This window comes from Paracoccus sp. TRP, assembly GCF_000185925.1.
GTDB lineage: Bacteria > Pseudomonadota > Alphaproteobacteria > Rhodobacterales > Rhodobacteraceae > Paracoccus > Paracoccus kondratievae.
Genome location: NZ_AEPN01000002.1, coordinates 1 through 55,996 on the forward strand (window position 1 = coordinate 1; position 55,996 = coordinate 55,996).

The following is a 55,996-nucleotide window of genomic DNA, read 5'->3' on the forward strand; positions in this document are numbered from 1 at the left end:
ACACAAAAAATTACTCGAACGCTAAAGAAAAAGCGGTATATCCGCTCCAGACCGGCGGAATGCCGCAAGGGCTGTGGATTGACCCTAGACCTTCGCTCATCTTGCTGACATGAGCCATGGCGCACAGCAGGAAATCGGGAAAAGACAATGAAGATACTCCTTGTGGGCGCAGGTCTGTCTGGCGCAGTGATCGGACGACAATTGGCCGAAGCAGGCCATGATTGCCGCATCATCGACAGCCGTTCGCATATCGGCGGCAACTGCCATACCGAACGGGACAGCGAAACCGGCGTCATGCTGCACGTCTATGGGCCGCATATCTTCCATACCGACGACGAAGGCGTCTGGAACTATGTCAACCGCTTTGCCGAGTTCATGCCGTTCCAGAACCGGGTCAAGACCACCTCACAGGATGCGGTCTATTCCCTGCCGGTGAACCTGCACACCATCAACCAGTTCTTCGGCAAGACCCTGCGCCCGGACGAGGCGCGCGCCTTTATCGAAAGCAAGGCCGACAGCTCGATCACCGATCCGCAGACATTCGAGGAACAGGCGCTGCGCTTTGTCGGTCGCGAACTCTATGAGGCGTTTTTCAAGGGCTATACCGAAAAACAATGGGGCTGCTCGCCTCAGGATCTGCCTGCGAGCATCCTCAAGCGCTTGCCGGTTCGCTTTAACTATGACGACAACTATTTCTTCCATCGTTTCCAGGGCATGCCGCGCGAAGGCTATACGGCGCTGATCGCCGGGATTCTTGACCATCCGCGCATCACAGTCGAGCTTGAGACCACCTTTACGCCTGCCATGGCCGAAGAGGCCGACCACGTCTTCTGGTCGGGGCCGCTTGACGGTTATTTCGACTATAGCCTTGGCCGGCTGGGCTATCGCACGCTGGACTTTGAGCGTTTCACCTATCAGGGCGACTATCAGGGCTGCGCAGTGATGAACTATGGCGACCGAGAGGTGCCATGGACCCGTATCACCGAACACAAGCACTTCTCGCCTTGGGAAAGCCACGAGGGCAGCACCTGCTACCGCGAATATTCGCGTGCAGCTGAGCCAGAAGACATCCCCTATTACCCGATCCGGCTGGTCGAAGAGAAATCGCTGCTGGAAGAGTATGTAAGGCTGGCCGAGGCCCAGAAGAGCGTAACCTTTGTGGGCCGACTTGGCACCTATCGCTATCTCGATATGGATGTGACCATCCGCGAGGCGCTGGACACGGCCGAGACATTCCTTACCTCAGCGCAGACGGGGCAGCAGATGCCGACCTTTGCTAAGTCTCCGCTGTAAATCGCTGCAAATCATAGGGTGCGGCTGAAAAGCCGCGCCCTTTTCAAGCTGAGCCGCCCCTCATTGCGCGCAATCCTGCCCAGGCATCCAGCCAGATTGTGCCTTGCTGAACCTCGCGCCCCAGTTCAGCGGCCCCCTATTGTACTTGGCTTGGTGGGGTACTCCTACCTCGGGTGATGCGGCTACCCGCATTGCGTAAGCTGACGAATATCGCTCTGGAGTTCAGATCCCGGAATCACGGCGCCGGGCACGGAGATGGTGGGACACGATCGCCTACGGGCGAGCAGGAAGTCTCTGTCTTGGGCCGCCCACGCCATGTCGGAACGAACAGGGAGCAAAGAATGAAGGTGGGACGCCGATTCTACCGGGGGGATCAGAGACCGCGACCAGCCGCAGAAAATCAAGCGATCTCAATTGGTACCCGAGGTCGGACTCGAACCGACATGCCTTGCGGCGGCGGATTTTGAATCCGCTGCGTCTACCATTCCGCCACTCGGGCAAACCATTGCCTGTCGGGGATTTAGAACAGAACCCGTATCCGGCGCAAGGGGCGCTCTCAATATGTCTCTCAACATTCTTGCTCTGTGCGTGTTCCGTTCCACGCCCCACCGCCAAAGATCATGGCCTGCGTGATCAGGTTCTCGCAGAGCGGTTATAAATGATCCAACCCGATGTCGGTCATTTAACGCAAATAAGCCACCAACCACGGGATGCCATCGTGCCAGTTTACGGCGCACACATCAGGCACCTGAAACCGGCCTTATAATAGCGTCGGGAAACCGTCCTCGCCGCCGCAGCCCAAGAAAAACCACCATAGCAATCCGTCACCGGAAAGGCTCAGAAAGACGTCGCCCGGACGCGCAGCAGCGAGACCGGGGCGACGCGTCATTCACAGATTCGCGCTTAGGCGTTGCTGAATTTGGCCAGCCGCGCATCGCGCAGCTGCGCGAAATCGTCACCGGCATGATAGGACGAACGGGTCAGCGGCGTGGCCGAAACCATCAGGAAACCTTTGCCGTAAGCCGCCTTTTCATAGCTCTTGAACTCGTCGGGCGTAACGAACCGGTCCACCCGATGGTGCTTGGAGGTCGGCTGCAGATACTGGCCGATGGTAATGAAATCGACATCGGCAGCGCGCATATCATCCATAACCTGCAGCACAGCCTGGCGATCCTCACCCAGCCCCACCATGATCCCCGATTTGGTGAACATGGTCGGATCAAGCTCTTTCACCCGCTGCAACAGGCGCAGACTGTGGAAATAGCGTGCGCCGGGCCGGACCGAGGGGTAAAGCCCCGGCACAGTCTCAAGATTGTGGTTAAAGACGTCGGGCCGTGCTGCGACCACGGTCTCAAGCGCACCCGGTTTCGACTTCAGAAAGTCAGGCGTCAGTACCTCGATCGTCGAATTGGGCGAGCGATGACGGATGGCCCGGATGGTCTGGGCGAAATGCTCGGCCCCGCCATCATCCAGATCGTCACGGTCGACCGAGGTGATGACGACGTGCTTCAGCCCCAGCTTCTGCACGGCATGGGCAACGCGGCCAGGCTCAAACGCGTCCAGCGCATTCGGCTTGCCGGTCATCACGTTGCAGAAGGAACAGCCACGGGTGCAGATCTCGCCCATGATCATCATGGTGGCGTGACCCTGGCTCCAACATTCGCCGACGTTCGGACAGCCGGCCTCTTCGCAGACGGTCGAAAGGCGGTTGTTGCGCAGGATGTCACGGGTATCCTTGTAACCCTGACTGGTCGGTGCCTTGACCCGGATCCAGTCCGGTTTCTTCGGCTGGGGCTGGTCGGGACGGTGGGCCTTTTCGGGGTGGCGCAGAACCGGGGGCATATCCGCCATGTCGGCATCCTTTGCTGTAGGTCAGCCAAACTTACGGTTTTTTCAGCCCTTGATCAACGCCAATACAGGGTGCATCTATACGCCCCGATGCCGCATCGCAGCATCACAGAATAAGAGGGAGGAGCCGATGACGAAAGGACGAAAGGACAAAAGATGAAACCAGGCGATCAGCTTCCCCAAGTGACCTTCAGGACCCGGGTACGCGACGAATCCGTCGGCGGGCCGAACCCCTATCGCTGGCAGGACATGACCACCGACGATTACTTCAAGGGTAAGCGCGTGGTGCTGTTCTCGTTGCCCGGGGCCTTTACGCCCACCTGCTCGACCTACCAGCTGCCGGGCTTTGAGAAAGCCGCTGCCGAGATGGCCGAACTGGGGATCGAGGCGATCTATTGCCTGTCGGTCAATGACAGCTTTGTCATGAACCAATGGGCCAAGGCGCAGGACCTGAAAAACGTCAAGGTCATCCCCGATGGCTCGGGCGAGTTCACCGAAAAAGTCGGCATGCTGGTGCGCAAGGATAACCTTGGCTTCGGCGCCCGTAGCTGGCGCTATGCCGCAGTCGTCAACAACGGCCAGATCGAAGCCTGGTTCGAAGAGCCCGGCCGCATGGACGATTGCCCCGAGGATCCCTATGGCGTCAGCTCGCCGGAAACGGTTCTCGACTGGCTGCGCGCCAATCCGGCCAAAGTTGCCGCCTGAACGCACCACCTCATTTCAGCACGTGAAAAGGGCGCCATTACGGCGCCCTTTTTCCCCCTGCGGTCCATACCTGCCATCCCCGGCCCAATGATCAGCCGATCAGCGGTGCTCCGGGACCGTATGTTTCGCGGTAGTGACGTTCGAGCCGCATCAGGGCAAGCCGCAGCACGATCTTGCCTGACCGGGCCGACCAGCCAAGCCGCCGCTCGGTCATCTCGATCCCTTCGAGAAAGCAGCAGACACGCAGGCACATATCGCCCAGCCCCGGCCCAAGTTCACGCAAGGCTGCCGCAACGCGGTTGCGCGCGCCCTCCGATCCGCCGCTATACCCCACGGACTGGCGCGAGACATCAGCCCCGGCAGTCAGAAAGCGATCCCAGTTCTGGGTAACTCGCGGCCCCATCTGCGCAAGCTCAAAGTCCTCACGCAGACGCTCGCCCGCTGCGACCTGTTCAGAGGACAGAAAGGGTAGCCCATCAGAACCGCGCCGGCGTGCCAGCACTAACAGCGGGCTGTCGGCGATATTGATCCGGGTCCGGCGACGGCGGCCATCCTCGGGATCGGTGATCTCTCGTTCTTCCCACTGCCGATGTTGATCGGCATGGCTGGAATCGGCCTCTGTCGCAGGACGAACCGGGGTCGCCAGCACGAAATCCTCACCCGTCGGCAAAGCGGTGCCGCGCCGTGCCGAGACGATGGCCCGCAGAACCTCGCGCCCCTCGGCAGAGAGGACATAACGGTTGACCCTGCCCTGCCCCTGCAACTGGACCCATGCGCGGATCGCCATATGCTCGGCCAGTTCGCGGTCAAGGATCGCTGTGCGGATATCGTCACGAATAACAATGGCCTTGTCCATGCCCTCGGCCACCACCAGTTGCGCACCCGGCTCGGCAAGCCGGCGCAGAATGCGCGCGATCTGCCGCATGCCTGTCCTGCCCGGCGCAACCATAGGCCTGCCCTCAGGGCCCGCCGCCACCCGCTCGACCGCACGATCAACCAAGGGATCATCCCTTCGCGCCTCGAAACGACGGATGCGGCGCAGGATGGTCGAGGCATGGCAGCCTGCCTCGCGCGCCAGTGATCGGATCGTCTCCCCCCCTTCGACATGGCGCAGATATAGCTGCAGATCAGCGTCTTTGGCCGGTTGGCCATGTTGGGGTTCGGACGGATTTCGAGCCGTGGCGTCGACGCCGGCGGGTATGGCGGCAACCAAGGCGTCCGGGGCGAAATCTCCCGTCACAATCGTCATGGTCATTCCTTCGCTTCCTGCAGACAAGCGGGCATCTGCTCATCCATGGGTTGTTTTCTCATCCCTGTCCCTTGGAACCGGGTCAGGCGGAGATGCGGCAATATTTGCTAATAATTCCTAAAGAATTCTTGCCGCTGCGTGCGCACGACAGCACCCAACCGCAACACGCGTCAAAATTGCAGATGATCACGGCGAGTTTGACGGGCCGAGGGAAACCCCATGACAATGATGAGCAATGTGATCGCTTTTGTGCCGCGCCGCGAGACGCCGACCTTGCGTCGGCCACGCCCCCTCGTGCGGGCAGCGCAAGCCGGGCTTAAGAGCTGGAACCGAAGACGCGATCTGCGGCGCCCTCTGAAATGCGACAACCTGCCGTCGCCGGGCACCGCCATGACCCGTTTACTGGCCGAAGAGAACCGGATCGACCAGTTTCGCCGCACAGGTCAGGCAGGATATGACCCTCATCGCCATATCCTGCTGCTGATTGCCATTCTGGCTGAATGCGCTGAGGCCGCACCGCGTCCCCTGGCGCAAGCACTCATTTGCCCCTGAAAAGGCTCCCCAGAACCCCGCGCACCAATGCCTGGCCGGTCTTGGTGCCCAATTGCCGCGCAAGGCTTTTGCCAAAGGTCACGGCAATCGAGTCGCTGTTCGATCTGGAACCAGAGCTTGCGCGGGGCCGGGGTTTGTCGGGGATCTGAAGGCCGGGGTTATAGCGACGCCCGCGATTATGTTCGCGGCCCATCTGCCACAGATCATCATCGTCGCTGCGGCCCGCACCAGCGGTAGCCCCTGCCCCTGCGCTATCCACAGCCGCAGCCTCGGCGCGTTTAGCCAGCAGTTCGGCCGCTGATTCCCGGTCAAGCGATTTACCGTATTTCAGCGCCATTGGCGATTGAGTGTTGATCGCAGCGCGCTCGGCATCTTCGATCGGGCCAAGCTGCGACAGAGGCGGGCGGATCAGGGTGCGCTGGACAATGCCGGGCACGCCCTTGGCCTCAAGAAACGAGGTCACGGCCTCGCCCGTCCCGACAGATTGGATCGCCTCGGCAGTATCGAATTCAGGGTTTGGGCGATAGTTCTGGGCAGCCAGCCGCAAAGCCTTCTGATCCTTTGCGGTAAAGGCACGCAAGGCGTGCTGCACCCGGTTGCCCAGTTGGCCCAGCACCGATTCGGGCAGGTCAGCGGGATTCTGACTGATGAACCACAGGCTGACCCCCTTGGAGCGGATCAGCCGCGCCACCTGCTCGATCTTGTCGATCAGCGCGGGCGGGGCATCGTCAAACAGCAGATGCGCCTCATCAAAGAAAAAGGCAATGCGCGGTTTGTCGGGGTCGCCCACTTCCGGCAACTGCTCAAACAGTTCGGACATCAGCCACAAAAGGAACGTCGCATACAGACGCGGCGCATTCATCAGCCTTTCAGCCGAAAGAATATTGATCATCCCCTTGCCCGAGGCATCGGGCCGCATCAGATCGGCCAGTTCAAGCGCCGGCTCTCCGAACAGCAGATCGCCGCCTTCGTTCTGCAAAACCATCAGAGCGCGTTGAATCGCCCCAACCGAGGCGGTCGAGACATTGCCGTATTTCAGGCTCAGCTCTTTGGCGTTCTGGCCTACCCAGACCAGCATCGCCTGCAGGTCCTTCATGTCGAGAAGCGCCAGCCCCTCTTCATCGGCGACACGAAAGGCGATGTTCATCACCCCCTCTTGCGCGTCGGTCAGCCCCATCAGCCGCGACAAAAGCAGGGGGCCCATCTCGGCCGGAGTGGTGCGGACCGGGTGACCGCGTTTGCCCCAGATATCCCAGAATGTGACCGGGAATTCCTGATAATCCAGCTCGACCCCGATCTGTTCGGCACGTTTCTGGAAACTTTCGTGCAGCTTGCCTTCCGCCCGGCCAGGTTTGGCAATACCGGCAAGGTCGCCTTTTACGTCCGCAAGAAACACAGGTACCCCGGCACGGGAAAAGGATTCGGCCAGGGTTTGCAGCGTCACCGTCTTTCCGGTCCCGGTCGCCCCCGCAATCAGCCCGTGGCGATTGGCGTATTTCAACAGCAGCTGTTGCGGCTCGGCATGATTCGCGCCACCACCGCCCACGAATACCGTTCCGGCCTCCAGATCGACGATTTCGGTCATTCTTCCTCCATGTGGATCGGCAGAAAAGTGCAACACACGACGAAAGGACAATACCTTGCCGACGATTTTGTGCCAGTCTGTTCCTTGCCGGACCATGCAAATGCGTATGATCCGGCTTCCTCCCTGTTGGACTGCCGCGCCTTAGGGCGCGGCTTTTTTCATCGCCGTTGCCTGCGATTTTGCCAGATAATGCCCCCGTCATAACTCTGTCACAGCTTGTCTATTAGGATAGTTGACGCCATTGCGCGCGCCCTCTAGCTTTCCGCACAATGATGACCGGCCAGTCCGGCAGGGAAGGTAAGTATCGGGACCCCGGAATGCAGGGACGACCTGCGTTCCGGGGTCCTTGCCTTCCCGGGTCTGTCTGCGAAATTCCCTGAAAATCCAGCATTTCTGGCATTGCCAACGCAAAGGTGACGTGACGGGATGCGATGTGCCCTGACAATCCCGGACACAAATGCTAGGAGCAAGTCCGATGCATGGACCAAAGGAAGAGAACATGGTCAACAGGACATCCGCGACCCTGACCGCCGCCCTTCTTGCCATGGCGGTTTCCGCCTCTGGCGTGATGGCGCAAGACGCGAGCACCGAGACCCCGGCCCAGCCCGCTGCCGAAGCCCCCGCGGCCGAAGCACCCGCCCCTGCCGCCTCTGGCTCGGAAACGCCTGCCGCTGAGGCCCCTGCCGCAGCTCCGGCTGCTGAGGCTCCTGCCGCGCAGGCGCCCACACTGGCCGAACCGCCGACCGAAGAGAATGCTCAGGTCGGCCAGCCCTATGCCAAATCGACCCATGGCGACTGGACGCTGCGCTGCATGAAGACGCAAGAGGGCAAGGATCCCTGCGAGCTTTACCAACTGCTCAAGGATCAGGAAGGCGCCCCGGTGGCCGAGGCGTCGATCATTCCGATGACCGGCAATGTCCAGGCCGTGATCACCTTTATCGCGCCGCTGGAGACCGACCTGCAGGCGGGTCTGGGAATGCAGATCGATGCCGGCAAAGAGGCGCGCTATCCCTTCATGCTGTGCGCCCGCGTCGGCTGCATCTCGCGTATCGGTCTGGCCGATGGCGAGCTTGCTCCGATGAAACGCGGCAAGGCGGCGACCATCAGCGTCCTGCCCTTTGGCGCCCCGAAAGAACAGCTGGTCAAGCTGCCCATGTCGCTTTCGGGCTTTACCGCTGGCATGACCGCTCTGGCCGAAGCGAACAAGGATATCGCCGCGCCGGCCGCCGCGCCTCAGCAGTAATCCGAATAAGGAAAGGGGCGCCAGAACGGCGCCCCTTTTTGCAATGGGCCGGGGATTTCCCGGCCCTTTTTCATATGCTTATTCCACCGGCAGGGCGACAAAGCGCGGCTCACCCGCACGACGCACCATGACGAGGATCGACTTGCGACCGGCCTCGCGCGCCTCTTTGATGCGCGCCTCAAGATCAGCAAGCGCAGCGACAGGCTGCTGACCGGCCTCGGTGATCACATCGCCCGCGACCAGCCCCTTGTCGGCGGCTGCGCCCGAAGGATCGACCGATTGCACAACCAGCCCTTTCATGTCACGCGACATGCCAAGCTCGGCGGCGATCTCCGGCGTCAGCGGTGCCAGCGTCATGCCCATCACATCGCTGGTCGCCTCGGCCGCACTGTCCACCTTGCCGCTGCCTGTGCCTTCGGCCAGCTCACGACGGCCAAGGGTCACCTTCAGATCAACGGGTTCGCCACCACGCTGAACGACGACATCAACCGCTTCTCCGACCGGGGCGTCGGCAACGCGGCGCACCAGATCACGCGGATCCTTGACCTCGCCACCGTCAAAGCTGGTGATCACATCGCCCGCCTTCATGCCCGCATCTGCTGCCGGGCCGGGCGGCACATCGGTCACCATCGCGCCCTTGGCCTCGGACAGACCCAGCGATTCGGCGATATCATCGGTCACCGGCTGAATCTTGACGCCCAGCCAGCCGCGGCGGGTCTCGCCGAACTCTTCAAGCTGCTCCACGACCTTGCTGACCACATTCGACGCCATCGAGAAGCCGATCCCGATCGAGCCCCCGTTCGGAGACAGGATCGCGGTGTTCACCCCGATCACCTCGCCAGCCATATTGAACAGCGGCCCACCCGAGTTGCCGCGGTTGATAGCGGCGTCGGTCTGGATAAAGTCGTCATAGGTGCCCGACAGCGCGCGATTGCGGGCCGAGACGATCCCGGTCGAGGCCGAGAACCCCTGCCCCAGCGGGTTGCCAAGCGCCAGCACCCAGTCACCGACCCGCATCTTGTCGCTATCGCCGAACTTGACGAAGGGCAGCGGCTCCGGGCTTTCAACCTTGAGGACGGCGATATCGGTCTTGTCGTCCTTGCCGATCACCTTGGCCGGCAGGGTCTTGCCCGAGAAGAATTCGACTTCGATCTCATCCGCGCCGTCGATGACGTGGTTGTTGGTAACGATCAGCCCCTCGGACGAGACGACAAAACCCGAACCAAGCGCGTTCGAGCGCTGCTCGGTCTGCGGGCCGCCGTCAAAGGGGCTTTCACCCTGCGGGAAACCGGGAAAGCCGAATTCGCGGAACAGGTCGCGGAAGGGGCTGCCTTCGGGCAGTTGCAGCCCGCGGCCAAGCGGCGCCGAAACTGTTGCGGTCGTGGTGATATTCACCACCGCAGGGCTGACCTGTTCGACCAGATCGGCAAAGCTTTCCGGCATGACCCGGTCCTTGCGGGCCTGGCTGTCGGGCGCGGTCAGCGGCTGGTTTTCATTGGCGGCCTGCTGCGCAGCCTCTGCCCCGGGGGTCGCGGCCTCCTGCGCGAATGCCGGCGACAATGCCATGATCAGCGCAAGGCCGGATGCAGTCAGGAAATGGCGGGAAAAGGGTCTGTTCATCTGGATCATCTCCATTCCGTGCCGGGACGGCACATCAGGCGCCCTGGCAATATGTTCATGTTCAAGGGGATTTTCGCTCCCGGTGCAAATGAACCACGCTCGCAAAGAATGAACTGATCGTGACTTGCCCGCAATGGCAGGCGCAGACACCCGAATAAAAAAGGTTCCGCGCCCAAAAGACGCGGAACAGGTGCCATCGCAGCGATGATTCCTAGTTCAGCAGCGGCGCTTCGCCCGCGCAAAGCAGGGTTACGGTCGTCGAATTGCCGTGCATTTCAATTTCCGTCACCTCTAACGGGCGCAGGTCCATTCCGCAGCCCAGCATCTCGACCTGGGCCGGACCCTGAAAGGTCAGGTCCAGGAGCGCGAGCAGCGCATCGCCCCGCAGATCGGCCTGAAACCCGCCCGCGATGCGCCGCACGGCGGTCGGTGCGACGCGGCGGGTACCGAAGATCAGCTCAATCCCGGAAGCCGCGCCCGGTGACAGCGGACCTTTGCGGACAGGCCCGGCAGCGGATGACAGGGATACGATACGCGCCATCAGCTGCACCCGCTTGTCGCGCCGCAGGTGTTGCACTTCATGCAGGTCCCGTTGCGGACCAGCGTATAATTGCCACACTCGCCGCAGGGATCGCCCTCATAGCCCTGCATCCGCGCCTTGGTCCGCGCATCCATCGTGGCGACCCCGGCCGAGGCAATCGCCACGCCCTCGGCCGCCGTCACCGCCGTGACCGAAACACCGCTTTGCAGCATCATCAGATCCTGCGGCAGGCGCTTGCGCAGATAACCAGTCGAGCTGATCTGCTTGAGCATCTCAAGCGAGCGCGAAGCGCCTTCGCTGACCGGGGTGACGTTCGGCTGGCTTTCCGCCTCACCGCCGCCCAGATCATCAAAGCGCGCGCCCTGCGGCTTTACATGCGCCAGATCGGTACGGTCGAGATAGCTGATCGCCAGTTCGCGGAACACATAGTCAAGGATCGAGGTCGCGTTCTTGATGCTGTCATTGCCCTGTACCATCCCTGCCGGCTCGAACCGGGTAAAGGTAAAGGCGTCGACAAACTCTTCCAGCGGCACGCCATATTGCAGGCCGACCGACACGGCGATGGCGAAATTGTTCATCATCGCCCGGAAGCCCGCACCTTCCTTGTGCATGTCGATGAAGATCTCGCCCAGCTTGCCGTCGTCATATTCGCCGGTGCGCAGATAGACCTTATGCCCGCCGACAGTCGCCTTCTGGGTATAGCCCTTGCGGCGATGGGGCAGCTTTTCACGATGGCTTCGCACGGCCTCTTTGACGATGATCTTTTCGACCACCTTTTCAGCCAGAACGGTGGCCTTTTCCTGCGGATTGCCCGAGGCCAGGACCTCTTCAGCCTCCTCATCATCCTCGACCAGCGCCGAGGCCAGCGGCTGCGACAGTTTCGAACCGTCACGGTAAAGCGCATTGGCCTTGATGCCCAGGGACCAGCTCAGCTCATAGGCGGCCAGCGCATCGGCAATCGTAGCGTTGTTCGGCATGTTGATGGTCTTGGAGATCGCGCCCGAGATAAAGCTCTGCGCCGCCGCCATCATGCGGATATGGCTTTCCACCGAAAGATAACGCTGCCCCTTCTTGCCGCAGGGGTTGGCGCAGTCGAAGACCGGGTAATGTTCGGGCTTCAGATGCGGCGCACCTTCCAGCGTCATGGTGCCGCAGACATGGTCATTGGCGGCCTCGATCTGCGCACGGGTAAAGCCAAGGTGGCGCAGCAGATCAAATGTCGGATCGTTCAGCTTTTCGGCCGGAATACCCAGCGTCTCGCGGCAGAAATCCTCGCCCAGTGTCCATTGGTTAAAGACAAAGCGGATATCAAAGGCCGAGGCCAGCGCCGCGTCGATCTTTTCCAGTTCGCGCGGGCCAAAACCATGGCCGACAAGGCTGGCATGATTGATGCCGGGGCAATTGCCAAGGCTGGCATGGCCGACGGCATAGGCGATGATCTCTTCGATCTGGGCCGAGCTGTAGCCAAGCCCGTCAAGCGCCGCAGGGACCGAGCGGTTGATGATCTTGAAGTAACCGCCGCCGGCCAGCTTCTTGAACTTTACCAGCGCGAAATCGGGCTCGATGCCGGTGGTGTCGCAATCCATCACCAGACCGATGGTTCCTGTCGGGGCGATAACGGTGGCCTGCGCGTTGCGATAGCCATGGGCCTCGCCCAGGGTCAGCGCCTCATCCCAGGCACCCTGCGCCAGCGCGACCAGGCGCTGATCAGGGCAGTTCGCGGCGTCAAGTTCGACCGGGCGAACATTCACGCCGTCATAGCTGCCGGTGCCATAGGCCGCAGCGCGGTGGTTGCGGATCACCCGCAGCATGGCCGCCGAGTTCTTCTTATAGCGCGGGAACGGGCCCAGCTCTGCCGCCATCTCGGCCGAGGTGGCATAGGCTACACCGGTCATGATCGCACTCAGCGCCCCGCACAGCGCGCGGCCCTGATCGCTGTCATAGCCAAGGCCCATGTTCATCAGCAGCCCGCCGATATTGGCATAGCCAAGCCCAAGGGTGCGATAGTCATAGCTGCGCTGCGCAATCTCCTTGCTGGGGAACTGCGCCATCAGGACCGAAATTTCCAGCGTGACGGTCCACAGCCGGCTGGCATGAACATAGCCATCTGCGTCGAACTCTTTGCCGGTCCAGAAGCTCAGCAGGTTCATCGACGCCAGGTTGCAGGCCGTGTCATCCAGGAACATGTATTCGCTGCACGGGTTCGAGGCGCGAATCTGACCATCCTCGGGGCAGGTGTGCCAGGCGTTGATCGTGTCATGAAACTGCACGCCCGGATCGGCGCAGGCCCAGGCAGCATGGCCGATCTGGTCCCACAGCTCGCGCGCCGAGACGGTCTTGGCCACCTTGCCGTCGGTCCTGCGGACCAGCTCCCACGGCAGATCCTCCCGGACCGCGCGCAGGAACGCGTCAGTCACGCGCACCGAGTTGTTCGAGTTCTGGCCCGAGACGCTGATATAAGCCTCAGAGTCCCAGTCGGTGTCGTAGGTCGGAAACTCGATCGAATCAAAGCCTTGGCGGGCATATTGAAGAACCCGGTTGATATAGGTCTCCGGGATCATCACGCGCTTGGCTGAACGGATCGCCGTCTTCAGCGCGGCGTTGCGGACCGGGTCGGTCGCGTCCTCGACGCTGCCGTCCCATTCCCGGATCGCGGCAAAGATGGCGTTCAGCTTTTGCTCATGCATCTTGGAGCCAGCCACCAGAGAGGCGACCTTCTGCTCTTCGATAACCTTCCAGTTGATGAACTGCTCGATGTCGGGGTGATCCATGTCGCAGATCACCATCTTTGCCGCGCGCCGGGTCGTCCCGCCCGATTTGATTGCGCCGGCTGCGCGGTCCCCGATCTTCAGAAAGCCCATAAGCCCCGAAGATTTCCCGCCGCCCGACAGTTTCTCGCCCTCCCCTCGCAGGGACGAAAAATTGGTGCCCGTACCCGAGCCGTATTTGAACAGCCGCGCCTCGCGGACCCACAGGTCCATGATGCCGCCCTCATTCACCAGATCGTCGGCGACGGACTGGATAAAGCAGGCATGGGGCTGAGGATGTTCATAGGCGCTGTCCGACCGGACCAGCTTACCCGTCTTGTAATCAACATAGAAATGGCCCTGACCGGGACCGTCGATCCCATATGCCCAATGCAGCCCGGTGTTGAACCACTGCGGGCTGTTCGGCGCGCCCATCTGGGTCGCCAGCATATAGCGCATCTCGTCGTAATAGGCGCGTGCGTCTTCCTCGGTCGAGAAATAGCCGCCCTTCCAGCCCCAATAAGCCCAGGCACCTGCCAGACGGTCAAAGACCTGACGGGCGCTCGTCTCACCGCCAAAGCGTTCCTCGGCAGGCAGTTTCGCCAGCGCCTCTTCGTCAGGGACCGAGCGCCAAAGGAATTCCGGTACGCCCTTTTCCTTGACGCGCTTAAGCCGCGCCGGCACCCCGGCCTTGCGGAAGTATTTCTGGGCGATGACGTCCGAGGCGACCTGGCTCCAGCCCTGAGGCACCTCGACCGACTCATTGCGGAAGACGACCTTGCCGTCGGGGTTGCGGATTTCGCTGGTGGTGGTGGTAAACGAAAGCGCGCCGTAAGCTCCGCTCTCGGCCGTGGTAAAGCGCCGTTCGATCCGCATGCCCTGACTGTCCCCTCGTTTCTTCGGGGATGCACGCGCGACCCTCCCATCCGGCGCGACAGCGCACCGGTCAGGCGGCCGGATCGTCCGACACCCCGAAAGTTTTGTTTCTGATCACTGTCGCTTGCGCCGAAACCCCGATTACAGGCCACAAAAGGACACTAGATCTGGTGGCGCGACCAGCTTCGAACACAAGATGACCCGAGATGCGACTCAATTCAATCAATTTTTTCTGTGGACACCGGGCCGTTTTTAGGCCTGCCCCAACGAGTCGAATCCTGCTGCGATTGCAATGTTAACAAAGGGTGGAAAACCCGTGTGACCGGTAAATTCCGAAGGAAGCTAGAGGCTTCCCGCAATCGGTTCACCTGTTTTCCACAGGGTTTTCCCCAGCAGTGCCGCCTCAGGATTACGATTTTGTTCCGTCAGGATTGACCTGTGAATTTTGCGGCTGCGGCAGAATGACACCCTGATCCGTGACGATCATATCCAGCGACTGATCGGTAGGCTCGACTGGGATCGAGCGAATCTCCTGCACCGCATAGGCCAGACCGATGGCGACCACCGGGCCGGAAGTCCGCAGAATCTCCAGCGTCCGATCATAAAATCCGCCGCCATATCCCAGCCGATGACCTTCGCGGTCAAATCCTGCCAGAGGGACGATCAGCACCTGGGGCTGCATAACAGGCGAATCAGCTGGCGGATGGCTGGTGCCAAAGGATCCGGCCTCTAACCGGCCGTCGAACGCGCGAAACTCCAATGGACGCGCCGGGCCGGTGACCACAGGCAGACAGACAGGACCGTCATGAGCCGAGATCGCAGGGCGCGGATCGGCCTCGTCCCGCATCGGCCAATAGCCAGCCAGCACTTTCCCACGGTGGGGGACCAGTACCTCTAGCAGATGACGCGTCACCGCCTCATCATCGCCACCCTGCCCGCGCGCGGCCAGCGCCTGCTGGCGCAACTGCTTTTTCAAACCAGAAACCATGAGGCCAGCCCCAGAAATGCAAAGAAACCCATCATATCGGTCATGGTGGTGACGAAAGTCCCCGAGGCCAGTGCCGGGTCAAGCCCCAGCCTGCTAAGCCCCAATGGCACCAGCACACCGCCCATGGCCGCCACGATCTGGTTGGCGATCATCGCCGCACCCAGTACCAGTCCGATCTCCAGACTGCCCAGAAAGAACACACCGGCCATGATCAGGATCACCGCAAGGCCGACACCGTTAAGCAGCCCCGCCCCCAATTCGCGGAGGATGACGCGCCGCGCATTTGCGCTGGTCAGTTCGCGCGTGGCAAGCGCCCGCACCGCCACGGCCAGGGACTGCGTTCCCGCAATCCCTCCGGTCGAGGCGACGATCGGCATCAGCGCCGCCAGAATGACCAGCTGGGCCAGCGTCGATTCAAAGCGCGAGATGACCAGCGCCGAAAGCGATGCGGTACAGAGGTTGATCACCAGCCACGGCAGGCGCTGACGCACGGTCTGGAAAGGCCCGTCTGAAACGTGGCTCTCGTCCGAGACGCGGGCCATGCGCAGAAAGTCCTCTTCATGCTCTTCGTCCAGCACCGACATGGCGTCGTCGATGGTGATGACACCAACCAGACGATCATCGTCATCGACCACCGGTGCCGAGATCAGGTGATATTTGTTGAAAGCATAGGCGACATCACCTTCGTCCTGACGGGCCGAGATGGTGCGGAAACTATCCTCGATAATGTCGCGCAAGGGCGTGGCCCGGCGAGAGGCCAACAGCTTACCCAGCGTGACATAACCCGTCGGATGACGGCGTGGATCGACCAGCACGACATGATAGAACTGGTCGGGCAGCCATTCTTCGGCGCGCAGAAAGTCGATGGCCTCGCCCACGGTCCAATGTTCGGGCGCAGTCACGACCTCGGATTGCATCAGACGACCGGCCGAATATTCGGGCCAGGTCAGCGAACGCTCGACTGCGGCACGGTCGGAATCGTCCAGCGCAGCAAGGATGGCCTGCTGTTCGGGCGCCTCCATGTCCTCGATCAGGTCAACGACGTCGTCGCTGTCCATTTCGCGCACGGCTTCGGTCAGTACCTCATGGGGCAGCTGCTCGATCACCTCTTCGCGGATCGATTCATCGATCTCGGACAGGATCTCGCCGTCAATCTCGCCTGAATAGAGCTGCAGGAACGCGCGCCGGCGCGCCGGCGTCAGTTGCTCAATCAGGTCGGCAACGTCGGCGGCGTGCATCGACTCAAGCAACTCGTCCAGCGCCTGCCCGTCCTGCTCATCTATCGCCCGGTTGATCGGGTCGAGATTCTGCCGGCTCAGCTGGAATTCGGCTTCCGAGGTATCGGTCTCGGTCTCGCGCGGCTCGGTCATCGGCAGACGGCCTCCTTGCTGGACTTTCGTGTGGTGACGAGGATTGGGGTCTGGTGCTGTCGGACAGCGCTATCAGTCGGCGGCACCATAGGGGCCTTGCCGCGGGGGCTCAATCACCCTTTAGAAGGGCCAGCGCCTCGGCGTGCAATTCTGCCGATCCGGCGGCAAGGATCGTGCCGCCGCTATGGGCAGGCCCACCCTGCCAATCGGTCACCACACCCCCTGCGGCCCGTATCACGGCAATCGGCGCAACAACGTCATATGGCTGAAGCCCGGCCTCGATCACCAGATCGACGTGACCGGCGGCAAGCAGCGCATAGGCGTAGCAATCAAGTCCATAGCGAACCAGACGCGCCCGCGAGGCAACGCGGGAAAATGCAGCATGTTCGGCGGGACTTCCGACCTCGGGATAGGTGCTCATCAGCGTTGCCTGCGCCAGGGCGACCCCCCGGCGCGCGCCAAGCGGGACCGAACCCGCGCGCGATATCAGTTGGGCGCGGCCAAAACCGCCCTCGAAACGCTCATCAAGATGGGGCTGATCAACAATGCCATAAATCGGCCCCTGCGCATCGCTGACGCCGATCAGGACGCCCCAGCTAGGCGCCCCGGCCATAAAGGCGCGGGTGCCATCTATGGGGTCCAGCACCCAGGTCAGACCGCTTTGCCCGCTTTGCCCGCCATATTCTTCGCCCAAAATGCCATCTTCTGGACACTCGGCGGCCAGAATGGCACGCATGGCACGCTCGCTTGCGCGGTCAGCCTGGGTCACCGGATCAAAGCCGGTGGCGGATTTATTGTCAGGTCGCAGCAACGGGCTGCGAAACAGGCTCAGCGTCTCGGTCCGGGCAGCATCGGCAAGACGATGCGCCACGGCCATGATCCGTTCAGCCCGCTCAGGAGTGATCTCGTTCGCACTCGTCATGGCCTGCCCCCGTGGTAATGCCTTGGGCGCAGGTTTAGCCGCAGAGTTCTTTGAACGAAAGCCTTGGAGCTACGACCTGCCGTTGTCAGGCTGCGTCCGACAGGACACGGGCGAGTTCAAAGATCTGGCGACGCTGCGCTTCGGGCATGGCGTAATATGCACGCACCAGTTGCAGCGCCTCTTTATCGGCCAGAATATCCCCCTCGATCGTGCTGTGGGTGTGGCCATCTTCGAGACCCTCGAAGAAAAAGCTGACCGGCACCTCTACCGCCTGCGCGATATCCCAAAGCCGGGACGCCGAAACACGGTTCATCCCGGTTTCATATTTTTGAATTTGTTGAAACTTGATACCAACTTTTTCAGCAAGCTGTTGCTGCGTCATACCGATCATCCAACGGCGATGGCGGATGCGCTTACCAACGTGAACGTCTACATTATGCTTCATAGTAACAACCTCACTCAATCTGAACGGGCGCTACAACAGATTGTCGTATTTTTCGAGTTCCATGTTATCCACTTGTCCAAAAAGACAATCGTTTGCAGTGGGCAATAATCACTCGAAGACAGCCCTCATGATCAACAGAAAAAACGCGCGCAATGACATGATGCAATTGGGAGGAAATGTGCAAAAACGCTGGAAAACAATGCAAATCAAGAAAATACCCGGCGCCCCCGTTCCTGCCGATGTGACACTTGCGCCACCAGGTCCGGGTGATGTGCTGGTAAGGCTGCGGGCCGCAGCGCTGAATTTCGCCGATTTGCTTATGACGCAAGGTCACTATCAGGAAACGCCCTCTCCGCCCTTCATTCCGGGCCTCGAAGGCGCCGGAGAGGTGATTGCGACCGGCCCGGATGTATTGATTCCCCCCGGTACCCGCGTTGCGGTATTGAGCCAGGGCACTGTGGCGCAGGCGAACCTGTTTCCCGCCGCAAGCTGCCACCCGATCCCCAATGGGATGAGCTTTGAAGAGGCCGCCGGTTTTCTGATCGCCTATGGCACCAGCCATTTTGCCCTGACCCGGCGTGCCGGGTTGCGGCAGGGCGAAACGCTGGCGGTTCTGGGCGCGGCAGGCGGTGTCGGACTAACTGCTGTCGAAATCGGCGCGGCCCTTGGGGCGCGAGTGATTGCCGTGGCGCGGGGCGAGGACAAACTTACTGTCGCCCGGGCGGCCGGGGCCACCGATTGCATCGACAGTGCCGCCTGCCCTGATCTCAGGGCCGCACTGCGTGAGCTGGGCGGTGCCGATATCGTCTATGACCCGGTCGGCGACAAACCGGGCGAGGCTGCCTTTGGCGCGCTGAGACCGGGCGGACGCTTTCTCATCATCGGCTTTGCGGGGGGCCGGCCTCCGGCGTTGCCGCTGAACCACGCGCTGGTCAAGAACATCGCAATCCACGGGTTCTACTGGGGGGGTTATCAGAAGCTCGACCCCGCGCTTTTGCGCCAGGATATCGCCGCCCTTTTTGCACTATATGACCAAGGCAGGCTGCGCCCACATGTCGGCGCCACCCTTCCGCTGGAGCGGCTGGACGAAGGATATGAGCTGTTGCGCAGCCGTCGCTCGACCGGGAAAGTCATCATCAGTTTATGAAATTTATGTCAGATTGGCGAGAAACCGTTCGCTTTGCATTGAAAAAACCTCAGTTATCGCCAATATCTTCCCCGATGGTGGGCCGTCCGGGCCGCACCGCGATTTCTGACCGGGGAGAACTTATGGCAGATCACTATTCTATCCGCACGGCCGGGACCGCGACGCGCTCGGCTGCCGTGGATGAGGGCCTGCGCGCCTATATGAACAAGGTCTATGGCCTTATGGCCGTGGGCATGCTGGTGACCGCTGGCGCTGCCTGGGGTATGGCCGGGCTGACCCTGTCCGACACCCCCACGCAATGGATGCTGGGCAACGGCAAATACCTGACCGATCTTGGCAAGACCCTGTATCTGTCGCCGGTGAAATGGGCAGTAACCTTTGCGCCGCTGCTGATGGTGTTTGCCTTTGGCGCCGCGCTGAATCGCCTGTCGGTGCAGGGTGCGACGACGCTGTTCTACGCCTTCGCCGCGGTGATGGGCGTATCGATCAGCTGGATTTTTGCCGCCTACACCTCTTTCTCGATCGTGCAGACCTTCCTGATCACCGCGATCGCCTTTGCCGGGCTGTCGATCTGGGGCTACACCACCAAGCGTAACCTCTCGGGGATGGGCACTTTCCTGATGATGGGCCTCATCGGCCTGATCGTCGCGTCGATCGTGAACATTTTCCTGAAATCCGGCGCCATGCAATTCGCCATCTCGGCGATCGGTGTGCTGATCTTTGCCGGGCTGACTGCCTTTGACACGCAGAACATCAAGAACACCTATCTGCAACTGGCAGAGTCGGATCAGGAATTCCTGGGCAAATCCGCGATCATGGGTGCGCTGCAGCTGTATCTGGACTTCCTGAACCTGTTCATGTTCCTGCTGCAGTTCCTTGGCAACCGCGAGTGATCGCTCAATAACCAAGGCAAACACAAAGGGCCGGGCCATTCGCCCGGCCCTTTCGTTTTTCCGATCAGTCAGACCGGCAGGATTGGCTGTCTGAGAGTTGATTATCGAATGGCTCACGGCGATTTTTCGCAGACATCACAATCGATCCGGGCATTTCGCTCTTTCATGTGATGCAATAGGCGTCTGCTTTGTTACACCCGGATATTCCGGGAATATCTGCCGCCAATTCGCCGCCGTGGCAGGCGCCACAGCAGCATCCGAATCATTTGGGTTTTTGTCGGGCTGATCCGGGCTTTACGACACAAGAAAAGCCCGGAAACACCACACAACTATTCGTCAGTACCGATCTGCACTGCGGCTTGCCATCGCAGTAACCAGGATGCCCGGGATCAGCTTAACACATTGAATTCATTGGCGGGCCCGGAAGGGCTCGAACCCTCAACCTTGGACTTAGAAGGTCCCTGCTCTATCCAGTTGAGCTACGGGCCCGCACGGCCGCAGTCATGGCGCAGGATTGCGGCTGAATCAACCGTTCAATCCCGATCTGAAAGCGCAATTGTCATGAAGACACTGTTCGGATCGGGCTGGTAGTCGCCAAAGGGCAGGCATTCGACGAAACCCGCCCGCGCATAAAGCCCGCGCGCAGCGATAAAGGTCGGCTGTACCCCGGTCTCAAGGCTGAGCCGCGCCATGCCCTCTGCCCGGGCGTAGGCAATCAGCGCCTCAAGCATGCGCCGCGAATGGCCACGGCCACGCGCCTCGGTCAGCACATGCATGGATTTGATTTCGCCATGATCTGGACCGATGCGCTTGACCGCACCCATGGCCAGCGGCACACCCCCTTCGCGCAGCACAAAAAAGGCGATCTCTGGCCGCTCAAGCTCGGCGCGGGGCAACATATGGATCGATTCCGGCGGGGTATCAGCGTGCATATCCGCGGTGTGCCGCTCAAAAAGCAGCGCCAGATCTTCGCCCAACGGGCTTTCCTGACCGATCACCGGATCGCCGACACTCATGGTTTTGCTTCCCTTTTGCACTGCGCGGCGGGCTTAGCAGCACCTGTGCAGGTTGCAAAGCGTCGGTGCAGCAGGCCGCATGAAAAATAAGGAAGAATGCGCTTGGCAGCAGGCCAGAGGCCGGATGCTTTCCGCCCGCAGGCGACAGGACGGGAACCAATGAGCTTTGGCCCCGGCAGGCGTGGGAAAACGTTCGCGACAGCCCAAGGTGTCAAGGGCTTGCGCCGCTTGTCCGGTCCCCAGCCGACCGCTACCTCTGCTTTTGAAACGGAGGCGCCCATGTCCATCGTCATCGAGCACATGACCAAAAGCTTCGACGGCACATCGGTGCTGCGGGGCATCGACCTGACCATCGAATCGGGCGAGCTGGTGGCATTGCTGGGCCCCTCGGGGTCGGGCAAGACGACGCTGCTAAAGATCATCGCCGGGCTTGACTGGCCCGATGCCGGGGGCTTGCGCGTTCATGGTGCCGACTGGCTGCATCTGGCGGCACAGGACCGCCGCATCGGCTTTGTCTTTCAGCATTATGCGCTGTTTCCGCACATGACCGTGCGCGACAACATCGCTTTTGGCCTGACCGTGCGCCCGCGGGCCGAACGACCGGGCAAGGCGGTGATTGCAGCCAAGGTGAACCAGCTGCTTGAGTTCCTGCAGATCGGCCACCTGGGCGACCGCTATCCGACACAGCTGTCGGGCGGACAGCGCCAGCGTGTCGCACTTGGCCGGGCGTTGGCCATTGAACCGACGGTGCTGCTGCTTGATGAGCCCTTTGGCGCGCTCGACGCTGCGGTGCGCCGCGACCTGCGCGCCTGGCTGCGCGAGGTGCATGACGAAACCGGCTCGACCACCATCTTTGTCACCCACGATCAGGAAGAGGCTTTCGAGCTTGCAGATCGCGTCGTGGTGATGGGCGAAGGCCGGATTGAACAGATCGGCAATGCCGACCAGATCCACGACCATCCTGCCAGTCCCTTTGTCGCCCGGTTCATGGGCGCGACGATCGAGCTGCCGGTAATGCTGAACGCCGGCCGGACCGAGGCACAGGGACTCGACGCCAGTCGTCTGCAGCGCCGCGCCCTGCCCGACGGGCCCGGAACCCTGTTTCTGCGCCCTGCCGATGTCACGCCGCTCGCCGATCCCTTGGGACGCTGGCAGATCGTACGGCGCACCAGCAATGGTGCGCTGTTGCGGCTTGAGCTGACAGATGGAGCGCAGCACTTTGGCATCGACCTGCCCCGACGTGCACCCGAGGCACAGGGGCTCTCCCCCGGTGCGCGCGTGAACCTGCGCCCCGAGGCAGGCACGATCTTTCCCGGCCCCCGCACCAGCCAGCCGCAGGCCGCCACAACCGAATTCCCCCGCAAGGAGAAAAGCATATGATTATCCGCAAGCTTCACGTCGCCGCATTGGCGCTGCTTCTGGGCGCAGGCCCGGCGCTGGCTCAGGACAAGATCCTGAACGTCAGCTATGATATCGCCCGCGAACTGTTCGAGGCGCTGAACCCCGAGTTTCAGGCCTACTGGAAGGACAAAACCGGCCGCGACGTGACTGTCGACCAAAGCCACGGCGGTTCGTCGAAACAGGCCCGCGCCATTCTTGAAGGGCTGCCGGCGGATGTGGTGACCTTCAACCAGGAAACCGATGTGGACGTGCTGGCCAAGAACGGCCTCGTGGCCGAGGACTGGCGCGAGGCGCTGCCGAACGGCGCGTCGCCCTATTACTCGCTGCCCGCCTTCCTGGTGCGCAAGGGCAACCCGAAAGGCATCAAGGACTGGTCCGATCTTGCCCGGGACGACGTGCAGGCGGTGTTCCCTAACCCCAAGACCAGCGGCAATGGCCGTTACACCTATCTGGCCGCCTATGCCTATGCGCTGACCCAAGAGGGCGGCTCGCCCGAAAAGGCGCAGGAATTCGTCGGCAAGATCTTTGCCAATGTGCCGGTCTTTGACACCGGTGGCCGCGCAGCCACCCAGACCTTTGCCGAACGCGGCATCGGCGATGTGCTGATCACCTTTGAGGCTGAAACCAAGGGTATCGCCCGCCAATATGAGGCGGAGGGTTTTGAGGCCGTGACCCCGGCAACCAGCCTGTTTGCCGCCTTCCCGGTGGCGGTGGTCACCGAGAACGCCGAAAAGAACGGCTCGACCGAGGTTTCGACCGAATACCTCAAGTGGCTTTACACGCCCGAGGCCCAGGAAACCCTGGCCGGGAACCACTATCGCGTCACCGATCAAGAGGTCGCGGCCAAACACGCCGCCGACTTCCCCGAGGTCAAGTTGCTGACCGTAGACGAAGTCTTTGGCGGCTGGGACAAGATCAATACCGAGCATCTGGCCGAGGGCGGGATTCTCGACAAGGTCTTTGTTAACCAATGACGGCGGCTGCGGCCATCAAGCCGAAACGGGTTCTGCCGGGGTTCTCTCTGAGCCTCGGCACGACCCTGCTTTATGTCGCCCTGGTGATCCTGATCCCGGTGATTGCACTGGTCCTTAAAGGGGCCGAGATCGGCCCCGCACGGTTCTGGGCCATCATCGCCGCGCCGCGTACGCTGGCGGCGCTGCGGGTGACGCTGACCGCTGCAGCACTGGCCACCGTATTCAACGCTTTCTACGGGTTGCTCATGGCATGGGTCCTGACCCGCTATGACTTTCCGGGCAAGCGCATTCTTGATGCGCTGATGGATATTCCCTTTGCGCTGCCGACGGCGGTGGCCGGTATCTCGCTGACCGCGCTTTATTCGGCGAACGGCTGGCTCGGCGCACCCCTGACCGGTGCGGGGATCAATGTCGTCTATACGCTGGGCGGCGTGATCCTTGCCATGACCTTCACCTCGATCCCTTTCGTGGTGCGCGCGATCCAGCCGGTGCTGGAGGATCTGGACCCGGCGATGGAGCAGGCCGCGATGACACTGGGGGCGCGGCCCTTTGCGATCTTCCGCCGGGTCGTCCTGCCCGCGATCCTGCCTGCATGGCTTGCCGGCTCGACGGTCGCCTTTGCCCGCTCTTTGGGTGAGTTCGGGGCAGTGGTGTTCATCGCCGGCAACCTGCCGTTCAAGACCGAAATCGCGGCGCTGCTCGCCTTTATCCGGCTTGAGGAATACGATTATCAGGGCGCAGCCGCCATTGCGCTGGTGCTGTTGCTGTTCGCGCTGATCCTGCTCATGATCTCAAACCTGATCCAGTTCCGCGCCGCCCGCCATCTGGAGGCCCGGTAATGTCCACGCTCGCGCTTTCCCATGCACCCGGCCAAAGCCGCCGCATGCCGCAGTTGTTGATCGGGCTTGCCTTTGTGCTGACGGCGATTTTTGTCGTGGCGCCGCTGGCCTTTATCTTCTGGCGCGCTTTTGCCGGGGGCTGGGCGGTTTACCTGGCCAATATCACCGACCCGCTGGTCCTGCATGCGATCTGGCTGACGACGCTGGTCGCAGTGATCGTTGTGCCGGTGAACGTCGCTTTTGGAATCGCCGCCGCCTGGGCCATTGCCCGGTTTCGCTTTCCCGGGCGCAAGCTGCTGATGGTGCTGATCGAGATTCCCTTTTCGATCTCGCCGATCATCGCGGGGATCTGCTATCTGCTGCTCTATGGTCGGCAAGGTCTGCTGGGACCGTGGCTTGCCGCGCATGATCTGAAAATCATGTTCGCCCTGCCCGGTATTCTGCTTGTCACCATGTTCGTGACCGCACCTTTCGTCGCGCGTGAGGTTCTGCCGCTGATGCAGGCGCAGGGCTCGGAACAAGAGCAGGCGGCAGTCACGCTGGGCGCGCGCGGCTGGCAGGTCTTTTCCCGCGTCACGCTGCCGAATATCCGCTGGGCGCTGCTTTACGGCGCAGTGCTGTGCACCGCACGTGCGGTCGGGGAATTCGGCGGGGTTTCGGTCGTTTCAGGTTCGATCCGGGGCCAAACGAACACCTTGCCCCTGCAAATCGAGCTGATGTTCAACGATCTTAACACCACAGGCGCATTCGCCGCAGCCTCGACCCTGACCGTTATCGCGCTGGTCGTGCTGGTCATCAAGGCCGTGTTGGAAAGCCGCAGGTAACACATTGTAACTGGCAGGAATGTCAGTGGACTTGGGCTCTCGCCCCCCATAGGCTGCAGGCCATGGAAGCCGCGATCAAAGATCAGAAACACTGCTGCCCCGAACTGCCAAAGCCGCGCAGCTTTTGGCAGCGCATCGCCGACCGGCTGGCGGCGCTGGTCGCCACACACCGACCGGCGACCCCCCCCGAGAAATCGGTTGCTTTCACCATCGCGGTGATCGCGCTGGGGGCGAAGCTTGCCAAGGCCGACGGCACGGTCGCGCGATCCGAAGTGGCGGCCTTTCGTCGCGTCTTTATCATTCCGCGATCCGAGGAAAAGAACGCCGCCCGGGTCTTTGATCTTGCGCGACAGGATGTGGCCGGGTTCGACGCCTGGGCACGGCGGATCGCCCGCATGTTCCCGCCCGGTGACCCGGTGCTGGCCGATGTGGTCGAGGGGCTGTTCATCATCGCCGTCGCCGATACCGACCTGCACGAGGCCGAAATCGTCTTTATTGACGAGGTCGCGCGTATCTTTGGCCTGCCGCCCGAACAGGTGGCGACAATCCGTGCCCGCCACGACCGCAGGCAGGGTTGCCCCTCTTGCGAAGTGCTGGGGATCACGCCCGACACGCCTTTGCCCGAGGCACGGCGGCGATGGCGCGAGCTGGTGCGCGAAAATCACCCGGATCGCGCCCTGGCCCGCGGCCTGCCGCCCGAGGCGATCCGTCTGGCCGAGGCCCGCACCCGCGCACTGAACGAGGCTTGGGATAATTTTCGCAATATGCACAAGGCGTACCCGGCCTGATGGAACCCGGGCGCCGCCCTTCCCGTTTTCTTTCAGAACAGCCAAAGGACCGGGCCATGCGCATCATTATTATTCCCTCGATCATGTGGATGCTGGCCGCACCCGTTGCCCTTGCGCAGGGTTACGAGCCCCCGCTGGCTGACAACCCAGCACCCGAGACCACGCCAGAAGAGGCCCCCCGCACGCTGGAGGAGGGGCTGGAAAACTTTATGCGCAACATGCTGAACGACGCTGAGCCGCTGCTGGATCAGCTGGGCCGGGATATGGGCGATACGTTAAGTGCGGTCACCCCGGTTCTGAAAGATATCGGCAAGCTGATGGATGACGTGCGCAACTATCAGGCCCCCGAACGGCTTGAGAATGGCGATATTCTGATCCGCCGCCGCGCTGATGCGCCGCCGCCTCCGCCAGTTGGCGACGCCCTGCGCGACATGCTGCGCCCCGCGCCCGAAAACGATCCGCGCCTGAACCCGCGCGGCGATGATCCCTTGCGCGCGCCCGAGGTTCCGCCTTTTCCCGAACTGAACCCCGACAGCGAAATCTCGCTTTAAGGCGCGAAGCTCTCGACCCAGTCGATCAGTGCCGGCAGGCTGTGGCGGTGCAGGTCGTAGCCTTGCAAGATCGTCTTGCGCGCCGCTATCTTCAGCCGTTCTGCCTCGGGGTCACCGGCAAGACCGCGGATCAGCGCCGCCTCAAGCGCGGGTTGATCAAAGAAGGGCACCAATCGGCCATTCTCGCCATCACGGATCAGTTCACGCACCGGTTCGGTATCCGAACCGACGATATAACAGCCCGCCGACATCGCTTCGGTCAACGACCAGCTAAGCACAAAGGGATAGGTCAGGTAGCAATGTACCCGGCTGACCTGCAACAGCGCCAGATATTGCAGATAGGGCACGCGGCCAAGAAAATGGATGCGGCTAAGATCAAGCTGGCCATCAAGCTCGGCCAGCAGCTTTTCCTTCCACCCGGGCGCGTCCTTGGGCAGGCCACCGTAGCTGACACCATCCCCACCGACCAGCAGCGCCTGCGCCTCGGGGCGCGCGCGCATCACCTCGGGCAGCGTCCGCATAAAGCGGTGAAAGCCACGATACGGCTCAAGCGAGCGGGACACATAGGTCAGCACCTCGTCACCCGCCCGCAGTTCGCGCCCATCAGGCAGCCGGAATTTCGCCTGCGGATCGGGGCGAACCTTCTCCGTGTTGATACCGTCGTGGATCACCTTCAATTTCTGGCGCAGCTCGGGCGGGAATGAGTTGGCCTGATATTCGGTCGGCGACAGCCCCGCATCCGCCTGCACCAACCCCTGAATCAGATGGGCAGAGCGCGCAATCGTGGTCACCCGGCCTTCATCGCTGCCTGGGCTGATTTCAGGATCAAAGCCGACATCATGGCCACGGGTGCGATACAACAGCTCGGCATAGACAAGCAGTTTGGTTTCGGGCCAGATCTCACGCAGAAACAACGTCTCACCCCAACCGCTGTGGCCGAATATCACATCGGGGGTATAGTGGTGCTGATCCCGCAGCGCCCGGCAGGCGCGCGCGGTCAGCCAGCCGCGATCGGCCATCTCACTGAAGGTCCGGCCCAGCATGGGGGGCAATTTCAAGTCGGCCGGCGCCTTGTAGCGCACAACCTTGACCGGAGAAGCTCGCTGGTTCTTTTCATCCGTCAGGGCCAGCACATGATGGCCACGCGCCGCCAGCGCCGGCGCAAGGTGCAAAAACTGGCCCGGAAAGTTCTGATGGATGAACAGGATTTTCATGCAAGCGTTCTCAGAAAGGCGGCATCAATCAGACGGCGCGTATACTCGTTATGCGGGTTATCAAACACCGCCTCGGTCGTACCCTGTTCGATCACCTCACCTGCGCGCATGACCATGATCTGATGGGACATCGCACGCACAACACGCAAATCATGACTGATAAACAGGTAAGCAAGCCCATGCTTGCGCTGAAGACGGCGCAAAAGCTCGACGATCTGCACCTGCACGGTCATGTCCAGCGCGCTGGTCGGCTCGTCCAGCACCACAAGCTTGGGATTGAGGATCATGGCACGGGCAATCGCAATCCGCTGACGCTGCCCGCCGCTGAATTCATGCGGATAGCGATGCATGGTCGCGGGGTCCAGCCCGACCTCTCGCATGATGGCGTCCACCATCTCGCGCCTGTCGCGGCCCGGCTCGATTCCGTGAACGCCCAGCCCCTCAGAGATGATCTGCTCGATCGTCATCCGGGGCGAAAGACTGCCAAAGGGATCCTGGAACACGATCTGCATGTCGCGACGCAGGCCCCGCAGCGCCCGGCCCGGTAAGGCAGAAATATCGCGCCCCATGTAAAGGATCGGCCCATCGCTTTCGATCAGCCGCATGATTGCCAGCGCAAGCGTGGTCTTGCCGCTGCCCGATTCACCGACGATCCCCAGCGTTTCGCCCGCACGAACCGACAGGGTAGCACCGTTCACCGCCTTCACGTGCCCGACGGTGCGGCGCAGGAAACCACGCTGGATCGGGAACCAGACCTTAAGATCACGGGTCGCCACCACCTCGGGCGGGTCCCCGACCAAAGGCTCGGCCCGGCCCTGAGGCTCGGCCGCAAGCAGCATGCGGGTATATTCGTGCTGGGGATTGGCAAAGATTTCCTCGACCGGCCCCTGCTCGACAATCTCGCCGCCCTTCATCACGCAAACCCGGTCAGCGATGCGGCGCACAAGGCCGAGATCATGGCTGATGAACAGCATCGACAGCCCTTCGGCCGCCTTGAGCTCGGCCAACAGCTCCATGATCTGGGCCTGGATCGTCACGTCCAGCGCCGTGGTCGGTTCATCAGCTATCAAAAGTTCGGGGCCATTCGCCAAGGCCATGGCGATCATCACCCGCTGACGTTGCCCACCTGAAAGCTGATGCGGATAATCGGCAAGCCGGGTTTCGGGGTCACGAATGCCAACCCGGGTCAAAAGCTCGATGATCCGCGCGCGCGCTTCGGCCCCTTTCAGGCTCTGGTGCAGCGCCAGACTTTCTCCAAGCTGCCACTCAAGCGTATGCAGCGGGTTCAGCGAGGTCATCGGCTCTTGGAAAACAAAGCTGATGTCATTGCCACGCACCCGGCGCAGCTCAGCCTCAGAAGCGCCCAGCAGCTCGCGTCCCTCATAACGGACCGAACCCGCGACCTCGGCCGCGTCACCAAGCAACCGCACCGTCGAAAGCGCTGTCACCGACTTACCCGAACCGGATTCGCCGACCAGCGCGACCGTCTCGCCCCGGTTGACGGTAAAGCTCACGCCCTTGACGGCGGGGGTCAGTTGCCCGTCCTGCCGGAATCCCACCCGCAGATCTGTGACTTCCAGAACCGGGGTCATCGGAAGGTCTTTCTTGGGTCAAAGGCGTCGCGCACGCCCTCAAAGATGAACACCAGCAGCGAAAGCATGATCGCAAAGCTGAAAAAGGCGGTAAAACCCAGCCACGGCGCCTGCAGGTTCTGTTTGGCCTGCAAGGCCAGTTCGCCCAGTGAGGGGGCGGAAGTCGGCAGCCCGTAGCCAAGATAGTCGAGCGCGGCCAGAGACGAGATCGTACCGGTGACGACAAAGGGCATCATCGTCAGCGTCGCCACCATGGCATTGGGCAGGATATGGCGGAACATGATCGTGCGGTCATTGACCCCCAACGCCCGCGCCGCCCGGACATATTCAAAGTTGCGCGCCCGCAGAAACTCGGCCCGGACCACGCCGACCAACGCCGGCCAGCCAAACAGGATCGAGACAAAAACCAAAAGCCAGAAGCTGCGCCCAAGGATCGCAAACAGAATAATAATCACGTAAAGCGAAGGCGTTGAACTCCATATTTCAAGTAATCTCTGAAATACGAGGTCCGTACGCCCACCAAAATATCCCTGCACCGCCCCCGCAGCGATTCCCAAAAGTGAGGCGACGACGGTCACGATCATCGTGAACAGGATCGACAGGCGGAAACCATATATGACCCGCGCCAGGACATCGCGCGAGGTGTCATCCGTACCAAGCCAATGCTCGGCATCGGGCGCGCTTGGGGCGGTGCCGACATTATTGATGGTGCGATAATGATAGGGGATCAGCGGCCACAACATCCAGCCACGTTCGATCGCCTCACCGGCAACTTGCCCGGTTTCGCGGGCCTCTTTCTCGGTCGCCTCGGGATCGGCCCAGCACTCTTGTCGCCCACCGGTCCGGATCAGGCATTGCACCCCCGGATCGGTATAGATCGCTTCGGTCCCGAAATCGCCGCCAAAAGCGGTCTCGGGGTAAAAGCGATAGACCGGGAAATACAGCCCGCCCTTGTAGCTGACGAGGATCGGCTTGTCGTTGGCGATAAGCTCAGCAAAAAGCGAGGCCACAAACAGCACTGTAAAGATGATCAGCGACCAGAAAGCGCGTGAATTGCGGCGGAAATTGCGCAGGCGGCGACGGGTCAGTTCAGTCATTGCCATCAGCCGGCCCTCCGCTCGAAGTCGATACGCGGATCAACCAGCACATACATCAGGTCCGACAGGATACCGACCAGAAGGCCCAGCATGCCAAAGACATAAAGCGTGCCAAAGATCACCGGATAATCGCGTTGCACAGCAGCCTCGAACCCCAGCCGCCCGAGCCCATCGAGCGAGAAGATCGTCTCGATCAGGATTGAAGAGCCAAAGAACACACCCAGAAACATCGCGGGAAAGCCGGCGATCACGATCAGCATGGCATTGCGAAAGACATGGCCGTAAAGAACGCGCCCCTCGGTCAGGCCCTTGGCACGGGCGGTCATCACATATTGCTTGTTGATCTCATCCAGAAAGCTGTTCTTGGTCAGCAGCGTCAGCGTGGCAAAGCTTGAGATCGTCGTTGCCGTCACCGGTAGCGCGATGTGCCACAGGTAATCCTTGACCTTGCCCCACAAGCTCAGATCCGCCCAGTTGTCCGAGGTCAGCCCGCGCAGAGGGAATATCTGCCAGTAGCTGCCGCCCGCGAACAGGACCATCAACAACACTGCGAACAAAAAGGCCGGGATGGCATAGCCGACGATGATCGCGCCCGATGTCCATGTGTCGAAAGGCGTGCCGTTGCGGACCGCCTTGCGGATACCCAGCGGGATCGAGATCAGATAGGCGATCAGCGTCGACCATAGCCCCAGCGTGATCGAGACCGGCATTTTTTCCAGCACCAGATCAATCACCGAGATTGAGCGGAAAAAACTGGTCCCGAAATCAAACCGGACATAATTGCCCATCATCACCAGAAAGCGTTCGGCCGCCCCGATCTTTTCTTTGCTGCATTCGGGGGATTTCAGATCCGGTTCGCCCTGATGGGCCGGCGAGCAGGTGATACGGGCAAAGCCCATCTGAACCTCAAGCTGGTCCAAAAGCTCGGGCGGGATACCGCGGGCACCAGCATATTCGCTGCTTTGCGCTGCCTCACCCCCGCCGCCGGTAATGTTGCGCAGCGCATCGCCCTCGCCCTGAACGCGGGCAATGATCTGTTCGATCGGGCCGCCCGGAACGAATTGCGTCAGGGTAAAGTTGACCAGCATGATGCCGATCAGCGTGGGTATGATCAGCAACAAGCGCCGCAGGATATAGGCTGCCATCCGTCCCCTTGCTCCGCCTGATCCGCGCCAGCCCTTGCGGGCCCTAGCGCAGCACGCCGGATTGTTTCAGCTTTGCTGCCTTATCCGCGTCATACCACCAGAAATCAAGCTCACCCAACGCATGGGGCGGCAGGGTGTCGGGGTGACCAAAGATATCATAATAGGCGACGGTATGGGCAGCCTTGTACCATTGCGGCACCCAAAAGCGCAACGCGCGCAGGCTGCGGTCCAGCGCATGGGCGACGGTGATCATCTCGTCCTGCGTGGTCGCCTCGATCCCTTTCTGGATCAGCGTATCTATGGCCGGGTTGGCCAGCCCCATCAGGTTGAACACATCGCCCACGTTTTCCGAACCAAAGGTCTGCTCGGTATCGCCGCTAAGAAAATAGCCCTGCGCCATATGGGTGGTCGCAAGGTCAAAGTCATGGCTGCGGGTACGCGCCGTCAGCTGGGCGTCATCAACACGCAGGTTCACCGCATCAATGCCGATGGCGCGCAGGTTCCGGACATAGGGGTTGATCACGCGGTCAAAGGTGGCGCTGTCGTTCAGGAACTCAAGCCGCAGCACCTCGCCCTTGGCATTGCGTCGCATTCCGTCGCTGCCGACCGTCCAGCCAGCCTCATCCAGCAGCTTTGCCGCCTGCCGCATGTTCCTGCGGTCAAGCTGGGTCTTACCCGAAACCGGCTGGACCACCGCATCATCGGTCAGCACGCCAGGCGGCAGGTCCTTGGCCAGTGGCTCAAGCAGCGCCAGTTCGGCAGGAGCAGGCTTGCCCTGCGCCATCAATGGGCTGTTGTCCCAAGGCGAGTTCACCCGCGTGTAAAGCCCGTAGAACAGCGTCTCATTCGACCATTCAAAATTGAACATCAGCGCGATGGCCTCACGCACGCGGATGTCCTGAAACTTGGGTCGACGCAGGTTAAAGACCCACCCCTGACCGTTGGAGATATCGCCGTTCGCCAGTTCTTCCTTTTTGACAGCCCCGGACTGAAAGTTCGGAAAATCATAGCGCGTCGCCCAGTGGATCGAGCTTGCCTCGTTGCGGAAAGTATAGACCCCGGCCTTGAATGCCTCAAAGGCGCTGTCGTAATCGCTGAAGTATTCGATGCGGATGCGGTCAAAGTTGTGCCGCCCGACATTGATCGGCAGGTCTTTGCCCCAATAGTCAGGATTGCGCCTGAAGGTGATTGAGCGCCCCATATCCGCCCGGTCGAACATATAGGGGCCCGAGCCGACAAAGGGGATGGTGCTCGACTGTTCGATGTCGCGCTTGTTCTTGCGGAAATCCTCGCGCGAAAAGACGATCTGACCGCCGACCGACTGGATCACGTCACGGCGCGGATAGCCGGGCTGAAAGATGAACTTGATCGTGTGATCGTCAATCACCTCGGCCTTGGCGACGATCTTGGCGATGACCGTGCGATAAGATGACAGGCCCTTGTCGCGCAACAGTTCGAACGAAAACAGCACGTCATGGGCGGTCAAAGGCGTACCGTCGGAAAATTTGGCCTCGGGTCGCAGATGAAAGATCACCCAGTCGCGGCTTTCGGGATATTCGATCGTCTCGCAAAGCAGGCAATAGGCGGTGCCGATCTCATCCGCCACGCCCTCCATCAACGGCTCCAGCATGGCGTTCGACAAAAGCGCCGCCCGGCCGCGATGGGTATAGGGGTTGTAACTGTCAAACCCGCCCGAGAACCATTCCGAGATCTCGCCCCCCTTGGGCGCATCCGGGTTCACATAACGCAGATGCTTGAAATCGGCAGGAAGCTCGGGCTCACCGAAAACCGAAATGCCGTGCGAAACGATGGTTCCAGAGGCCTGCGGCTCTTGGGCAAGGGACCAGCCGGGCATCAGCGCCAGGGCCAGTGCAACCATCGGGGCATGTCGCAGAATGGGCATTTTCATCGGGTCTTGGTGATCCTTGTTTTGGCTTGCTCGGGCATGTCGCCACCTTTGCACCAAGGCTAGCAGTCCGCGTGCACGGTTCAACATGCAAATGCGTGAGCGGGGGACCATATGCCGCAACAGGCAAGCAAAAAGGGCGCCCCGCGGGACGCCCTGCACTGTGATCCAGCTTGTCTGACGCTTACTGCTGGGACTGCAGATAGGCAATCAGGTTGGCGCGATCCTGAACCTTGGGCAGACCGGCGAAAGCCATCTTGGTGCCTTTGACTACCGATTTGGGGTTGGTCAGGAATTCCTGCAACGCCTCGGGGGTCCAGTCCCCGCCATGCGCCTTCATCCCGTCCGAATAGTTAAAGCCCGAGATGCTGGCCACCGCACGACCAACCACACCGTTCAGGTGCGGGCCGGTGCCATCGGTGCCGTCGAGCTTGTGGCAGGCCTTGCATTTGCCAAAGACCTTTTCACCAGCCGCAGCATCGGCCGAGGCCAGAACGGTTGCGAAATCGGGACCTTCCTCGGCTGCCGGCTCGGATTCGCCTCCGGTCTCTTCAACGGGGATAGTATAGGCCTGAGCGTGCTCCCCTTCACCACCGTGACCCGAGGACGCGATGTTATAGATGCTCGAAGCCGCCCAGTTCATCAGCAAAAGGAACAGAAGAGCGCCGATGAGCGCACCGGCGGCCTTGGTGACGGTCATGGTATCGAACATGTCTGCGGATCCCTTGGGTCTGTCCGTGGATTTGGGCGTATCTACCCGCTTTTGTTTCGCCGGTTCAAGGTATAGTTGTCGCTTGCGCAGCACAAATCAGGCGGAATGACCGCCCGGACACAGGGTCCACGCGACGGCCCTGCAAGCGAAGGTGTGACAGATGACCCAGGCAACAACCCAGAACGTAATCGCATTCCAGGGCGAGCCGGGCGCCTATAGCCATCAGGCTTGCCGCCATTATCGCCCGCAGATGGAGGCACTTCCCTGCCGCACCTTTGAGGACACGATCGAGGCGGTACGCAGCGGCCGCGCCGAACTGGCGATGCTGCCGGTCGAGAACTCGACCTATGGCCGGGTCGCAGACATCCATCACCTGCTGCCCGAAAGCGGGCTGCATATCATCGACGAAGGCTTTGTTCGGGTGCAGATCAGCCTGCTGGCGGTGCCGGGCACGAAGCTTGCCCAGGTCACCGATGCGATGAGCCATCCGGTTCTGCTGGGCCAATGCCGTGGATTTCTGCGTCGTCACAGCATCCATGGTGTGGTCGGCGCCGATACCGCAGGCTCGGCCCATGAGGTCGCGCGCCGGGGAGAGCCCTCGCTTGCCGCGCTCGCCTCGCCGCTCGCAGGCGAAATCTACGGGCTTGAAGAGCTGGCCTCGGGAATCGAAGACCGCCAGAACAACACCACCCGCTTTCTGATCATGTCGCGCTCACCCGATTTCTCCCGCCGCGCGAACAGCCAGGGCGGGACAACCATGGTCACCAGCTTTGTCTTTCGGGTGCGCAACATCCCCGCCGCGCTTTACAAAGCTCTTGGCGGCTTTGCGACCAACGGCGTCAACATGACCAAGCTGGAAAGCTATATGGTGGACGGCATTTTCACCGCCACCCAGTTCTACGCAGATATCGAAGGGCACCCCGAGGATCCGCCTGTCGCCCGCGCGCTGGAAGAGCTTGATTATTTTACCTCCAGCCTGAACATCCTTGGGGTCTATCCTGCCGATCCGTTGCGCGCGACACAGACTCAAGCGGCTGAGTGACCGCGCCTAAGCGAGCCCAAAGCAGGGCCGGCAGATTCAGCCGGCCCTAGGTATTCGCGATCAGATAGGTGACCAGATCGCCCACATGACGGGCGAATTTGCGATCCAGCTGAGACTTGCCCAGCTTGGCGGTTTGCAACAGGATGCGCGCCTTCATGCCACGCGGCTGGGCCTCGGTTTCAAACAGCAGCCGTGACTTTGTCCGGGTCAACGCCACGACTGTCATGCGGATGGACAGGTTGAACTGATCCGAGCTCCCCTCAAGTGTCAGCGCTTCAGGCGGATCAAACTGCGTCAGTTCAAGCACCATCTCGCGGTGATGGGCGCGCCAGTCGAACCCCAGTTGCCAGCGCATGCCAACAGCCGTCCCGGCAAGCCTGTCCTGCCGACGCAGATCAACGCCACGACGAACCAAAAGCCGCTCGATGGCCTTGAAGTTGCTGACGGCGCGAAACAGATCCTCCGCAGCAAGGTCCATGTCTTGTCGGGTAGAAAATTTCATTGGCGATCCGGTCAGGCAGCTGGAATGTTGCTAACAGATTCATTCCATGCTGCGCCATGGCATGCAAGACCACCCAATGGGACATCCGTTTAAATTTATTACAATCTTAGGTTGTATTAATTTGATATTGTCTACATCCATGCGGCATGACGCGCCACAGCCCCCCACCCGATCCACCGCCTGCCACCGGTACCATATCCGTGCGCGTGATGGCGACGACGGATCTGCATATGCACCTGTTCGGATACGATTATTTAGCTGATCGTCCCTCGGGCAAGATCGGGCTTTCCCGGGTTGCGGCGCTGATCTGGCAAGCTCGGCGTGAAGCGGCCAATTGTCTGCTTTTCGACAATGGCGACAGCCTGCAAGGTAACCCGCTGGGCGATTATCTGGCCGAGACCGGAACGATCAGCCCACGTCACCTTCACCCTGCTATCGAAACGCTGAATGCGCTGCAATATGACGCGGCGACACTTGGCAATCACGACTTCGCCTTTGGCACCGATTTCCTGCGCCGCGTGCTTGAGGGCGCCAGTTTCCCCTTTGTCGCCAGCAATATGCGGGCAAGGCGAGCCCTGCCGATTCTCCCCCACCTTTTGCTGAACCGCAGCTTTCGCGATGACTTGGGCAAGCTGCACCAACTGCGCATAGGGGTCCTGGGCTTTCTGCCACCGCAAACCGTCGCATGGGAACCGGCGCTGCAATCGGAAATCACTGTCGAGGATATCCTGACAGCAGCCCAATCGGGCACTGCCGTGCTGCAGCAGCAAGGCGCGGATCTGATCGTGGCGCTGGCGCACAGCGGTATCGGCGCGCTGGCACCAAATCCGATGATGGAGAATGCGGCCACCGCACTCGCTGCCATGCCAGGAATAGATGTGGTGATCGCGGGGCATACGCATCGCGTTTTTCCCTCACCCGATCATCCGCAGGGGCCGGGGATCGATAGCGTCAGGGGCACGCTTGCCGGAAAGCCTGCTGTCATGCCGGGCTTTTGGGGTTCGCATCTGGGGCTGATTGATTTGCGGCTGAAACGCTGTGATCAGGGCTGGCACATCGCCGATTTCACCTGCCACGCCCAGCCGGTCGGACCAGAGGATGATCATCACTCTGTCACTGCGCCTGCACTGTCGGCCCATCACCAGACCCTGCGCCACCTGCACCGCCGCATCGGCCGCACCAGCCAACCGCTCAGCAGCTACTTTGCCCTGATCGGAGAGGACCCCGGCCTGCGTCTTGTCACCATGGCACAGCGCTGGCATGTGCGCCGTGCGCTTGCCGGTACGCCATGGCAGGATCTGCCGATCCTGTCAGCGGCCGCACCCTTTCGCGCCGGTGGTCGGGGCGGGCCACAGCATTACACCGATGTTCCGGCAGGACAGCTGACCCTGCGCAGCATTGCTGATCTATATCTGTTTCCGAATCGGATCTGCGCGCTCAGGCTGACCGGGGCCGAACTTATCGACTGGCTGGAACGTTCGGCGAGCCTTTTCCTGCAGGTCCAGCCGGGATTGCCGGACCAGCCACTGATCGACCCTGATTTCCCTAGCTATAATTTCGATGTCGTCGACGGGCTCGACTGGCAGATCGATCTGAGCCAGCCGCCTCGCTACGCGCCGGACGGCCGGCTTGCCCATCCCGATTCGCAGCGCATCTCGGGGCTGCGTCATCGTGGCCAGCCGGTTGCGCCCGACCAGCCGTTCATTCTGGCGACGAACAGCTTTCGACTGTCGGATTGCGGGCTTTTCGCCGGGGTGGCAGCGGGACGGCCGGTGTTGCTGGACAGCGGCGCACGCACCCGCGAGGTGCTGCGCCGCTATGTCGCGCTGCAAAAGGTGCTGACGCTTGACCCGCAAAACGGGTGGAGCTTTCGCGCCCTGCCCGGCACCTCGGTCCTGTTCGAGACAGGCCCCGCTGCCGCGCAACATCTGGACGGACTGTCACGGCAGGTCGAGATTGTGGGATTGGGTCCTGATGGTTTCCTGCAGCTGCGCCTGCACCTTTGACTGGCAAGCCGCTTGCATCCCGCCGCGCCCGCGCCTATCTAGGCGGCGAGAGGTTGGCGCGGGCGAGCGCCTCGCCAACCCGGTCAGGTCCGGAAGGAAGCAGCCGTAACGAGTCCCGCTTGGGTCGCTGTCCAGCCTCTCACCCTCTTTCCCCTTCCCCCGCAAGTCGTTAGCTTCCGCCGCGCAACTGTCCGAAGGCCGGCCCATGACCATCCCTCCCCGCATTCTTTGCCTCGGCGCGATGCTGTGGGATGTGATCGGCCATAGTGCCACCAGAATTGAGCCGGGCGACGACCTGCCCGGCCGGATCACCCGACAGCCGGGCGGCGTGGCGCTGAATGTGGCGCTGGCGCTGGCGCGGCAAGGGCTAGCCCCCGCCATGCTGGCCGCCATCGGCCGGGATGCGCCCGGCGATGCACTGATCGTTGAGGCACAAGGGCGCGGTGTCGACACACGCTGGCTTTACCGCGATGATGGCTTTGAAACCGATAGCTATATCGCCATTGAAAGCCCCGACGGGCTGGTCGCGGCGATTGCCGATGCCCGCGCGCTTGAGACTGCGGGCGGTGCTATTCTTGCCCCTCTGCGCGATGGCCGGCTGGGCGATGTCGCACGGCCATGGCAGGGAACATTGGTCATTGACGGCAATCTGACTGCCGAGATTCTGGCCGGGATCGCAGATGATCGCTGCCTCGCCGGGGCCGATCTGCGCATCGTGCCAGCAAGCCCCGACAAAGCCCCAAGATTGCAACAGCTGATCACCCATCCGCGTGCCACCTTCCATCTGAACCGCGCCGAAGCCGAGATGCTGGCCGGACGTACCTTTGACCATGCACTGGATGCAGCCGAAGCCGTCGTCGCGCTGGGTGCGCGTCGCGTGCTCGTCACCGATGGCCCCCGTCCCGCCGCCGATGCCGCTCGCGGGGAACCGGGTCTTAGCAAGGCCCCGCCTCCGCTTGCCACCCGCCGCGTTACCGGCGCAGGCGACACATTTCTTGCCGCCCATCTGGCCGCTGAATTGCGCGGCGCCGACCGGGCCAAAGCCCTGGAGTGCGCGCTATCCGCCGCCTCTGCCCATGTTTCAGGAAAGGACCTGCCATGAAGTCGCTGATCGCGCTTTCTCCCGAAGTTTCGCAAGCTCTGGCCGACAACCGCCCGATCGTCGCGCTGGAATCGACCATCATCACCCATGGCATGCCCTATCCGCAAAACCTTGAGGTCGCGCAGAAGGTCGAGGCCGTGGTGCGCGAATCGGGCGCCGTACCCGCCACCATCGCAGTGATGGGCGGGCGCATCCGCATCGGACTGGATGCCGAGGCGCTGGAGGCGCTGGCCTCGACCCCGTCGGCCGATGTGATGAAACTGTCCCGCGCTGATCTGGCCGCCTGCCTTGCGCTGGGACGGACCGGTGCGACCACCGTGGCCGCGACGATGATCTGCGCCCATCTTGCAGGAATTCGCGTCTTTGCCACCGGCGGCATCGGCGGGGTCCATCGCGGTGCCGAAAGCAGCTTTGACATCTCGGCAGACCTGCAAGAACTGGCGCAAAGCCCGGTCACAGTCGTCGCCGCAGGGGCAAAGGCCATCCTTGATCTGCCCAAAACGCTGGAGGTTCTTGAAACCCTGGGCGTGCCGGTCATCGCTTATGGCCAAGATCAGCTTCCAGCGTTCTGGTCGCGCGAATCGGGACTGGCTGCACCACTGCGCATCGACGACCCCGCCCAGATCGCTGCGGCCGCCCGTCTGCGCGGTGAACTGGCCCTTGCTGGCGGTCAGCTGGTCGTGAACCCGATCCCTGCCGAAGCAGAGATCCCGCGCGCCGAAATGATTCCCGTCGTCGAACAGGCCCTTGCCGAAGCCGAGACCCAGGGCATCGCCGCCAAAGAGGTCACGCCCTTCCTGCTGCAACGCATTTTTGAGCTGACCGATGGCCGGTCGCTTGACGCAAATATTGCGCTGGTGCTGAATAACGCGCGGCTGGCCTCGCAAATCGCCGCGGCCATGGCCGGCTAACGGCGACCGAAAATCTGTGACAGATCGTAAGAGTCGCGCTCGCCAATACAGGCCGCATCGCTGGCAAGAAAGCGATCGGCCGCCTGAACCCCGGCGTCATGCAATTGCTGCAAGAGGCCGGGCTGCGGGATCAGCTTGGTACTCGCGGACAGCGAATTCATCAGCTCTTCGTCCATGATGCTATGCAACAGGACGTTCTTCATCGGGCGTCCGGTCAGCCGGTCCTCAGCGAACAGACGCTTGACGAAGTTGATCGCGCGCAGCTCGGCCAATAGCGAGGCGTTAAAGCTGATCTCGTTCACACGGTCCTGAATCTCGGCAGGTGTCTTGGGGATCGCATCACGCAGCATGGGATTGATATTAACGATGACAATGTCGCGCGGCAGGTCCGGGCGATAAAGCGGGAACAGCGCCGGATTACCCGAATAGCCGCCGTCCCAATAGGCTTCGCGCCGGCCAGTAGCGGGGTCGTCAATCTCGACCGCGCGGAACAGTTCAGGCAGACAGGCCGAGGCCAAAATCGTCTGCACCGTCACCTCGGCCCCGCCAAAGACCCGCACCAGACCCGTGCGCACATTGGTGGCGGTGACAAAGAACGCGGGGCCCTCTTCGCGTCCCAGACGGGGGTGGGGCATGCCGCACAGGATGGATTCAAGCGGGTTGGAATAGAACGGCCCGCTGTCATAGGGGCTGAATACCCGTGTCAGAGACTCAAGCCAGGCGATGGGCGAGAAAAGCTCGGTCAGCCGCTGCCATGCACGCGGGACGGGGAACATCGAATAAAGCCAGCGCACCATCGAGTTGTCGCTGACCTGCGCGACCTGCGACCAGACATAGGCAAGGTTTTGCCGCGCCGCCTCGCGTCCGCGTTTGCCCGGACCACAGGACAGCCCCGCAGCCAGCGCCGCACCGTTCAGCGCCCCGGCCGAAGTGCCGCTGATGCCACGAATCTCGATCCCCGGCTCATCCAGTAGCCGGTCGAGTACGCCCCAGGAAAAAGCACCGTGTGCGCCGCCGCCCTGTAGCGCAAGATTAATCCGCTTAACGTCCATCTTTACCCCACATTCCATGCCCGCAGCAGATCATGCCGCAGCGCGGCACCAGACTGCGGCATTTCCGGGCAGAAAGAAAGCCTGGGGCGTGGAGCGCGGGAATGCGCGGCTTGCAGGTGGTTATCGGGCCAGGCCGGGCGGGTCAGTCGTCAGCCTGAGCCTGAGCCCGCGATTTACCCGCCACATCCAGCGCCAGCGTAGCCGCCATGAAGGCGTCCAGATCACCGTCAAGCACCCCTTGCGTATCCGAGGTCTCGTAGCTGGTGCGCAGATCTTTCACCATCTGATAGGGATGCAGCACATAAGAGCGGATCTGGTTGCCCCAGCCCGCATCCCCCTTTGCCTCGTGCTGGGCGTTGATCGCGGCGTTGCGCTTATCAAGTTCAAGCTGATACAGCCGCGCCTTCAGGGCCGCCATGGCATTGGCGCGGTTCTGGTGTTGCGACTTTTCCGAGCTGGTCACAACGATGCCCGTCGGCAGGTGGGTGATACGCACCGCCGAATCGGTGGTGTTGACGTGCTGACCACCGGCCCCGGAGGACCGATAGGTGTCGATGCGGATTTCGTTATCGGGAATCACGATCTCGATATTGTCATCGACTACCGGATAAACCCAGACCGAGCTGAACGAGGTGTGCCGCCGTGCCGCCGAATCATAGGGCGAAATGCGCACAAGCCGGTGCACACCCGATTCCGACTTGAGCCAGCCATAGGCATTCGGTCCTGAGATCTTATAGGCAGCCGAACGAATGCCCGCCTCTTCGCCCGGCGTTTCGGACAAAAGCTCGACGTTATAGCCTTTCTTCTCGGCCCAGCGGACATACATCCGTGCCAGCATCGAGGCCCAGTCCGCGCTCTCGGTGCCGCCTGCCCCGGCGTTGATTTCCAGGAAGGTATCGTTGCCGTCAGCCTCACCGTTCAGCAGCGCCTCAAGTTCTTTCTGCTGGGCCAGTTCGACCAGCTCTTTCAGCGCGGTTTCGGCGTCCGTGACAACCTCGGTATCGCCCTCGGCCTCGCCAAGTTCGATCAGTTCGATGTTGTCCTTAAGCTCGGTCTCGATACGGCGATAGGTCTCGACCGCGTCAGACAGCATCTGGCGGTCACGCATGAGCTTTTGCGCTCGGGCAGGGTCGGACCAGATATCGCCCGCCTCGATCATGGCGTTCAGCTCTTCCAGCCGATGTGGCGCGGTCTCCCAGTCCATACGCTGACCTAGCAGTTTCAGCGATTTGCGGATCGCCTCGATGGTGGCTTGGGTTTCGGCGCGCATCAGCACTCTCTGGGTTCGGTTTTCAGGTCAGGGCAGGACAAATAACGCGGGCAGCGTCCGGCGGCAAGCACCGGACCTAATAGAGCCCGCCCGAGGACAGCGTGCCGAAATCGGCTTTTTTCGGGATCACCTTTTTCTTGCCGGTCGAGGTGGTCACCGCCTGCCCGCTGTCGCGGCCAGAGGTAAAGAGCGGCAGCGTGGCCGGGTCGGCGCGACCAAAGCCGCCGTCGATCATGGCGATGCCGGTCAGGTCCTGACCATCGCGGAAATATTCGGCAATCACGTTGTCGCCCTTGGCATCCGGGCCAAGGATCGCACCGGTGAAGCGATCGATGTTGACGAAGTGGCCGCCCGGAGGAACCTTGAAGGCGGTGCCGCCAAATTCCTTGACCGCCTCTTTCATGAACTCGTTGAAGACTGGCACGCAAAGCGTACCGCCATAGGCATTCGAACCCAGCGTACGCGGCTGGTCATAGCCAAGGTAGCAGCCGGCAACGATGTTCGAGGTAAAGCCAATGAACCACACATCCTTGGCGTCATTGGTGGTCCCGGTCTTGCCCGCAACCGGCACCGGCAGGCTGACGCCACGCCCCGAACCGCGCTTGACGACGCCTTCCAGCATCGAGGTCAGCTGATAGGCAGTAATCGCGTCCATCACCCGTTCGCGGTTCGACCGGATCTCGGGCGCCGCACCCGGAGGCAGGTTCGGCTGGCCACAGGTCACGCACTCGCGGTGATCATGGCGATAAATCGTGCGACCGCGACGGTCCTGCACACGGTCGACCAGCGTCGGCTCCACCCGCTCACCACCGTTAGCGAACATGGCATAGGCGGCAACCATCTTGAACAGAGTCGTTTCCTGCGCGCCAAGGCTGTTGGCAAGAAAATGACCAAGGTGGTCATAGACCCCGAATTTCTCGGCATATTTCGCCACCGTATCCATCCCGATATCCTGGGCGATACGGATGGTCATCAGGTTGCGCGACTGTTCGATCCCGGTGCGCATCGGCGTCGGGCCATAGAACCTGCCGCTGGCGTTCTTGGGCGTCCACAGACCTTGCGGCGTGTTCACGGTGATCGGCTCGTCCACGACGATGGTCGCGGGGTTGAACCCCGAATCCAGCGCCGCCGCATAGACAAAAGGCTTAAAGCTTGACCCCGGCTGGCGCAGTGCCTGCGTGGCACGGTTAAAGACCGAACTTTGATAGCTGAAGCCACCCTGCATCGCGATAACGCGGCCGGTATTGACGTCCATGGCCATGAAACCGCCCTGCACCTCGGGCACCTGCCGCAGGGTCCAGCGGATAAAGCTGCCATCGCTGTCGCTGGTCATCTGGCGGACCAGCACCACATCGCCAACCTCAAGCAGGTCCGAGGCGACCCGCGCCTTTGGCCCCAGCTTGCCGTCCGCCAGCCGCTTGCGCGCCCATTGGACGTCCTTGGCGGGAATGGTGGCCGTGCCCTCGTGATCCTCGATGCCGATCGTGGCGTCGGTATCGCCCAAAGACAGGACAACGGCGGGGAACCAGCCCTCAATATCGCGCGGCACGCGGGCATCACCCAAAGCCTCGCGCCATTGCTGTTCGCTGCCCAACTGCCCGGCCGGGATCCTGACGCGGGTGCCGCGCCAGACGCCGCGGCCACGGTCGTATTTCTCAAGCGCCTGCTGCAGCGCGCGTGCGGCGACCTTTTGCAGCCTGGGATCGACGGTTGCCCGGATGGCCAGACCGCCGCCAAAAAACTCATCCTCACCGAATTGCGCAGAAAGCTGGCGGCGAATCTCGTCGGTGAAATAATCCCGCGACGGCAATTGCTGCTGGAAGGCCGGGAAATCACCGTTCTGAACCGAGCGCAACGGCAGTTTCGATTCCGATTCGTAAGTCGCTTGATCTATATAGCCGTTCTGCCACATCTCGCGCAGGACATAGTTGCGCCGCTCGGTAAGCGCCTCTTTGGCACGGACAGGATGATAGCGTCCGGGCGCCTTGGGCATAGCAGCAAGCGTCGCCGCCTCATGCGGGGCAAGCTCGGTAAGGGGCTTGTTGAAATAGCTTTGCGCCGCCGCCGCGACACCAAAGCTGTTCTGGCCCAGAAAAATCTCGTTCAGGTAAAGCTCAAGGATCTGGTCCTTGGTCAGCGTCGATTCCAGCCGCGTGGCGAGAATCAGCTCCTTGATCTTGCGCTCGACGCTGCGGTCGCTGGAAAGCAGAAAGTTCTTCATCACCTGCTGGGTGATGGTCGAGGCGCCGCGCAGGTTGCGCCCGCCCGAGCTGATCGCATCCAGCAAAGCCTTGCCCATCCCCATCGGGTCAAAGCCGTGATGGCTATAGAAATGTTTGTCCTCGGCACTGATGAAGGCTTGCTTCACCAGCGACGGAATCTCGTCAATCGGCACAAAGATGCGGCGTTCTTCGGCGAATTCGTCGATCAGCCTGCCCTCGGCGGAATAAATCCGGCTGATGGTCTTGGGCGCATATTGCGCCAATTGCTCATGACTCGGCAGGTCGCGGGAATACATCCAGAACACCGCCCCGACAGTCAGGGCGATGAAGAAAACGGCGGTCACGAGCCAGGAAAAGATCGCACCGATAAAAGACAGCAGGAAGCGCAGCAATGGGCAAGCCTCTGGGGATAACGAGCGTCTCTATAGACAGGCGGGCCGCGCCCGTCAAAGCAACCTTGCGCTATTGACGCGACAGCGCGGCACGGGCGGCATCATCTTGCGCCCACAGCCCGACCGCGCGGGCCAAAGCCTGCGCCGTGCGCGCACGCCAGTCCGGGTCAAACAGGTTGGCACGGTCACCCGCATCGGTCAGAAACCCCAGTTCGACCAGAACCGAGGGAATATCGGGTGATTTCAGTACCGAAAATGCCGCCCCCCGCACCGGACGGCGGTGCATGGCGATGCCAGCGCGGTTCAGTTCCGAGACAGCGAATTTCGCAAAAGCTTCTGATCGCGGATGGGTTTCGGTCCGCGCCAGATCCATCAGCACAGCGGCAACCTGATCATCGGTCCCAGCCAGATCCAGCCCCGCCAGCAGATCGGTGCGGTCATGCCGCATCGCCAGTTCGCGCGATGCGCGATCATCGGCCTGCGGGTTCCAGGTATAAATCGACAGCCCCGCCGCCTCGCCCGCCGGCAGCGCATCGGCATGAAGCGAGATGAACAGATCGGCCTGTGCCGCCCGGGCCAGCGTCATGCGCCTCTCCAGCGGAATGAAACTGTCGTCCTGCCGCGTAGCGACCACCTCAAATCCGGCACGGGTCAGGATCTCGGTCAGTTCGCGCGCAAAGCTCAGCATCAGAGCCGCCTCGCTGATCGCACCGACCTGAGCGCCGGGGTCATGGCCGCCGTGGCCGGGATCAAGCGCCACCCGCAACGGCTTGTCGCCCGTCCGGCGCGGTGGCAGCGGCGTCACCGCAGCGGGGGCAGGCAAGTCCCAAAGTGCGGAAAGCGCGTTGCCACGAGTGACGAAATCCTTTTGTCCGACCGGTTCGATGCGCAATTGAACCAACGCACCCCTGGCCCCACCCTCGGCCGGGCGCTGAATGGCAGTGCGCAGCGCGTAGGGGCCGGGCAGTTCCATCACCAGCCGCGACCAGCCCGGGCGAAAACGCCCCCAGCGCAGCGCAGGCACCAGTTCACGCCCCGGCAGATCCCCGGCCCGGGTGCCGGAAAAGTCGATCTCGCGAAAATCAACTACCAGTCGCGGCGGCCCGTCGAGAAAATAGACCCGATAAGGCACCGGCTGGCTGATGGTCAGCCTCAGGTCCATGGGTCGCGGTCGCCCGCGATCCCGCCCTTCGGCCGACAGCGCGGAATGTGCCAGATCGACCGTGGCCAGCGCCGAACGCTGACCGTCTTCGGCCAGTGCCGGCAGTGCCAGCAGAAACAGCAAAAGGACCCAAAGCCGTCTCATCGTGCCGCCATAAAGGCCGCCAGCCGGTCCAGCCCCTCAGCGATCTCGGCCGTTGAGGCGGCATAGCTAAAGCGCAGGGTCTGCGCCCCGCGATGGGGGTCGAAATCAAGCCCTGGTGTCACCGCAACTCCAGCTTTTTCAAGAACTTCCGCTGCAAAATTCAGGCTGTTTCCAGTTAATTCAGAGACGTCGGCATAGATATAGAACGCCCCTTCGGGCGGTGCGATACGGTCAAACCCGATCCTGGGCAGCCGTTCAAGCATCAGCCGGCGGTTCTCGGCATAGACGGCAAGATTGGCCTCGGCCTCATCGACACAATCAAGCGCCGCCAGAGCCGCAACCTGGCTTGCGTGCGGGGGGCAGATGAACATGTTCTGCGCGATCCGCTCGACAGTGCGAATCATATCCTCGGGCACCACCATCCAGCCAACGCGCCAGCCGGTCATGCTGAAATATTTCGAGAAGCTGTTGATGACAAAGACATCATCCGTCACCTCCAGCGCCGAATGGAACCCGGCACCGTAGTCTAACCCGTGATAGATCTCGTCCGAGATGACGTTCATACCCAGTTCGGCAGCCTTTGCCGTCAACCCAGCCAGTTCCTCACGCCGCAAAACGGTACCTGACGGGTTGCCGGGCGAGGCAAGGATCAACCCCTGCGCATCGGCTGGCAGATCCTGCGGGCGGGGCTGATAGCGATCATCGACCCGGGTCTGGATGCCAACCGGCGTCAGCGACATCGCACGCAGGATCTGGCGATAGCTGGGATAGCCCGGCTCGCCCAAAGCGACGCGGTCTCCTGCGTCAAACAGAGCTGAAAAAGCCAGGATAAAGGCCCCTGACGAGCCCGGCGTCACCACCACCCGAGCAGGATCAAGGTCGATACCGTACCAGCGCTGATAAAGCCCGGCGATGCCCTGACGCAGCTCGGGCAGTCCCAGCGCCACGGTATAGCCCAGCGGCCGGTCCAGAGCGGCCGCAAGCGCCCGGCGCGCGCCCTCGGGTGCGGGGGTCGAGGGTTGACCGACCTCCATATGGATGATGTGCCGCCCCTTCGCTTCTGCCTTGCGGGCGGCCTCCATGACGTCCATCACGATGAAGGGATCGACCTGCCCACGGCGGGATTGTCTCATGTCTGCCTGCCTCATGGTTATGGCCGGGGTATCACGCCTGTGGCGGGGCCGGTCAAGCCCGCGTGAGACGGGGGCCGATAGCTTGCAACGGCTGGCGAGACGGGCCAAGCTGCCTGCAACTGGAAAGGACCCCTGTATGAAAGCCCTTCTGACCGCCGCCGTCCTGACGGCGACCGCCCTGCCCGCCGCCCCGGTCCTTGCCTTTGACCTGGCCAATATGACCGAGGACGAAAAGGCTGCCTTCGGCGAGGCTGTCCGCGAATATCTGATGGAAAATCCCGAGGTTCTGATCGAATCGATCAACGTCCTTGAGGAACGCCGCGCCGCCGATGAGGTCAAGAACGACCAGTTGCTGGTCGAGAATAACCGCGAGGCTATCTTCAACGACGGCCACAGCTGGATCGGCGGCAACCCCGAAGGCGACGTCACGCTGGTCGAATTCATCGACTATCGCTGCGGCGTCTGCAAACGCGTCAACCCGGATCTGGAAAAGCTGATCTCGGCTGACGGCAACATCCGCTGGATCCTCAAAGAATTCCCGATTCTGACGCAGGAAAGCGATATGGCCGCGCGCTTTGCCATCTCGGTCCAGCAGATCGCGGGGGCCGATGCCTATAAAAAGGCCCATGACGTGCTGATGGAATCGCGCGGCCCGGTCAATCTGGAAAGCCTGACCAAGCTTGCCGGTGATCTGGGTGTTGACAGTGAACAGGTCATCACCCGCATGAACACCGAGGAGGTGTCGTCCGTGCTGCGCAAAAACCAGCAGCTGGCCGAACAGATGCGCATCATGGGCACGCCCACCTTTATCATCAACGGCGAGATGCTGCGGGGCGTACCCGCTGATGGGCTAGAGGGTGCAGTCGCCCGCGCCCGCGCCGCCAAGGGCTAAAGCCAGCGCCCGCAACTCGGCGATGGTCGGCGTTGCGGGCTTATTCTGCGGCAGAGGGCGTAGCCTCGATCTCGGCCGCGCGCTTTTCGACCAGTTCGACGATATGGTCGATCATCTGATCATTCGACATCTTATGATTCTGCTTGCCAGCCAGATAGACCATCCCGGACCCGGCACCGCCGCCGGTAAAGCCGATATCGGTCATCAGCGCCTCACCCGGACCATTCACCACACAGCCGATGATCGACAGGCTCATCGGGGTCTTGATGTGCTCAAGCCGCTTTTCAAGGATCTCGACCGTCTTGATGACGTCAAAGCCCTGACGCGCGCAGCTGGGGCATGAGATGATCTGTACGCCACGGGTGCGCAGGCCCAGAGACTTGAGTATCTCGAATCCGACCTTCACCTCCTCGACCGGATCGGCCGAGAGGCTGACGCGGATCGTGTCGCCGATCCCCATCCATAATAGGTTGCCAAGGCCGATAGCGGATTTGACCGTGCCAGACATCAGCCCGCCGGCCTCGGTAATGCCCAGATGGATCGGCGCATCGGTCGCCTCGGCCAGTTGCTGATAGGCGGCAGCAGCCAGAAAGACGTCGCTGGCCTTTACGCTGATCTTGAATTCGTGAAAATCGTTGTCCTGAAGGATGCGGATGTGATCCAGCCCGGATTCCACCATCGCATCGGGACAAGGTTCACCATATTTCTCAAGCAAATGCTTCTCAAGGCTGCCTGCGTTCACACCGATACGGATCGAACATCCGTGATCGCGCGCAGCCTTGATAACCTCGCGCACGCGATTGGCATCACCGATGTTGCCGGGGTTGATGCGCAGGCATGCTGCCCCTGCCTCGGCCGCTTCAATGGCGCGGCGATAGTGGAAATGGATATCTGCCACGATCGGCACCGGACTTTCCCGGCAGATTTCGCGCAACGCCCGGGTCGAGGCCTCGTCCGGGGTCGAGACGCGCACGATATCAGCACCGACATCCGCCGCACGGATGATCTGGTCCAGCGTCGCGCGCACGTCCGAAGTGTCCGTATTGGTCATGGTCTGGACGCTGATCGGTGCATCACCCCCGACCGGCACATTCCCAACCATGATCCGGCGCGACTTACGCCGGTCAATATTGCGCCACGGGCGAATCGGATTATGCGACATGGCTAAAGCCTTTTCCTGCGCAGAGGGCGGATTGACCCGTCACAGATAGGCCGATGCGGCCGGACGGACAAGCCGTCCGCCCCCTGCCCGGTCCAAGATGCCGGATCCGTGACCGGCATCCTGCGTCTGGGTTACTCCTGTTCAGCGGGTTTTTCTGGCTGATCAGCCGAAGCCAAAGATACCATTTCGGCCAGCCTCGGATCCTTGGCCAGATCGGCTGCGGCGAATTTGGCTGTTACCGCCGTCGGCGACAGCTCGACATTCTTGACCACCTTGGCACCCGGCGCGGCGGGGCCATAGGTGCGGCCGTTAACTGCGAAATAGACCGCGCCAGAGTTGCCCGCGCGCAAGATCGGCGGGGCCTCAAGCTTAGGCAGCGCGAAACGTTCGCCCGCGTCCATGATCTTTTCAAGCAGCACCGTACCGTCAGCCGAGGTGACGCGCACCCAGGCCGGCTGGGTAACAAGGATCTCGACCTCGGGCGCATCGGGTGCAACGGTGCGTACCGCCGCCTGCTCTTGCGGCATGGGGGGGCCATAGACCTGCTGATCCTGAGCCGATGCGGTGCGCACAACAGCCTCGCCATCGTCGGGCTGCATCGCCGGCGCATCCAGACCCGGATCAATCGCGGCAATCGGCCCGTCACGGGCAACCAGCACCGGCACCTCCAGCGCCTGCGGGCGATAGGTACGGTCCAGCCCTTCGGGCCGCGGCAGGTTAACCTGAGCCGATTCAACCGTCTCAGGCTCGGCCGCTTCCTGCACCGGATCAAGCGCCGCGATCACGCCCGGCGCCTGATCGCCGGGCGTCAGGTTGACCTTTTGCACCTCTTGCAGCACCGCCCAGCCACCGTAGCCGAGGCCACAGGCCAGAACGATCATCACAAAGAGCGAGCCGATGGCGCGCGGCTCGAACGAGCTCCAGATGCTTTCCTGCTTGGGCAGAAAGATCGGATGCGGATTAGCCAGAGCCTCGGCCGGATCCGCAGGCCGCCGCTGAGGCTTAGGCCCCGAGGCGGCGGGTGCCATGCCATGCGGGGGCTGAAAGCCCGACTCAAGACAAAAACGGCGGAAGGTCCATTCCTGGTCCATACCCAGATAACGGGCATAAGAGCGCACATAGCCAGCGATAAAGCTGGGCGTATCAAAAGCAGAGGTATCGCAATTCTCGATTGCCGCAACGTAAGATGCGCGAATGCGCAACTCGCGCTGAACATCCAGCAGCGACTTGCCCAGCGTGGCGCGTTCGCCCCGCATCAGGTCGCCAAGACGAATGTCCGGATCGTCAAAGCCCGGCGGCAAAGCCACCGGCTCATCATGCGACGGAGGATTCCCCCTCAGCCCGATCATCGCGCCTGCCTCATTCTTGCTGCTCGCCCTCCCGAATCGGAAGAAACTACAAATTGATTAAAGCAAGGTTATCACGGGTGCGAGAGGTCTTCACCCCGAAACCGTTCAGGCAGCAGAAGTAGAACGGTTCAGTTTACATTGCGACCACAGGTTATCCATGGCGCGCACGAGGTGATCAATCTGCCGGGAATCATGCACCGGAGAAGGGGTAAAGCGCAGCCGCTCGGTCCCACGCGGAACGGTGGGGAAGTTGATCGGCTGCACATAGATGCCAAAGTCGCGCAGCAACATATCCGACAAGGCCTTGCAATGTACGGGATTTCCGACATGCACGGGCACGATATGGCTGCCGTGATCCATGATCGGCATGCCCAGGCCGCGCAGGCGCATCTTAAGGATACGGGCATTGAGCTGCTGACGGTCGCGCAGCAACTGCCCCTCGGCCGTCTTCAGGAAGGCAATCGAGGCAGCCGCCCCTGCCGCCACCGCAGGCGGCAGCGAGGTGGTGAAAATAAAGCCCGGCGCATACGAGCGAATCGCATCCACCATCTTGGCAGTCGCAGCGATATAGCCGCCAAAGACACCAAAGGCTTTGCCAAGCGTGCCGTTAAAGATGTCGATGCGATCCATCAGCCCGTCGCGCTCAGCGACACCGCCGCCGCGGGGACCGTACATGCCAACCGCATGAACCTCATCAAGGTAGGTCAGCGCATTGAATTCATCGGCCAGATCACAAATCGCGGCGATGGGGCCAAAATCGCCATCCATCGAATAAATTGATTCAAAGGCGATCAGTTTCGGGGCGGAGGGATCGTCAGCCTCAAGCAATTCGCGCAGATGCGCGACATCATTGTGGCGGAAAATGCGCTTGGCACCGTCGAAACGCTTGATCCCCTCGATCATCGAGGCGTGGTTCAGTTGGTCCGAATAGATGATCAGCCCCGGAAACAGCTTGCGCAGGGTCGAAAGCGTCGCGTCATTGGCGATATAGGCGCTGGAAAAAACCAGTGCCGCCTCTTTGCCGTGCAGATCGGCCAGCTCGACCTCAAGCTGTTTGTGATAGATCGTGGTGCCCGAGATATTGCGCGTGCCGCCTGAACCGGCACCAGTCGCATCCAGCGCCTCATGCATCGCGGCCAGGACGACGGGATGCTGCCCCATGCCAAGATAGTCGTTGCCGCACCAGACGGTGATCTCGGTCTCGCTGCCATCGGGACGGGTCCAGACCGCCTGCGGATAGGCCCCCTTGCGGCGTTCGATGTCGATGAAGGTCCGATAACGGCCTTCCTCGTGCAGCTTGCCGATGGCCTGATCGAGGGCGGCTGAATAGTCCATTACAGATCCCTTGCCTTGCTTGAACTTGCTCGCTTGGGGGATCATGTTGCGATCCCGCGGGTGACCCTTTGATAAGTGCCGGAACCGGGAAAATACAGCGTAAAAATGTCGCACCACTACTAAGATAGCAGGGATTTTCTCTGAGGAAATCAATCAGGAAAGGCGAAAAATGGCGGACAATTCCAAAATCGACGAAGTACTTTCAACCCTTGATGAAAATCTGCCGCAATCGCTGGACCGGCTGATGGAATTCCTGCGCATTCCGTCGATTTCGACCGACCCGGCCTATAAAGACCGCGTCCGGCAGGCGGCGGACTGGCTGTGCGCGGAACTGGCATCTTTGGGCTTCGAAGCCTCGGTGCGCGACACGCCCGGCCATCCTATGGTTGTGGCTCATTCGCAAAAAGGCGACCGCCGACCGGCGCTGTTTTACGGACATTACGACGTTCAACCCATCGATCCGCTGGAGCTGTGGGATCGCCCGCCCTTTGAACCCGAAATTCAGGACACGCCTAATGGCAAGGTGATCCGCGGTCGCGGTTCGTCCGACGACAAGGGCCAGCTTATGACCTTTGTCGAGGCAGCACGCGCCTGGAAAGAGATCCATGGCAGCCTGCCCTCGGATCTGGTGCTGCTGTTTGAGGGTGAAGAGGAATCCGGTTCTCCGAGCCTGCGTCCCTTTCTGCGTGAAAATGCCGCAGAGCTGCGCGCCGGGATCGCGATGATCTGCGACACCAGCCTGTATGCCGATGGCCGCCCGGCCATCACCACCCAGCTGCGCGGCCTGTACGGGGATGAGATCATCCTGCGCGGCGCGGACCGCGACCTGCATTCGGGCGGCTTTGGCGGGCTTGCGGCCAACCCGCTGCAAGTGCTGGTCGATATCCTGTCGGGCATCAAGGACGCTGATGGGCGTATCACCCTGCCCGGCTTTTACGACGGGGTCGAGGAACTGACCGAAGAGCTGCGCGCCGATTGGGAGGCGCTTGGCTTCGACGCCGGCGAATTCCTCTCGCGCGTTGGGCTGAAACATCCGATCGGAGAGCGTGGACGTACCGGGCTTGAGATGGTCTGGAACCGCCCCACCTTCGAGATCAATGGCATCACCGGCGGCTATACCGGCGAAGGCTTCAAAACAGTTCTGCCGGCCGAGGCCCGCGCCAAAGTCAGCTTTCGCCTGACCGGCGCCCAGAACCCCGGAAAAATCCGCGACAGCTTCCGCGCCTATGTGCGCGCCCGTGTGCCTGCCGACTGCGCGGTCGAGTTCCAGGATCACGGCGCAAGTCCCGCAAGCCGCATGGATATCTCGGACCCGGCTTTTGCAGCAGCCAAGGCGGCCCTGACAGAGGAATGGGGTCGCGAGGCGGCCTATATCGGTGCCGGAGGCTCGATTCCGATCGCCGGGGATTTCAAAGAAATCCTGGGCATGGATACCATGCTGATCGGCTTTGCCCGCGATGACGACCGCATCCACTCCCCGAACGAGAAATATGACCTGGAAAGCTTTGCCAAAGGGGCGCGCAGCTGGGTGCGCATCCTTGCCGCACTGTCATAAGGCCAGCGCCGGGCGGCAGTGCTGCCCGGCACGCTTTGGCGGAAATGAAAAAGGGCGCCCGGTCGGGCGCCCTTTTATCATGACATATGCTTGCGCTTAGGCTGCGCGGGCAGTCAGGACCGCATCGACCTTTTTCTGCGCGCCTGCTTCGTCCATGCCGCTGACGGCGGCGACTTCGCGGGTCAGACGGTCCAGAGCGGCTTCGTAAAGCTGACGCTCGGAATAGGATTGCTCGCGCTGATCGTCGTTGCGATGCAGGTCGCGAACCACTTCGGCAATCGACATCAGATCGCCCGAGTTGATCTTTTGCTCATATTCCTGCGCACGGCGCGACCACATCGCGCGCTTGACGCGGGCCTTGCCCTTAAGAGTGTCCAAAGCACGCTCGACCAGGTCGGGGGTCGAAAGGCCCCTCATGCCGATCTCGGTCGCACGGGCGGTCGGCACACGCAGGGTCATCTTGTCCTTTTCAAAGGAGATGACGAACATTTCGAGTCGCAGCCCTGCGACTTCCTGCTCTTCAATTGATACGATCCGACCCACGCCGTGAGTCGGATACACCACAAAATCATCGGGGCGGAATTCGGTCTTCTTGGCTTTCGACATTGGGCTTCCTTCGCAGTTGCGCCACGGCGCGGCACAAAAGGCCCAAAAGGAGGGAGAGTCCCTCCTTACAGGCCGGGATTATTATTCTTGCGCTTCCGATCGGGCAGACGATCAGGACAGGCAGCGGCGCCGGACGGGCTACGAAAAGCAACCCATCCGGCGCGGGATGGCCGCACCATAACACATAATTCGCCTTGTTTCAAAGGCTCGCTGCAAAGCAGCGTCCGACCTGTTCGATGCGAAAAAACCTTGGAAACTCAGATACTCGCAACCCAACACACCAAAAGGGCCGGGACATGATCCAAGACGAATCATCTGCGCCCATCACGAGACTGAACTAGCCCTTCGACCTGGATGTTGCCAGCACGACACAGGTGAAAAGCCCCATTGGTGCATAATGATCACAGTCGCCAAGCACCGCAAACGGACAACATGCCCCAAAAATCGGGCATCAATCGCCTTCGCCAGGGGCTTCCGAAAAATATTTTTCCAGCTTGCCGGCCTGACCATCCATTTCCTGATAGCCGGGCATCGGGTCTTTCTTGCGGGTAATCACCGGCCAGAGTTCGGCATATTTGCGGTTGAACTCGACCCAGGTTTCCATCCCCGGCTCGGTATCGGGGCGGATGGCGTCGGCCGGGCATTCAGGTTCGCAAACACCGCAGTCGATGCATTCGTCGGGATGGATGACCAGCGTATTTTCGCCCTCATAGAAACAGTCTACCGGGCAAACCTCGACGCAGTCGGTGTATTTGCACATGATGCAGTTTTCGGTAACGACATAGGTCATGGCGCGATATTCCTGTTTCCTGATCGGCTAGTTACGCCCGCGGCCGGCATCAATCAAGGCCGGGACTAAGGAAAAGACGGGGATACAGCCCGGGACCGGCCGGCACGGGATGTCATTCCGTCACGGGCCGCAGGGGCAGAACCGGGTTCCTGACCGCCCTACCCCAAGGCAAACGGCTAGGATTCGATTTCCTCATATAACAGCGCGGCCTCGCTTGCCGGGCCGCGCCGCTCACCCAAAAGCAGGACCCGCAGCACCCGCACCCGCCCATGGGCCGAGACGGTGACAGTGTCACCGCCCCGCACCACCTGCGCCGGTTTACGGCAAGGCTGGCCATTCACCCGGATGCCGCCCGCGCCGATTGCATCGGCAGCGAGCGTCCGGGTACGAAACAGCCGCGCATGGTGCAGCCAACGGTCAAGCCGGATTGCTCCGCTGTCGCCTGCGCTCACGTTTTATTCTTGAGCGCGGCCAGAATGGCGAAGGGGCTGTCGGGATCGGCCTGCTTTTCAGCGCGCGGAGGACGCGCCTCAAAATTCTTGGGCCCATCGTGGCGCGGCTTGCCCCGAGGCTTACCCTTGGGTCCACGTTCACCCGACTCGCCGCGACGCTTACCCTCAAAGGGCTTACCCTCACGCTTGCCACCCTCGGCCCCGTTCTCACGGTCACGGCGCGGGCCACGCTCACCTTGCGGACGGCCCTGCCCTTGCTGACCCTGCGGCCGCTCACCCCGCTCAGGGCGGCGATTGCGCGGACGCGGAGCCCAGGTGAAGGTATAAAACACCTCGACCTCAGCCTCTTCGCCAGAAGCAGCAGGTTCAGCCCCTTCAGCGCCCGAGGCTGCCTCTTCCTCGGCCTTGCGGGCGGCCTGCTCGGCCTCCCACTGCGCGCGGGTTTCAGCTGCGAGAACGCTTTCCTCTTCGGTCAGCGGGTTGGCATGCTCTCCGGCCTCGGGCGCGGGATCAGCCACCGGCTCGGCCGCAGCGCGAACCTTGGGACGTTCACCACGCTCGGCGCGATAGCCCAAACCACGCATCAGGCCCGAGAACTGCTCTAGCGTCATGCCGGTGATCGACAGCATGTCCGGCGTCGCCTCAAAACCGCCACGGCTGTCCTGAGTGCGCAGCATATCAGCCAGCCGTTCGAGCATGTCGATACGGATCGCCCGTTCGCCCGCCGGATGATAGCCCGAAAGCGTGTAATAGCCCTTGGGCACATCGGGCAGGTTCGGAATGGTCACAAGGCCCGGAGGCGGGTTTTCAGGAAATTCGCTCAGCCCCTGATCA

The 55,996-nt window shown here is 61.6% G+C and carries 48 protein-coding genes, 2 tRNA genes and 1 other RNA gene (1 of these 51 cut by a window edge); 19 read left to right on the plus strand and 32 right to left on the minus strand.

The genetic code is table 11. The annotated features are described in order from the left end of the window. The first annotated feature begins 147 nt into the window (after window positions 1-147). On the plus strand, window positions 148-1,293 hold the full coding sequence (glf, locus tag PARACOCCUSGL_RS0101250) for a UDP-galactopyranose mutase (protein ID WP_010392265.1): 1,146 nt from the start codon (window positions 148-150) through the stop codon (window positions 1,291-1,293). Window positions 1,294-1,708: 415 nt separating this feature from the next. On the opposite strand, the gene PARACOCCUSGL_RS0101255 is transcribed toward glf, so the two are convergent. Together PARACOCCUSGL_RS0101255 and lipA are read right to left on the minus strand one after the other, a co-directional pair. Then, window positions 1,709-1,792 (minus strand) — tRNA-Leu (locus PARACOCCUSGL_RS0101255). 404 nt (window positions 1,793-2,196) lie between these two features. After that, window positions 2,197-3,144 carry a lipoyl synthase gene (lipA, locus tag PARACOCCUSGL_RS0101260; protein ID WP_010392269.1) on the minus strand — a complete coding sequence of 316 codons (948 nt, stop codon included), beginning with the start codon at window positions 3,142-3,144 and terminating at the stop codon, window positions 2,197-2,199. Window positions 3,145-3,297: 153 nt separating this feature from the next. Between lipA and PARACOCCUSGL_RS0101265 the strand changes: the two genes are divergently transcribed. After that, on the plus strand, window positions 3,298-3,846 hold the full coding sequence (locus PARACOCCUSGL_RS0101265) for a peroxiredoxin (protein ID WP_010392270.1): 549 nt from the start codon (window positions 3,298-3,300) through the stop codon (window positions 3,844-3,846). A gap of 91 nt (window positions 3,847-3,937) precedes the next feature. Here the strand turns inward: PARACOCCUSGL_RS0101265 and PARACOCCUSGL_RS0101270 are convergent, their stop codons facing one another. After that, complete coding sequence (locus PARACOCCUSGL_RS0101270) at window positions 3,938-5,101, minus strand: DUF6456 domain-containing protein (RefSeq protein WP_010392272.1); 1,164 nt, start codon at window positions 5,099-5,101, stop codon at window positions 3,938-3,940. Window positions 5,102-5,314: 213 nt separating this feature from the next. Here PARACOCCUSGL_RS0101270 and PARACOCCUSGL_RS0101275 point away from each other — a divergent pair, with 213 nt between their 5' ends. After that, complete coding sequence (locus tag PARACOCCUSGL_RS0101275) at window positions 5,315-5,647, plus strand: DUF6477 family protein (protein ID WP_029371264.1); 333 nt, start codon at window positions 5,315-5,317, stop codon at window positions 5,645-5,647. On the opposite strand, the gene PARACOCCUSGL_RS0101280 is transcribed toward PARACOCCUSGL_RS0101275, so the two are convergent. After that, window positions 5,634-7,232 carry a helicase HerA-like domain-containing protein gene (locus PARACOCCUSGL_RS0101280; RefSeq protein ID WP_010392276.1) on the minus strand — a complete coding sequence of 533 codons (1,599 nt, stop codon included), beginning with the start codon at window positions 7,230-7,232 and terminating at the stop codon, window positions 5,634-5,636. The two genes, PARACOCCUSGL_RS0101275 and PARACOCCUSGL_RS0101280, sit on opposite strands and share 14 nt — an antisense overlap. Before the next feature lie 499 nt (window positions 7,233-7,731). Between PARACOCCUSGL_RS0101280 and PARACOCCUSGL_RS0101285 the strand changes: the two genes are divergently transcribed. After that, window positions 7,732-8,475: an invasion associated locus B family protein gene (locus tag PARACOCCUSGL_RS0101285; RefSeq protein WP_237701475.1), complete on the plus strand. Its 744-nt coding sequence runs from the start codon at window positions 7,732-7,734 to the stop codon at window positions 8,473-8,475. A gap of 78 nt (window positions 8,476-8,553) precedes the next feature. Here PARACOCCUSGL_RS0101285 and PARACOCCUSGL_RS0101290 read toward each other — a convergent pair whose 3' ends face one another. From PARACOCCUSGL_RS0101290 to PARACOCCUSGL_RS0101320, 7 genes are all read right to left on the minus strand, one after another. After that, window positions 8,554-10,095: a DegQ family serine endoprotease gene (locus tag PARACOCCUSGL_RS0101290; protein ID WP_040601632.1), complete on the minus strand. Its 1,542-nt coding sequence runs from the start codon at window positions 10,093-10,095 to the stop codon at window positions 8,554-8,556. A 211-nt stretch (window positions 10,096-10,306) separates the two neighbouring features. Then, window positions 10,307-10,636, minus strand: a complete 330-nt coding sequence (locus PARACOCCUSGL_RS20150) for a hypothetical protein (RefSeq protein ID WP_010392282.1) — start codon at window positions 10,634-10,636, stop codon at window positions 10,307-10,309. Continuing rightward, window positions 10,636-14,259, minus strand: a complete 3,624-nt coding sequence (locus PARACOCCUSGL_RS0101300; protein ID WP_010392284.1) for a vitamin B12-dependent ribonucleotide reductase — start codon at window positions 14,257-14,259, stop codon at window positions 10,636-10,638. The genes PARACOCCUSGL_RS20150 and PARACOCCUSGL_RS0101300 overlap by 1 nt, the downstream gene beginning before the upstream one ends. Window positions 14,260-14,668: 409 nt before the next feature. Beyond that, window positions 14,669-15,247 (minus strand): 5-formyltetrahydrofolate cyclo-ligase, encoded by a 579-nt coding sequence (locus PARACOCCUSGL_RS0101305; protein ID WP_010392285.1) that lies wholly within the window; start codon window positions 15,245-15,247, stop codon window positions 14,669-14,671. Next, window positions 15,232-16,617 (minus strand): magnesium transporter, encoded by a 1,386-nt coding sequence (gene mgtE, locus PARACOCCUSGL_RS0101310; protein ID WP_010392286.1) that lies wholly within the window; start codon window positions 16,615-16,617, stop codon window positions 15,232-15,234. The genes PARACOCCUSGL_RS0101305 and mgtE overlap by 16 nt, the downstream gene beginning before the upstream one ends. A 109-nt stretch (window positions 16,618-16,726) precedes the next feature. Next, a complete protein-coding gene (locus PARACOCCUSGL_RS0101315) occupies window positions 16,727-17,539 on the minus strand; it encodes an inositol monophosphatase family protein (RefSeq protein ID WP_010392288.1) in 813 nt (270 codons plus the stop codon). 85 nt (window positions 17,540-17,624) lie between these two features. Further along, complete coding sequence (locus tag PARACOCCUSGL_RS0101320) at window positions 17,625-17,984, minus strand: helix-turn-helix domain-containing protein (protein WP_010392290.1); 360 nt, start codon at window positions 17,982-17,984, stop codon at window positions 17,625-17,627. 199 nt (window positions 17,985-18,183) lie between these two features. On the opposite strand from PARACOCCUSGL_RS0101320, the gene PARACOCCUSGL_RS0101325 reads away from it, so the two are divergent. Together PARACOCCUSGL_RS0101325 and PARACOCCUSGL_RS0101330 are read left to right on the plus strand one after the other, a co-directional pair. Further along, on the plus strand, window positions 18,184-19,131 hold the full coding sequence (locus PARACOCCUSGL_RS0101325; RefSeq protein WP_040601634.1) for an NADPH:quinone oxidoreductase family protein: 948 nt from the start codon (window positions 18,184-18,186) through the stop codon (window positions 19,129-19,131). A 122-nt stretch (window positions 19,132-19,253) separates the two neighbouring features. Beyond that, complete coding sequence (locus tag PARACOCCUSGL_RS0101330; RefSeq protein WP_010392294.1) at window positions 19,254-20,024, plus strand: Bax inhibitor-1/YccA family protein; 771 nt, start codon at window positions 19,254-19,256, stop codon at window positions 20,022-20,024. A 412-nt stretch (window positions 20,025-20,436) separates the two neighbouring features. Here the strand turns inward: PARACOCCUSGL_RS0101330 and PARACOCCUSGL_RS0101335 are convergent. Both PARACOCCUSGL_RS0101335 and PARACOCCUSGL_RS0101340 read right to left on the minus strand, forming a co-directional pair. Further along, window positions 20,437-20,513: transfer RNA gene (locus tag PARACOCCUSGL_RS0101335), tRNA-Arg, on the minus strand. Between the two features lie 44 nt (window positions 20,514-20,557). Beyond that, window positions 20,558-21,040, minus strand: a complete 483-nt coding sequence (locus tag PARACOCCUSGL_RS0101340; RefSeq protein WP_010392295.1) for a GNAT family N-acetyltransferase — start codon at window positions 21,038-21,040, stop codon at window positions 20,558-20,560. A gap of 279 nt (window positions 21,041-21,319) precedes the next feature. On the opposite strand from PARACOCCUSGL_RS0101340, the gene PARACOCCUSGL_RS20155 reads away from it, so the two are divergent. From PARACOCCUSGL_RS20155 to PARACOCCUSGL_RS21175, 6 genes are all read left to right on the plus strand, one after another. Then, window positions 21,320-22,420, plus strand: coding sequence for a sulfate/molybdate ABC transporter ATP-binding protein (locus tag PARACOCCUSGL_RS20155; RefSeq protein WP_040601635.1), 1,101 nt, complete (start codon window positions 21,320-21,322; stop codon window positions 22,418-22,420). Next, complete coding sequence (locus PARACOCCUSGL_RS0101350) at window positions 22,417-23,415, plus strand: sulfate ABC transporter substrate-binding protein (RefSeq protein WP_010392300.1); 999 nt, start codon at window positions 22,417-22,419, stop codon at window positions 23,413-23,415. The genes PARACOCCUSGL_RS20155 and PARACOCCUSGL_RS0101350 overlap by 4 nt, the downstream gene beginning before the upstream one ends. Further along, window positions 23,412-24,254: a sulfate ABC transporter permease subunit CysT gene (gene cysT / locus PARACOCCUSGL_RS0101355; RefSeq protein WP_010392301.1), complete on the plus strand. Its 843-nt coding sequence runs from the start codon at window positions 23,412-23,414 to the stop codon at window positions 24,252-24,254. Before PARACOCCUSGL_RS0101350 ends, cysT begins: the two co-directional genes overlap by 4 nt. Continuing rightward, on the plus strand, window positions 24,254-25,078 hold the full coding sequence (gene cysW / locus PARACOCCUSGL_RS0101360) for a sulfate ABC transporter permease subunit CysW (protein ID WP_010392302.1): 825 nt from the start codon (window positions 24,254-24,256) through the stop codon (window positions 25,076-25,078). The genes cysT and cysW overlap by 1 nt, the downstream gene beginning before the upstream one ends. Window positions 25,079-25,140: 62 nt before the next feature. Next, window positions 25,141-25,866, plus strand: a complete 726-nt coding sequence (locus PARACOCCUSGL_RS0101365) for a molecular chaperone DjiA (protein ID WP_010392303.1) — start codon at window positions 25,141-25,143, stop codon at window positions 25,864-25,866. A gap of 56 nt (window positions 25,867-25,922) precedes the next feature. Continuing rightward, window positions 25,923-26,417 (plus strand): hypothetical protein, encoded by a 495-nt coding sequence (locus tag PARACOCCUSGL_RS21175; protein WP_138918260.1) that lies wholly within the window; start codon window positions 25,923-25,925, stop codon window positions 26,415-26,417. Here the strand turns inward: PARACOCCUSGL_RS21175 and PARACOCCUSGL_RS0101375 are convergent. The 6 genes from PARACOCCUSGL_RS0101375 to PARACOCCUSGL_RS0101400 form a co-directional block, all read right to left on the minus strand. Beyond that, a complete protein-coding gene (locus tag PARACOCCUSGL_RS0101375; protein WP_010392305.1) occupies window positions 26,414-27,631 on the minus strand; it encodes a glycosyltransferase in 1,218 nt (405 codons plus the stop codon). The two genes, PARACOCCUSGL_RS21175 and PARACOCCUSGL_RS0101375, sit on opposite strands and share 4 nt — an antisense overlap. After that, window positions 27,628-29,223, minus strand: a complete 1,596-nt coding sequence (locus tag PARACOCCUSGL_RS0101380; protein ID WP_010392306.1) for an ABC transporter ATP-binding protein — start codon at window positions 29,221-29,223, stop codon at window positions 27,628-27,630. The genes PARACOCCUSGL_RS0101375 and PARACOCCUSGL_RS0101380 overlap by 4 nt, the downstream gene beginning before the upstream one ends. Then, the gene (locus PARACOCCUSGL_RS0101385) at window positions 29,220-30,326 is read right to left on the minus strand and encodes an ABC transporter permease (protein ID WP_010392307.1); all 1,107 of its coding nucleotides are present in this window, start codon (window positions 30,324-30,326) and stop codon (window positions 29,220-29,222) included. Before PARACOCCUSGL_RS0101385 ends, PARACOCCUSGL_RS0101380 begins: the two co-directional genes overlap by 4 nt. Then, complete coding sequence (locus PARACOCCUSGL_RS0101390; protein WP_010392308.1) at window positions 30,326-31,465, minus strand: microcin C ABC transporter permease YejB; 1,140 nt, start codon at window positions 31,463-31,465, stop codon at window positions 30,326-30,328. Before PARACOCCUSGL_RS0101390 ends, PARACOCCUSGL_RS0101385 begins: the two co-directional genes overlap by 1 nt. A 43-nt stretch (window positions 31,466-31,508) precedes the next feature. After that, window positions 31,509-33,374, minus strand: coding sequence for an extracellular solute-binding protein (locus PARACOCCUSGL_RS0101395; protein ID WP_010392309.1), 1,866 nt, complete (start codon window positions 33,372-33,374; stop codon window positions 31,509-31,511). A 181-nt stretch (window positions 33,375-33,555) separates the two neighbouring features. After that, the gene (locus PARACOCCUSGL_RS0101400; protein ID WP_010392310.1) at window positions 33,556-34,083 is read right to left on the minus strand and encodes a cytochrome c family protein; all 528 of its coding nucleotides are present in this window, start codon (window positions 34,081-34,083) and stop codon (window positions 33,556-33,558) included. A 160-nt stretch (window positions 34,084-34,243) separates the two neighbouring features. Between PARACOCCUSGL_RS0101400 and PARACOCCUSGL_RS0101405 the strand changes: the two genes are divergently transcribed. Continuing rightward, a complete protein-coding gene (locus PARACOCCUSGL_RS0101405) occupies window positions 34,244-35,125 on the plus strand; it encodes a prephenate dehydratase (protein WP_010392311.1) in 882 nt (293 codons plus the stop codon). 46 nt (window positions 35,126-35,171) lie between these two features. Here PARACOCCUSGL_RS0101405 and PARACOCCUSGL_RS0101410 read toward each other — a convergent pair whose 3' ends face one another. Beyond that, entirely contained in the window at window positions 35,172-35,627 is a 456-nt protein-coding gene (locus PARACOCCUSGL_RS0101410) for a hypothetical protein (protein ID WP_040601626.1), read from the minus strand. 146 nt (window positions 35,628-35,773) lie between these two features. Between PARACOCCUSGL_RS0101410 and PARACOCCUSGL_RS0101415 the strand changes: the two genes are divergently transcribed. From PARACOCCUSGL_RS0101415 to PARACOCCUSGL_RS0101425, 4 genes are all read left to right on the plus strand, one after another. Then, window positions 35,774-37,633 carry a bifunctional 2',3'-cyclic-nucleotide 2'-phosphodiesterase/3'-nucleotidase gene (locus PARACOCCUSGL_RS0101415; RefSeq protein ID WP_029371270.1) on the plus strand — a complete coding sequence of 620 codons (1,860 nt, stop codon included), beginning with the start codon at window positions 35,774-35,776 and terminating at the stop codon, window positions 37,631-37,633. A 47-nt stretch (window positions 37,634-37,680) separates the two neighbouring features. Next, window positions 37,681-37,777, plus strand: an RNA gene (ffs, locus tag PARACOCCUSGL_RS21350) — signal recognition particle sRNA small type. A gap of 61 nt (window positions 37,778-37,838) precedes the next feature. Further along, window positions 37,839-38,735: a PfkB family carbohydrate kinase gene (locus PARACOCCUSGL_RS0101420; protein WP_010392317.1), complete on the plus strand. Its 897-nt coding sequence runs from the start codon at window positions 37,839-37,841 to the stop codon at window positions 38,733-38,735. Further along, window positions 38,732-39,646 (plus strand): pseudouridine-5'-phosphate glycosidase, encoded by a 915-nt coding sequence (locus PARACOCCUSGL_RS0101425; protein WP_010392319.1) that lies wholly within the window; start codon window positions 38,732-38,734, stop codon window positions 39,644-39,646. The genes PARACOCCUSGL_RS0101420 and PARACOCCUSGL_RS0101425 overlap by 4 nt, the downstream gene beginning before the upstream one ends. Here the strand turns inward: PARACOCCUSGL_RS0101425 and PARACOCCUSGL_RS0101430 are convergent. The 5 genes from PARACOCCUSGL_RS0101430 to PARACOCCUSGL_RS0101450 all read right to left on the minus strand — a co-directional run bounded on the left by PARACOCCUSGL_RS0101430 (window position 39,643) and on the right by PARACOCCUSGL_RS0101450 (window position 47,021). Next, window positions 39,643-40,698, minus strand: a complete 1,056-nt coding sequence (locus PARACOCCUSGL_RS0101430) for a patatin-like phospholipase family protein (protein ID WP_010392321.1) — start codon at window positions 40,696-40,698, stop codon at window positions 39,643-39,645. The two genes, PARACOCCUSGL_RS0101425 and PARACOCCUSGL_RS0101430, sit on opposite strands and share 4 nt — an antisense overlap. A 142-nt stretch (window positions 40,699-40,840) precedes the next feature. After that, a complete protein-coding gene (gene prfB, locus PARACOCCUSGL_RS0101435; protein WP_010392323.1) occupies window positions 40,841-41,968 on the minus strand; it encodes a peptide chain release factor 2 in 1,128 nt (375 codons plus the stop codon). A gap of 76 nt (window positions 41,969-42,044) precedes the next feature. After that, the gene (locus PARACOCCUSGL_RS0101440) at window positions 42,045-44,582 is read right to left on the minus strand and encodes a penicillin-binding protein 1A (protein ID WP_010392325.1); all 2,538 of its coding nucleotides are present in this window, start codon (window positions 44,580-44,582) and stop codon (window positions 42,045-42,047) included. A 70-nt stretch (window positions 44,583-44,652) separates the two neighbouring features. After that, complete coding sequence (locus PARACOCCUSGL_RS0101445; RefSeq protein ID WP_029371272.1) at window positions 44,653-45,888, minus strand: N-acetylmuramoyl-L-alanine amidase; 1,236 nt, start codon at window positions 45,886-45,888, stop codon at window positions 44,653-44,655. Next, a complete protein-coding gene (locus tag PARACOCCUSGL_RS0101450; RefSeq protein ID WP_010392327.1) occupies window positions 45,885-47,021 on the minus strand; it encodes a pyridoxal phosphate-dependent aminotransferase in 1,137 nt (378 codons plus the stop codon). The genes PARACOCCUSGL_RS0101445 and PARACOCCUSGL_RS0101450 overlap by 4 nt, the downstream gene beginning before the upstream one ends. Window positions 47,022-47,157: 136 nt before the next feature. On the opposite strand from PARACOCCUSGL_RS0101450, the gene PARACOCCUSGL_RS0101455 reads away from it, so the two are divergent. Next, on the plus strand, window positions 47,158-47,913 hold the full coding sequence (locus PARACOCCUSGL_RS0101455; RefSeq protein ID WP_010392328.1) for a DsbA family protein: 756 nt from the start codon (window positions 47,158-47,160) through the stop codon (window positions 47,911-47,913). Window positions 47,914-47,953: 40 nt separating this feature from the next. On the opposite strand, the gene ispG is transcribed toward PARACOCCUSGL_RS0101455, so the two are convergent. The 3 genes from ispG to hemA form a co-directional block, all read right to left on the minus strand. After that, the gene (gene ispG, locus PARACOCCUSGL_RS0101460; protein WP_010392330.1) at window positions 47,954-49,075 is read right to left on the minus strand and encodes a flavodoxin-dependent (E)-4-hydroxy-3-methylbut-2-enyl-diphosphate synthase; all 1,122 of its coding nucleotides are present in this window, start codon (window positions 49,073-49,075) and stop codon (window positions 47,954-47,956) included. A 131-nt stretch (window positions 49,076-49,206) separates the two neighbouring features. Further along, a complete protein-coding gene (locus tag PARACOCCUSGL_RS0101465; RefSeq protein ID WP_010392332.1) occupies window positions 49,207-50,424 on the minus strand; it encodes a helix-turn-helix domain-containing protein in 1,218 nt (405 codons plus the stop codon). Between the two features lie 105 nt (window positions 50,425-50,529). After that, window positions 50,530-51,759 (minus strand): 5-aminolevulinate synthase, encoded by a 1,230-nt coding sequence (hemA, locus tag PARACOCCUSGL_RS0101470; RefSeq protein WP_010392335.1) that lies wholly within the window; start codon window positions 51,757-51,759, stop codon window positions 50,530-50,532. Between the two features lie 169 nt (window positions 51,760-51,928). On the opposite strand from hemA, the gene PARACOCCUSGL_RS0101475 reads away from it, so the two are divergent. Next, a complete protein-coding gene (locus PARACOCCUSGL_RS0101475; RefSeq protein ID WP_010392336.1) occupies window positions 51,929-53,314 on the plus strand; it encodes a M20/M25/M40 family metallo-hydrolase in 1,386 nt (461 codons plus the stop codon). Window positions 53,315-53,410: 96 nt separating this feature from the next. Here the strand turns inward: PARACOCCUSGL_RS0101475 and PARACOCCUSGL_RS0101480 are convergent, their stop codons facing one another. The 4 genes from PARACOCCUSGL_RS0101480 to PARACOCCUSGL_RS0101495 form a co-directional block, all read right to left on the minus strand. Then, window positions 53,411-53,920 (minus strand): CarD family transcriptional regulator, encoded by a 510-nt coding sequence (locus PARACOCCUSGL_RS0101480; RefSeq protein ID WP_010392337.1) that lies wholly within the window; start codon window positions 53,918-53,920, stop codon window positions 53,411-53,413. Window positions 53,921-54,371: 451 nt separating this feature from the next. After that, a complete protein-coding gene (gene fdxA / locus PARACOCCUSGL_RS0101485) occupies window positions 54,372-54,710 on the minus strand; it encodes a ferredoxin FdxA (protein ID WP_010392338.1) in 339 nt (112 codons plus the stop codon). A gap of 176 nt (window positions 54,711-54,886) precedes the next feature. Further along, window positions 54,887-55,162: an RNA-binding S4 domain-containing protein gene (locus PARACOCCUSGL_RS0101490; RefSeq protein WP_010392340.1), complete on the minus strand. Its 276-nt coding sequence runs from the start codon at window positions 55,160-55,162 to the stop codon at window positions 54,887-54,889. Beyond that, a protein-coding gene (locus PARACOCCUSGL_RS0101495; protein WP_010392342.1) for a helicase-related protein crosses the window boundary here: on the minus strand, window positions 55,159-55,996 show its final stretch. It continues 2,072 nt past the right edge of the window; 838 of the gene's 2,910 nt are visible here — the last part of the coding sequence; its start codon lies off the right edge, out of view; its stop codon occupies window positions 55,159-55,161. The genes PARACOCCUSGL_RS0101490 and PARACOCCUSGL_RS0101495 overlap by 4 nt, the downstream gene beginning before the upstream one ends.

Excerpts from the sequence above, each read along its gene's own strand:
- glf (WP_010392265.1), top strand. The coding sequence starts at position 148 with ATGAAGATACTCCTTGTGGGCGCAGGTCTGTCTGGCGCAGTGATCGGA.
- lipA (WP_010392269.1), bottom strand. The coding sequence starts at position 3,144 with ATGGCGGATATGCCCCCGGTTCTGCGCCACCCCGAAAAGGCCCACCGT.
- PARACOCCUSGL_RS0101265 (WP_010392270.1), top strand. The coding sequence starts at position 3,298 with ATGAAACCAGGCGATCAGCTTCCCCAAGTGACCTTCAGGACCCGGGTA.
- PARACOCCUSGL_RS0101270 (WP_010392272.1), bottom strand. The coding sequence starts at position 5,101 with ATGACCATGACGATTGTGACGGGAGATTTCGCCCCGGACGCCTTGGTT.
- PARACOCCUSGL_RS0101275 (WP_029371264.1), top strand. The coding sequence starts at position 5,315 with ATGACAATGATGAGCAATGTGATCGCTTTTGTGCCGCGCCGCGAGACG.
- PARACOCCUSGL_RS0101280 (WP_010392276.1), bottom strand. The coding sequence starts at position 7,232 with ATGACCGAAATCGTCGATCTGGAGGCCGGAACGGTATTCGTGGGCGGT.
- PARACOCCUSGL_RS0101285 (WP_237701475.1), top strand. The coding sequence starts at position 7,732 with ATGGTCAACAGGACATCCGCGACCCTGACCGCCGCCCTTCTTGCCATG.
- PARACOCCUSGL_RS0101290 (WP_040601632.1), bottom strand. The coding sequence starts at position 10,095 with ATGAACAGACCCTTTTCCCGCCATTTCCTGACTGCATCCGGCCTTGCG.
- PARACOCCUSGL_RS20150 (WP_010392282.1), bottom strand. The coding sequence starts at position 10,636 with ATGGCGCGTATCGTATCCCTGTCATCCGCTGCCGGGCCTGTCCGCAAA.
- PARACOCCUSGL_RS0101300 (WP_010392284.1), bottom strand. The coding sequence starts at position 14,259 with ATGCGGATCGAACGGCGCTTTACCACGGCCGAGAGCGGAGCTTACGGC.
- PARACOCCUSGL_RS0101305 (WP_010392285.1), bottom strand. The coding sequence starts at position 15,247 with ATGGTTTCTGGTTTGAAAAAGCAGTTGCGCCAGCAGGCGCTGGCCGCG.
- mgtE (WP_010392286.1), bottom strand. The coding sequence starts at position 16,617 with ATGACCGAGCCGCGCGAGACCGAGACCGATACCTCGGAAGCCGAATTC.
- PARACOCCUSGL_RS0101315 (WP_010392288.1), bottom strand. The coding sequence starts at position 17,539 with ATGACGAGTGCGAACGAGATCACTCCTGAGCGGGCTGAACGGATCATG.
- PARACOCCUSGL_RS0101320 (WP_010392290.1), bottom strand. The coding sequence starts at position 17,984 with ATGAAGCATAATGTAGACGTTCACGTTGGTAAGCGCATCCGCCATCGC.
- PARACOCCUSGL_RS0101325 (WP_040601634.1), top strand. The coding sequence starts at position 18,184 with ATGCAAATCAAGAAAATACCCGGCGCCCCCGTTCCTGCCGATGTGACA.
- PARACOCCUSGL_RS0101330 (WP_010392294.1), top strand. The coding sequence starts at position 19,254 with ATGGCAGATCACTATTCTATCCGCACGGCCGGGACCGCGACGCGCTCG.
- PARACOCCUSGL_RS0101340 (WP_010392295.1), bottom strand. The coding sequence starts at position 21,040 with ATGAGTGTCGGCGATCCGGTGATCGGTCAGGAAAGCCCGTTGGGCGAA.
- PARACOCCUSGL_RS20155 (WP_040601635.1), top strand. The coding sequence starts at position 21,320 with ATGTCCATCGTCATCGAGCACATGACCAAAAGCTTCGACGGCACATCG.
- PARACOCCUSGL_RS0101350 (WP_010392300.1), top strand. The coding sequence starts at position 22,417 with ATGATTATCCGCAAGCTTCACGTCGCCGCATTGGCGCTGCTTCTGGGC.
- cysT (WP_010392301.1), top strand. The coding sequence starts at position 23,412 with ATGACGGCGGCTGCGGCCATCAAGCCGAAACGGGTTCTGCCGGGGTTC.
- cysW (WP_010392302.1), top strand. The coding sequence starts at position 24,254 with ATGTCCACGCTCGCGCTTTCCCATGCACCCGGCCAAAGCCGCCGCATG.
- PARACOCCUSGL_RS0101365 (WP_010392303.1), top strand. The coding sequence starts at position 25,141 with ATGGAAGCCGCGATCAAAGATCAGAAACACTGCTGCCCCGAACTGCCA.
- PARACOCCUSGL_RS21175 (WP_138918260.1), top strand. The coding sequence starts at position 25,923 with ATGCGCATCATTATTATTCCCTCGATCATGTGGATGCTGGCCGCACCC.
- PARACOCCUSGL_RS0101375 (WP_010392305.1), bottom strand. The coding sequence starts at position 27,631 with ATGAAAATCCTGTTCATCCATCAGAACTTTCCGGGCCAGTTTTTGCAC.
- PARACOCCUSGL_RS0101380 (WP_010392306.1), bottom strand. The coding sequence starts at position 29,223 with ATGACCCCGGTTCTGGAAGTCACAGATCTGCGGGTGGGATTCCGGCAG.
- PARACOCCUSGL_RS0101385 (WP_010392307.1), bottom strand. The coding sequence starts at position 30,326 with ATGGCAATGACTGAACTGACCCGTCGCCGCCTGCGCAATTTCCGCCGC.
- PARACOCCUSGL_RS0101390 (WP_010392308.1), bottom strand. The coding sequence starts at position 31,465 with ATGGCAGCCTATATCCTGCGGCGCTTGTTGCTGATCATACCCACGCTG.
- PARACOCCUSGL_RS0101395 (WP_010392309.1), bottom strand. The coding sequence starts at position 33,374 with ATGAAAATGCCCATTCTGCGACATGCCCCGATGGTTGCACTGGCCCTG.
- PARACOCCUSGL_RS0101400 (WP_010392310.1), bottom strand. The coding sequence starts at position 34,083 with ATGTTCGATACCATGACCGTCACCAAGGCCGCCGGTGCGCTCATCGGC.
- PARACOCCUSGL_RS0101405 (WP_010392311.1), top strand. The coding sequence starts at position 34,244 with ATGACCCAGGCAACAACCCAGAACGTAATCGCATTCCAGGGCGAGCCG.
- PARACOCCUSGL_RS0101410 (WP_040601626.1), bottom strand. The coding sequence starts at position 35,627 with ATGAAATTTTCTACCCGACAAGACATGGACCTTGCTGCGGAGGATCTG.
- PARACOCCUSGL_RS0101415 (WP_029371270.1), top strand. The coding sequence starts at position 35,774 with ATGACGCGCCACAGCCCCCCACCCGATCCACCGCCTGCCACCGGTACC.
- PARACOCCUSGL_RS0101420 (WP_010392317.1), top strand. The coding sequence starts at position 37,839 with ATGACCATCCCTCCCCGCATTCTTTGCCTCGGCGCGATGCTGTGGGAT.
- PARACOCCUSGL_RS0101425 (WP_010392319.1), top strand. The coding sequence starts at position 38,732 with ATGAAGTCGCTGATCGCGCTTTCTCCCGAAGTTTCGCAAGCTCTGGCC.
- PARACOCCUSGL_RS0101430 (WP_010392321.1), bottom strand. The coding sequence starts at position 40,698 with ATGGACGTTAAGCGGATTAATCTTGCGCTACAGGGCGGCGGCGCACAC.
- prfB (WP_010392323.1), bottom strand. The coding sequence starts at position 41,968 with ATGCGCGCCGAAACCCAAGCCACCATCGAGGCGATCCGCAAATCGCTG.
- PARACOCCUSGL_RS0101445 (WP_029371272.1), bottom strand. The coding sequence starts at position 45,888 with ATGAGACGGCTTTGGGTCCTTTTGCTGTTTCTGCTGGCACTGCCGGCA.
- PARACOCCUSGL_RS0101450 (WP_010392327.1), bottom strand. The coding sequence starts at position 47,021 with ATGAGACAATCCCGCCGTGGGCAGGTCGATCCCTTCATCGTGATGGAC.
- PARACOCCUSGL_RS0101455 (WP_010392328.1), top strand. The coding sequence starts at position 47,158 with ATGAAAGCCCTTCTGACCGCCGCCGTCCTGACGGCGACCGCCCTGCCC.
- ispG (WP_010392330.1), bottom strand. The coding sequence starts at position 49,075 with ATGTCGCATAATCCGATTCGCCCGTGGCGCAATATTGACCGGCGTAAG.
- PARACOCCUSGL_RS0101465 (WP_010392332.1), bottom strand. The coding sequence starts at position 50,424 with ATGATCGGGCTGAGGGGGAATCCTCCGTCGCATGATGAGCCGGTGGCT.
- hemA (WP_010392335.1), bottom strand. The coding sequence starts at position 51,759 with ATGGACTATTCAGCCGCCCTCGATCAGGCCATCGGCAAGCTGCACGAG.
- PARACOCCUSGL_RS0101475 (WP_010392336.1), top strand. The coding sequence starts at position 51,929 with ATGGCGGACAATTCCAAAATCGACGAAGTACTTTCAACCCTTGATGAA.
- PARACOCCUSGL_RS0101480 (WP_010392337.1), bottom strand. The coding sequence starts at position 53,920 with ATGTCGAAAGCCAAGAAGACCGAATTCCGCCCCGATGATTTTGTGGTG.
- fdxA (WP_010392338.1), bottom strand. The coding sequence starts at position 54,710 with ATGACCTATGTCGTTACCGAAAACTGCATCATGTGCAAATACACCGAC.